Origin of the sequence: Yinghuangia sp. YIM S09857 (genome assembly GCF_051388915.1) — a bacterium.
Classification (GTDB): Bacteria; Actinomycetota; Actinomycetes; order Streptomycetales; family Streptomycetaceae; genus Yinghuangia.
Map to the genome: position 1 here is coordinate 53,457 of NZ_JBPKBH010000008.1, position 55,899 is coordinate 109,355.

The following is a 55,899-nucleotide window of genomic DNA, read 5'->3' on the forward strand; positions in this document are numbered from 1 at the left end:
GCGTCGCGCGGCGGGCCCGCGCGGCGCGACGAATTCCGCGTTCGATGCGGGTGCGGGAGTCGGAACGGAGTCAATGGCGGCGACCTCGGGGGCGGTGTCCGGAACGGACGAGTCGCGCCCGGAATCGAGTTCGGTCCACCTGGCGGTCCACAACTCCTCGTCGCCGCCGCATGCACGGACGTACGCGAGCGTCATCGCCAGCGTGGGAAGGGCGACGCCTTTCGTGGCCATCGACACGGAGCCCTTCGATATGAACCCGCGCCGCGCCACCTCCTGGACGGTCAGGCCTGCCGCCTGCCGCAGCGCGACCAGATCGAACGCAAACGCGGCCAGCGGCCCGTCCCCGGGATCCAGCGGCCGACCGGCTCTCCCACCGGGCTTCGACACCATGGCTTCAGAATGTCGGACGCGGCGCCGCCACACGCCGATGGTGGAGGAATCGAGATACGCGGATCGGCTGATCAGGCCCGGCACTCCCACGAGTTGGCGTAACCATAGTTCTGGAACCGGCTGACCACCGGCCGCACCGGACAAAGGACGGCGCATGCGCCCTGGCTGTCTATGGGCGCGTCTCCGGCGGGACCGGCACACGTCCAGCCGTACGCGCAGTAGCGCGCGTCGAGGCGCGCCCGAAGCCGCGTCCGTCGCGTCGAGCAGCGGCGTCGATGCGACGATCCGCATCGACGGCGCCGCCGAACGTGTCTCGGGGCGGCGGGCCCGGACTCAGATGACCTTGCCGCCGTACACCGGGTTCAGGACCACCACGCCACCCGTCTTGCCGTTCCCGGCGGGGGTCACCGTCGCATAGATCGCGCCCGACTCGACCACCGCTGCCTGCTCGACCCAACCGCCCACCGGCACCGCCCACTTCTGCTGCCCGGTCTCGGCGTCGACGGCGAAGAACATGCCCTTATTGTCGCCCACGTAGACGATGCCGCCGACCGAGGCCGGCGCGGAGGGGCCCCCGCCGGTGGGAAACGACCAGGCAGGGGTGCCGTTTTCGGTGTCCAGGGCGCGCAACTGGCCGTCGCCGGTCGTCACGTAGACGTGGTCGTCGTCGGCCGCGGGAGGCGACAAGGGCTTCCCCGGGTCGACGTCCCAGTCTTCCTGGTCCCCCATGAGCCGGTCTTCCCGCATGACGATCCGTCCGTCGCTCGTGGCGAAGAAGATCCTGTCGTCCCCGACGGCAGGCGGGGGCAGAACGGGTTCGTGTTCGATACGCCACAGCCACTTCGCGTCGAAGGGGCTGAACGCGGACACACCGCCGCCGTCGGGCAGGACGATGAGGGTGCTGTGGACCTGGTTCACCTTCCCGCCGTTGCGCTGCCCCAGATCGACGTCGTCTTCCGTGCCGGTTCGTGCGTCGAGCGCATGCAGGTCGCCCTTCGGATCGGATGCGAAGACTTTGCCGGCGATCGCCGCCACGGTGCTTTCGGGGCGGCCCGCGAAGTCCCACACCTGCTGCCCCGTCTCGGCGTCGATCGCGTACAGGCGGTCGCCGACGACGAAAACCATGCCCTCGTAATGGACGGGGGCGCCGCCGAGCGCGTGTTTTGCGGCGAACCTCCATCGTTCCTTGCCCGTCGCCACGTCGATCGCGAAGACCGTGCCGTCCTGCGCCCCGACGTACACCACACCCTGCTCGACCGTCGGTGCCGTGGTGAACCGGACGCCCTTCACGCTGAAGAACCAGTCGACATGCTCCTCCGCCGCGGCCACCGCTCCCCCTGCCCCACCCGGTCCGTCGGACGGCGAATCGCCGCCGCAACCGGCCGTGACGAGTACCGACAGCACCAATGCCGTCCCCCATATGCACCGACGCCGATCGCGTCCGAACACCGAGCCTCCCTCTATGCACCGACAGATGCGATCAGCGTGAATGCCATGTCGATCTGAACAACAGGGCCGGCTGTTCACAGCTTGTTCACGGCACGTTGGCGGCGCGGGCGTTCGGGTCGGTGGTGAACCGGAAGTAGGACCAGACGGCGACCGACACGACGAACAAGGCACCGAACGCGACAAGGGCGCGGATGTAGAGCCCGGGGGTGACACCGCCGCCGGTGCCGGCCGGGTCCAGCAGGGTCGCGGCGAAGAGGAAGAGCGCGGCCGCGTACAGGACTGCCCAGACCGGTCGGCTCCACTGCCACAGCGCCCGGCCGTCGAGGAACGTCGGGGAAGCAGTCCCACGATCAGGCCGGTCACCCCCGCGGTGAACAGTTGGGCGCAGATGTTCTCGGCGATCAGCACCCCCGTACCAGGAGCCCGGCCCATGGCGTCGCGCAGCAGCGAAGTGCCGATCCAGCCGGCCACCGACAGGGCCAGCAGGAGGCTCGCGCCGAGGGAGACGGCGTGGGCCTCGTCGCGGGGCCGCAGGCCGCGCGGTACGACGGCGGGGAACGCGAGGATGAGGCCGTACACGTAGCCGGGCGCGAGGTCGCAGGCGCGGGAGATCACGCCGAGGCACACGGCCGCGAACAGCGCGCCGGGCATGAGCGTGGGGAACGCCCGGATGCGGGAGACGCGGCGCCGGTACAGCTCGGCACTGAACGAGTAGGCCAGCACCGACAATCCGACGGCGGCCACGACGCCCGGGAGCAGAACGGCGGCGCGGGCGTCGAGGCCGAGTCCAGGTTCGACGGCGAGGGCGAACAGCGTGGAGAGGAGGAGGAATCCGATCACGTGCAGGCTCGGTCGGCGTGGAGCGCCGCGTGAACGCCGGCCCCCGGGGTGGAAGGCCCGCCATATGCGGGTGCGGTTCTCCTCGATCGTGCGGTTCAGCAGATCGGCGGGGAACGCGACGAGGGGCAGCGCGACGAGGGACGCCCCCGCGACGACGGCGACGCGGGCCGAGTCGTCGAAGACGTCGCGGACGGACGGCAACGCGGCGGCCGAGTTGGGGCGTTCGGCGTCCAGGCTCGCGCGCGGCGGTGAGGGTGCGGCCGGGGCCCCGGGTGCCTGCGCGGGGCTCGGGGATGTGGCCGGTGCGGGCAAGGCCGGAGGGGACGGCGACGGCCGCGCGGCAGCCGGATCCTGGACGTCCAGTACGGCTGCCAGTGCCGTGCGGGTGTCGACCACGTCGCCGCCCTGCTCTTCGCACGCGACTTCGACGTCGAGCGGGCCCGGGCGCGAGGTTGTGGGCACAAGGAGTTCGACGTACGTGTGCTCCGGGCGCCTGGCCGTCGAGTCCGGCGCCGCGACCCCCGCGGTGAAGCGGTACCACTCGTGCCCGTCGAGAGTGACGTGCGCGTGGTTGCTGCTGTTGGAGAAGCCGCACGTGATGTCTGCCCAAATGCGCGCCGTGTCACCGGGCTTGGCGGTCTTCGGTGCGACGATGAGGTTGCGCGCGGTGAGTTCGGCAGGACGGTCGGCGCGTGTCGAGACCTCGGCGACGCGGGTCGCGGCAAAGTCGACGTGGAGCGGGCGGCCGGCGAGCGAGGTGCCGGTGGTGGTCGTGTCGTCCGGCCCTTCGCAGCGCACGTCGAGGGTGTTGATCGGTTCCGTGGTCTCGATCGCGTCGTTCAGGTTGTCGGCCCCCGAGTCGTAGCGCACGCGGGGCGCCCGGATGGCGGTGGTGAACGCCCCGGTAGCCGGGTCGACGGGGACGCCGATGGCGACGACCGAGCGGCTGTACGTCCATCCGACCGCGCCCGATCTGGACTCGACGTACAGGGCAAGGGTGTTCGCCGGACAGGACGTGAACCCGGTGCCGGTGACGGTCACCGGATCGCCCTCGCGCACGCGCTCGGGCGAGACGGACACCTCGGGAGCCGCCACCGCGCGGGGTGCCGTCACAAGCTGCACGGTCGTGATGCCGGCTGCCGCCACCACGACCGTGAGCAGGCCGCTCACCCACCTCATGGACCGCCCCCGTTGTCACCTGCCGCGACGGCTCGGTCCGAGCCGGGCCATCGTCACGGTAGGTCGGAGGAAGGGGGCGTGACCAGGGCGGATTGTTCAGGGTGGTGTTCAGGGATGGTCCTGAACGCGGTAATGGCGAAGGTGGGGCACCTGCACGAGTTGGCATACGAGTTCACGGGTGCGTGACCCAGCCGGTGAGGGGGGTGTTCCAGTGGGCGGCTATGGCTGCGGCTCGGGTGCGGTGGGTGGCGGCTTCGGTGGGGTGGCCTAGGAGGGTTGCGAGGTCGGCGAGGGTGGCGGCTACGGGTGGGATGGCGAGGCTGATGCCGGAGGCGGCCGGGGAGGCTTCGGCGTACGGGAGGAGTGCGTCGTAGAGCTCGGCGGCTCCGGTGGGGTCGTCGGTGGCGACCATCGCCATGGTGCGGAACGTCGCGAAGACCATGAAGAGGAAGTCGGCTTGGAGGGGCCCGGCCTTGGTGAGGATGGCGCGGGCCTCGTCGGTTCGGCCCGCGGCGGCGAGGGTGGCTGCGAGCAGGTCTGCGACGAAGGGGCCGTATTTGGCGTGGAGTTGGGTGGCCTGCGGGACGAGTTCGGCGAGGCGGCCTTGGCCGGCGCGGATGGTGGCGACGGCGGCGAGGAGGTAACCGTCCGCGTGCGGTGAGCCCTGGCGGGCCATCTGGGCGGCTGCCTCGGTGTAGAAGCGTTCCGCTTCGTCGGTGCGACCTTCGATGTGTGCCAGGGTGGCGACCGCGCATTCGGTGACGGCGATCGGGCCGGGCATGCGGTACGCGCGGGCGAGGCGCAGGCACTCGTCGACGTGGCGGGCGGTGGCGGCGGGGTCTCCCGCCACGGCTGCCGAAATGGCCAGGGCGAAACCGCCGTTCCAGCGGTGGACGGGCAAGTCGTGCTCGATGCCGAGGCATTCGAGTTCGGCGCCGATACGAGCCGTCTCCTGCCATTCGCCGTCCGGGTCGTACTCGCGCAGGAGCGCGGCGCGTGCCTGGGCGCGGAGGGCAGGGTCGCCGATCTCGTCGGCGAGGGCGGCGGCTTCGGAGGCCGCGGCTCGGACGGATGGGTCTTTCAGGTCCGAGAGCTCTCCCGCGTACGCGATCAACAGGCGGCAGCGGACGGCAGGATCGTGGTCCGGTGCCGCAAGGAGGCGGCGCAGGTGCGCGACGACGGGCTCGTCGATTCCGCCGTACGGGCGGGCCTGCCACGGGGTCGGCTCGGTCCAGGCCGTGAAGGCGCGGATCAGGAGGTCGTCGCGGTCGGCCGCCATGGCGCGCTCGATGGCGAGGCGCCGGGTCTCACGTGCGTCCGTGACCGCCCCGGCGCGCACTTGTGCGCGCAGCAACCGGCCCAGGAGTTCGAGGTGTTCGACGGCACGGTCGCCGTCGTGGGCGGGCGGCATGCGCTCGAAGCACGCCAGCGCGTCCGCGAGCGTGCACGCCGCGGCGTCGTACGCGTAGCGGGTCTCGGCGAGGTCGGCGGCGCGCACGCAGTAGGCAACCGCCTTCGCGGCAGTGGCCGAGGACGCGGCGGCGGCGAAGTGGTGGGCCAGTGCGGAGACATCGCCGGGCGTGTGCGCTTCGAGGCCGGCGGCAATCCGGGCGTGCATGCGGGTCGCGCGCAGCCGGGACAGGTCGGCGAGGAGGGTGTCGCGTACGAGAGCGTGGACGAACCGCACGCGGCCCGGTGCGGGTTCGACGAGCAGCCCGGCGACCAGACCGGTCTCCAGCGCCCCGAGGACGCCGTCTTCGTCGGTGTCGGCCGCGCCGATCAGGACCTCGACATCGGCCTCTCGACCGGCGACTGCGGCAAGTCGCAGGACGGCGACGGCTTGTTCGGGGAGCCTGCCGAGACGGCGGCGCAGCACGTCCCGGACCCCCTCGGGCACGTCGGACAGTGCGACCAACGCCCCCTCACCGGCCATCAGTCGCGCCGATTCGCGGACGTAGAAGGGGTTGCCGCCAGTGCGCTCGGTGAGCGCGGAGAGGGTGTCGGCGTCGACCGGCTTGCCGCCGGCGGCTTCCACCACTTCGGCCACGGCGGTCGAGGACAGCCCGGTCAGCGGCAGGCGGAGGGGCGAACGGCGGGCGAGGGCGGCGAGGCCGTCGACGATGTGGCCGTCGAGTTCGTCGGGGCGGTACGCGGCCACGACCATGACCGGTGTGGCGGACGGCAGATCGGCGAGGCCCGCGAGCAACGCGACGGTCTCGGGGTCCGCCCAGTGCAGGTCGTCCAGGATGACCGCAAGCGGGCGCGTGGAAGCGGCATCCGCAAGCCACTGCCAGACGGCGCGGTGCAGGCGGAAGCGGCCGACGGCGACGTCCTCGTCGGTACGCGGATCGGGCTCGGACGTGGTGGACAGCAGGGGCGCGAGCACGCGCAACGTGCTTTCCGGAGGCGGGTGTTCAGCGGCCACCGTACGCAACGCCTCCACCCACGCCCACGCGGGCGGCGCGCCCTCGGCGTCCGTGTTGCGGCCGAACGCGACGAGCCAGCCGATGCGTTCCAGATGGTCGCCGAAGGCGCGCAGCAGCGCCGACTTGCCAAGCCCCGCCTCACCGGTGACGAGTGCGAGGCCCGGGCCGGAGGCGAGGGCACGATCGGCTGCGGAGACGAGTCGGTCCAGTTCGGCGTCCCGGCCGACGAACAGGTCCGGGTTGCCTGACGATGCGGGCGGTTGAGGTGGAGTCGGAATACCGAGCGCCTCGGGACCCGGGACTTCGCGGGCGGCCGGTGCCGTGGCCTCACGCAGCGGGCCGGTGTCCTGGGCGAGGATCGCCGCTTCGAGGGCCGTCAGCGCGGGACCCGGGTCCAGGCCCACTTCGGCGGCCAGCACGGAGCGGGCGCGGCGGAGGGTACCGAGCGCGTCGGCCTGGCGTCCCGTCGCCCACAGGGCGAGCGCGTGCAGGCGCCAGCCCTCTTCGCGCAGCGGGGCGTCGCGGGTCAGCAGCTCGGCTTCGGGGACCGCGGCGGCGGGATCCGCGCAACGCAGTTCGGCGGCCGTGCGTAGTTCGCGGGCCACGAGCCGGAGTTCGTCGAGGCGGGCGGCCTCGGCGACGGCCCACGACTCGTCGGCGGATTCGGCGTACGCCGGCCCGCGCCACAGTTCGAGCGCCTCGGCGAGCAACCGGCGTGCGGTGTCGGGTTCGTCGGCGGCGAGGCGTGCGCGTGCGTCGTGGAGCAGGCGCTCGAACCGCCACGCGTCGACGGCGTCGTCCGGCAGCCGCAGCGCGTACCCGGGCGCCGCGCTGACCAGCAGTTTTGCGGGGGTACGCGGGGCTCGGCCGGGTTCCAGGAGCCGCCGGAGGTTCGAGACGTACGCCTGGAGGGACGTCACGGCCTGGGCGGGCGGCGCGCCCTGCCACAGGTCGTCGATCATCCGGTCGACGGACACGACCTGGCCGCGAGCGGCGACCAGCAGGGCGAGCACGGAACGCTGGCGAGGTCCGCCGAGCGGCACGGCCCGACCGTCCCGTTCGGCGCCCAGGGAGCCGAGCACGCGTATGCACACCATCGCGCGGCCATCCTAGACGGGCAAGATCAGCCGCCATCGGGGACGATGCCGCACCGGAGCGGCGGGAGGTCGGTGCGCAGGGGCCGGATGGGGCGGAAGCATGCGGGGCTGAAGCACGCGGGCACTGGCGCACACGGCTGCGGGAGGCCCGGGGACGTCCGGGCCGGGCCAATGCAGCCTGCACAGGTGCGACGGCGAATGGGGAGGGTTGGGCGCGCGGGAGTGGGAAGCAGGGTTGAAGGGGCTCGCGAGGCAGGGGCAAGTGCGCGCGCCGCGCAGGCCACTGAGGGGAAGCAGACACGACTTCCGGCCCAAGTCGGACACCAACCCGGACGCCGACCCGGACGCCAAGTCAGGCTCCAAGTCGTCTCCAAGTCCCCTCCATGAGCCCCCGGCCAAGCTTCAGGACATGGAAACCACGAGCACCACCCAGACCCCCGCCGCCGACCGTCCCGACACCCACTCGATGGTCATCGTCCACCGCGGAATGCGCCGCGAGTCGCGGCTGCTGGCCCGGCTCGTCGCGGCAGTCGCGCCCGGCGACACGGCCCGCGCCGCCGTCCTCGCCGGCCACTTCCGCGACTACCGGCTGGGACTGCACAACCACCACCACGGCGAGGACGAGCTGCTGTGGCCCGTGCTGCTCGGCCGCGTCGATCTCGGAGCCGACGTGGTGCTGCGCATGGAGGCCCAGCACGAGCGGGTGGCCGAGACCCTGGCCCGCGCCGAGGCCGCACTGCCGGCCTGGGAGGCGACCGCGGGCGAGGCCGAGCGGGACGCCCTGGCGGCCGCGCTCACCGACCACCACGCCGTCCTCACCGCGCACATGGACGACGAGGAGACCGCGCTGCTGCCGCTCGCCGCGCAGCACCTGACGGCACACGAGTGGAACGCCCTCGGCGAGCACTTCCTCGCCGCGACCCCCAAGCCCAAGCTGCTCTTCTTCCTCGGCATGGTCCTTGAGGACGCCGAGCCCGCCGAGCGCGCCGACATGCTCGCCGGACTGCCCGGCTTCGCCCGGCTGCTGTGGCGCCTCGTCGGCCGTCCGTCGTACGTCCGCCGTATGCGTGCGATACGCGGCTCCAACTGAGCGGCGTACAAAGCGCGTTCCTCCCCCTTCCATCCCGTCCCACACCCCACAAGACCCTCAGGAGCCTCGCCATGACCATGAAGCGCCTCGCCACCGTCCTCGCCGCAATCGGTGGCGTCTTCATCTTCTATGTCGGAGTCAGCTACCTGGTCGCGCCAGTGGCGACCGCCGAAGGCTTCGGACTGCCGACTTGGCCGGAAGGCCGGGGAGAGGGGTTCCTTGCCGTCAAGGGCGTCCGGGACATCGGCTTCGGGCTGGTGATGCTCACGCTGCTGTTCGCGGGGCAGCGCAAAGCATTGGGGCTGACGATGGCGGCGATCGCCTTCGTCCCGGCCGGCGACATGGCGGTCGTGCTGAGCAAGGACGGCTCGACGCCGACCGCGTTCGGCGTGCACGGGCTGACCGCCCTCGCGGTCGCGTTCACCGCGGGCCTGCTGCTGCGCGAGCGGCCGGAGGCGGCCGGAGCCACGCAGGCCGCCTCCTCGCCCGCCTAAATGGCGACGGCGATCAGGGTGTTGTCGTCCACCCCCACATAGACCCGGTCGGCCGCAACCGCCGGAGACTGCACCGCACCCGGCGCGGCGTACTTCCACTTCGGCTGCATCGTGGCCGCGTCAACAGCATGCAGGTTCTGGTCCTTGCTGCCGACATACAGGACGCCCGCCGCGACGGCCGGGCGGCCCACGTCGCCCGCGGCGGCGTACCGGCCGGTCTCCTTGCCCGAACCGGTGTTGACCGCATAGACGTTGGAGCCGCCGCCTATGTATGCGGTGCCGCCGGTGACGACAGGGCCCGCCTGCGGGCCCACTCCGGCGAACGTCCAACGCTGGCGGCCGTCGGCCTCGTTCGCGGCGTACAGCATGCCGTCGGTGCTGCCGAAGTAGACGACGCCGCTGTCGACGACCGGAAAGCCGGAGACGGCTCCGCGCGTCGGGGCGGTCCACTTCTTGGTTGGCGAAAACGCCTCAATTGCATAGAGGTTGGTGTCGCTGCACCCGACGTAGACGACGTCGCCGGATATGACCGCGGAGTGCGTGTCGTTGCCGGTCGGGAAGCGCCAGCGCTCCTTGCCGTCGGAGTTGACGGCGTAGAGGTTGCCGTCCGCGCTGCCGACGTAGACGATGCCGCCGCTGAAGACCGGCGAGTGGACGATGCCCCCGGTCGGGAACGACCAGCGCTCCAGCCCCGATACGGCGTCGACGGCGTACAGCTTGCCGTCGTCGCTGCCGAGGTAGACCACGCCGCCGACGACGAACGGGGCGGAGCCGATCGCCGCCGAGGTGCGGAACTTCCAACGCTCGGTGCCGTCCGCGGTGTTCACGGCGTACAAAGTCCCGTCGTTGCTCGCGGCGTAGACGACGTCACCGGCAACTCGCGGATAGGACAGGACGGTTCCCGCGGTCGGGAACCGCCATGCGAGCAGGCCGGCTTGCGGGGCGGGTGAGGTCGGCGGCTTCGCGGGCTTGTCGTCGTCACCACCAAGGGCCGCCCAGGCCGCGACACCGGCTACCGCGGCGGTGGCCAACCCGGCCGCGCCGATGATCATGCGGCGGCGGGACGGGTTGGCGGGCCCGTCGGAATCGCGAGTGCTCACCTGCTCCCGCGTGCCCGGGTGTTCGAGCATGGCCTCGCCGCCTGCGGGAGCGGTGAGCGTACGGTCTCCCCGCGGCACCGCCACGGTCACCTCGGTCGGCGGCGCGGTCGGGACCGACCCCGGCGTCGGCGGCGGCGGAACGGCCCGCGTCGGATCGGACGGCGGTACGACGACCGTCGCCGCGCGCACCGCGTCCGACGCCAGATACGGCACCGTCGCCGGCAGCCAGCCCGGGGTGAACATGTCGGTGGCCTCGCGCCCGTGCGTCAGCGCGTCCGTCACCTCGTCCAGGCTCGGGCGCCCGGACGGCTCCTGGACCAGGCAGGCGGTGACGACCTCGCGCAGTTCGTCCGGGAGGCGTGTGAGGTCCGGCTGCCCCGACACGATGCGGTAGACGATCCCGGCGATCGAGCCGCCGCCGAACGGCCCTTCGCCGGTGGCCGCGAAGGCCAGCACCGAGCCGAGCGAGAAGACGTCGCTCGCGGTGCTGATGTCGGTCTCCCCCATCGCCTGCTCCGGCGACATGAAGCCGGGGGTGCCCACCATCGTTCCGGTGACCGTGAGTTCGGACCCGCCGAGCGCCCGCGCGATGCCGAAGTCGATGACGCGCGGCCCGTCGTCGGCGAGGATCACGTTGGCCGGTTTGAGATCACGATGGACGAGGCCACAGGCGTGGATCGCGGCCAGCCCCTCCGCGAGCCCCGCACCGAGGCTGCGCACGGTGCCCGGCGGCAGCGGCCCCGACGACCCCACCGCGTCGTGCAGCGACGGCCCCGGAACGTACGCCGTCACCAGCCACGGCGGATCACCGTCCGGGTCCGCGTCCACCACCGGCGCGGTGTAGAAGCCCCCCACCGAACGGGCCGCCTCGACCTCCTGGGCGAACCGGCGCCGGAAGTCACCATCGGCCGCGAGCGCGGTGTGCACGAGCTTCACCGCGACAGGCCGCCCACCCGGCGAACGCCCCAGGTACACCTGTCCCATCCCGCCACCGCCGAGGCGCCCCAACAGAACATAGGACCCGACACGTTCGGGGTCGGTGGGAGCCAACGGATCCATCGGCTGAAGCCTCGTCTGTGAACGGTCGGCCTCAGGCCGCACCGTGGTTTGGGACGGCGGGATTCTCTCAGGAAACCGGTGGGTTTGGACGAGGCGCACGAGATGCAAGACGATCGAAGGCCCGCCGGACGGCGGGCCTTCGACCTTTGCGCACCGGAGCCGCCCCGGCACACGGGGGCGGTCTCATCTCACAGCGTCGCCGCGAGGGCTTCCTCGTTCTCCTCGGCCGAACCGAACTGCGTCGCGTGGACCCAGGCCCGCTTCAGGTACAGGTGGACGTCGACCTCCCAGGTGAAGCCCATGCCGCCGTGCACCTGCGTCGCGTCCTTGCCGTTCCGCGTGGCCGCGTCGTCCGCCATCAGCTTGGCGGTCGGCACCGCCACCGCCGCGTCGCCCACGACCGGGTCGTCGAGCGTCACAGCGGCCGCGTAGACAGCCGCACGGGCGATCTCGGTGCGCACCAGCATGTCGGCGCAGAGGTGCTTGACCGCCTGGAAGCTGCCGATGATGCGGCCGAACTGCTCGCGCTCCTTGGCGTACTGCGTGGTCAGCTCCGTCAGCTTGCCGGAGATGCCGAGCTGCACCGCCGCGGTGAGCACCGCGCCCTCGCGGCGGAGCCGGGCGGCCGTCTCGGCGTCCGCGACCAACTCGCCCTCGGGCAGCGCCTCCACGTGGTGCAGCGGCGTGAACGGGTCCAGCGGCGAACGCACCGCGGTCCCGGTCACCGCCGAGGGCGAAACGCGGCGGACGCCGTCTGCGTCCAGCACCAGCAGCACGTCCAGCACGTCGAGGTGCTCGACGAGGATCGGGGACGCGTCCCCGTCCACGAGGCCCACGACCAGCGCGCCGGACGCGGCGCCCGCGCCCAGTTCGCCGCCCAGCGACGCGGCCAGGTGGGTCGCGACCAGGGGACCGGGCAGCAGCGCGCGGCCCGCCTCCTCGTAGACCAGCGCGGCTTCCGCGGTGCCGAGGCCGACGCCGCCCTCGTCCTCCGCGACGCGCAGCGAGAAGAAGCCGGTCTCGGCGAGCTCCGCCCACAGCTTCTTGTCGACCATGCCGGGGACGCGGTTCTTGTCCACCAGGTCCCGCATGCGGTCGCGGTCGAACCGGCCCTCGCAGAACTCGCGCACGCCGGTGGCCAGGTCGCGCTGGTCCTCGCTCAGCTGAAAGTCCATCAGCGCTCCTTCGGCAGGCCGAGGATGCGCTCCCCGACGATGTTGCGCTGGATCTGCGAGGTGCCGGCCGCGATCGTGTACGACAGCGACGACAACCGCTCGTCCATGAGGTCGCCGCTCGGCAGCCCCGCGACGTCCTCGACGACCAGCGCGGCGCGGTCGAGCAGGCGGTGGGCCAGCTCGTACACCTTCTGCTTGGTCTCGGAGAAGCGCAGCTTGAACACCGAGCCGCCGATGCCGGGGACGCCGGAGCGCGCGGCCTCGGAGACGTTCCACTTGGTGAGCGCCCACAGCGCCTCGAACTCGGCGGTGAGGTGCCCCAGCTCGCGGCGCAGCGCCACGTCGTCCCACGCGGTGGCGTCGCGGCGGGTGACCTTCTTGGCCAGCTCGGCCAGTTCGCGCAGCAGGCGCTGGCAGGCGACGACCTCGCTCACGAACGCGGTGCCGCGCTCGAACGAGAGCGTCACCATCGTGACGCGCCAGCCGTCGTTCTCCTCGCCGACGCGGTTCGCGACCGGCACGCGCACGTCGTCGAAGAACACCTCGGCGAACTCCGAGGTCCCCATCACCGTCTCCAGCGGGCGGATGGTGATGCCGGGGGTGTCCATCGGGACGATCAGCCAGGTGATGCCCTTGTGCTTGGGCGCCTCCGGGTCGGTGCGGACGAGCATTTCGCAGTAGTCCGCGACCTCTGCGTGCGAGGTCCAGATCTTCGACCCGTTGATGACGTAGTCGTCGCCGTCGCGCACCGCGCGGGTGCGCAGCGACGCGAGGTCGGAACCCGCGCCGGGCTCGGAGAAGCCCTGGCACCACACGTCCTCGCCGGACAGGATGCCCGGCAGGTACTTGCGGCGCTGCTCCTCGTTGCCGGCCGCGTTGACCGTCGGGCCGGCGTGCAGCAGGCCGACGAAGTTGGCGCCGACGTACGGCGCGCCCGCGCGCTCGGTCTCCTCCAGGAAGATCAGGTGCTCGGTCGGGGTCGCGCCCTTGCCGCCGGCCTCGACGGGCCAGTGGATGCCGGCGTACCCGGCGTCGAAGAGCATGCGCTGCCACGTCGTGTCGTACGCGCGGCGACCGGGCCAGTCGTTGCGGTCCGGCTTGGGCGGCAGCTTGGGCAGCGCCTCGTCGAGCCACGCGCGCAGCTCGGCGCGGAAGCCCTCCTCCGCCTCGGTGTACCTCAGGTCCATGGTCGTCTCCCGGCCTTTCTCGGCTAAGGCGGCGCTCAGGCGCCGTAGACCGGCGTGGGGGTCGGCGCCTCGTCGATCAGCTTGGCGACGACGGGGCCCAGTTCGGCCGGGTTCCAGCGGCGGCCGGCCTGGGCCTCGGGGCCGTGCTGCCAGCCGACCGCGACGGAGACCTTGTCGCCCTCGACCTCGAAGCATCGGCCGGTGACGTCCTTGGACTCGGCGGAGCCGAGCCAGACCACCAGCGGCGAGACGTTCGCGGGGTCGTAGAAGTCGAACGAGCCGTCGGTCGGCGCGGCGACCATGTCGGGCATGGCCTCCTCCGTCATGCGGGTGCGCGCCGCCGGGGCGATCGCGTTGACGGTGACGCCGTACCGGCCGAATTCGACGGCGGCGATCTGGGTCAGGGTGAGGATGCCGCCCTTGGCCGAGGCGTAGTTGCCCTGGCCGACCGAGCCCATCAGGCCCGCGCCGGAGCTGGTGTTGATGATGCGGCCGTCGACCGGGTTGCCCGCCTTGGCCTGCTCGCGCCAGTACGCGGCGGCGTGCCGCATGGTGGCGAAGTGGCCCTTCAGGTGCACGCGCACGACCTGGTCCCACTCGTCCTCGCTCAGCGAGACGAGCATGCGGTCGCGCAGGAAGCCGGCGTTGTTGACCAGGACGTCGAGGCGTCCGAAGGTGTCGATCGCGGTCTTGACCAGGCGGGCCGCGCCCTCCCAGTCGGCGACGTCGTCGGCGTTGATGACGGCCTTGCCGCCCATCGCCTCGATCTCGTCGACGACCTGCTGGGCCGGGCCGGGCGAACGGCCGTCGCCCTGCCGCGAGGCGCCGATGTCGTTGACGACGACGTGCGCGCCCTCGCGGGCGAACGCCAGTGCGTGCTCGCGTCCGATGCCGCCCCCCGCACCGGTGACGATGACAACGCGTCCCTCGCAGATACCCACGCCTCTACCCCTTTGGAAGTACCCCTGGTCTTGTCGCCTGGAGTCTAGATCTGACGGCCAATCAAATGACGACTGGTCAAATACCCGGAGACGGCCCACCGGACGCTTCACGTGCGCGTCGTGGTGGGCCGCCCGAGTGCGCCGGGACCTACTTGTCGTAGTCCAGGCTGAGCATGCGGATCGCGTTGCCGCGGATGATCTTGTAGACCGTCTCCGCGTCGAGCCCCGCGAGGTGCTCCTCGGCGACCTTCCTGGTGTGCGGCCAGGTCGAGTCGACGTGCGGGTAGTCGGTCTCGAAGGTCACGTTGTCCACGCCGATGACGTCGATCGAGTTGACGCCGTGCTGGTCGCGGAAGAAGCACGCGTACATGTTCTGGTGGAAGTAGAACGACGGGCGCTCGGGCAGGCCGTCGCCGACGCCGGCCCAGGCGCGGTGCTCCTCCCACACGTCGTCCATGCGCTCCAGCGCGTAGGGGATCCAGCCCATCTGGCCCTCGGAGTACGCCAGCTTCAGGCGCGGGTAGCGGGCCGGGATGCCGGCGAAGATGAAGTCCGCCATCGACGCCATCGCGTTGTTGAAGCTGAGGCTCGCCTGCACCGCGGCGGGCGCGTCGGGGGACGCGGCCGGCATCGTCGAGGACGACCCGATGTGCATGTTGATGGTGACCTCGCGCTCCTCGCAGACGCGGAAGAACGGGTCCCAGTAACCGGTGTGGATGCTCGGCAGGCCGAGGAACGCGGGGATCTCCGAGAAGCACACCGCGTGCACGCCGCGGTCGGCGTTGCGGACGACCTCGGCGACGGCGAGGTCGACGTCCCACAGCGGGATGATGATCAGCGGGATCAGGCGGCCGCCCGAGTCACCGCACCACTCCTCGACCATCCAGTCGTTGTACGCCCGGACGCACGCGAGCGCGACCTCCTTGTCCTTCGCCTCGGAGAAGGTCTGGCCGCAGAAGCGCGGGAAGGTCGGGAAGCACAGGGAGGCCTCGACATGGTTGATGTCCATGTCCTTGAGGCGTTCCTTGGGGTCGTACAGCCCCGGGCGCATCTCCTCGCGGGTGATGCCCTCAAGCGTCATCTGGTCGCGGCTGAAGCCGACGGCGGCGATGTTGCGCTTGTACGGGAAGCGCAGGTCCTCGTAGAACCACCAGTCCGCGAGCGGGCCGTCGGGGTCGGTCGTGATCTTGTAGCTGGCGCCGGTGTACTCGAGCTGCCCGATACCCGTCTGGACGTGCTTGGGACCCCGGTCGTGGTACTTGGCCGGCAGCCAACGCTCGAACAGGTGCGCCGGTTCGATGACGTGGTCATCGACACTGATGATCTTCGGGAGTTCCCCGAAGCTGTTGCCGGCCTCGGTGACGTCCTGCTCGGGCAGGTTGGCGCTCATCGGCCCCTCCTACGGACTGAATCTGATGGACCGCTACGGACTGAATCTGATGGACCGTCAGATTTAGCGTAATCTCTCCCCGCAGGCAACAGCAAGCCGATGGTCAGTCAGGAGACTCACATGGCAATCGATCCGGGTACGTTGCTCGCCCCCGGGACGACCGCGCTGGTCACCCAGGAATGCCAGAACGGGGTGATCGGAAAGGACGCCGTCCTCCCCGCCCTGGCCGAGCACACGCAGGGTCTGATTCCGGCCATCGACCAACTGTGCCGTGCGGCACGGGCGGCGGGGGTCCCGGTGCTGCACTGCCTCGCGCTGCGCCGCGAGGACGGCCGGGGCGCGAACCGGAACGCCCGCATGTTCGGGGCCGCGGCGAAGGCATCCGTGCAGCTCACGCCCGGATCGGCGGCCGCGGAGGTCGCGGACGGCATCGAAGTGGCGCCTTCCGACCTGGTGCTGACGAGGTATCACGGACTGGGGCCAATGGCCGATACCGGCCTTGCGTCGGTGCTCCGGAACCTGGGCGTCACCACGGTCGTCGGCGTCGGCGTCTCGCTCAACGTCGGCATGCTCAACTTCGCGATGGACGCCGTGAACGCCGGATTCCAGTTCGTGGTTCCGCGCGACGCGGTGGCGGGATTCCCACCCGAATACGCCGAAGCGGTGCTCGCCAACACGCTGAGCGCTGTGGCGACCATCACGACGGCGGAGGCGGTCGTGGAGGCGTGGCGTTCCTGATCATCGGGACGACAAGAGGGACATTTGCCGCAAAATCCTTTGTGGCGCGGGGACATGGCACGGGGACATGGCACGGCGAAGGGGCACCGCGGTCGTCACCGCGGCGCCCCTTCAGCTTGTGCGCGCTCCCGCACGCCGGCACGTACACCTGCGCGCCCGTGGCCGCCGTGCGCGGGCTTCGGTACGCAGGCTCCCGTACGCGAATCCCCGCTACCGCTGCGGCGTCCAGGGCCTCGCGTTGTACTCGTCGCGGATCTTGAACTTCAGCACCTTGCGCAGCGTCTCGTTGCGCGGCAGCGCGTCCACGATCTCCAACTGCTCGGGGATCTTCTGCACCATCAGGCTCGCGTCCTTCAGGTACTGCACCATCTCCGCGAACTCCAGGTCCGGTTCGCCCGGCTGACGCTCGACCACCGCGCACACGCGCTCGCCGCGCTCGCGGTCGTTGAGGCCGACGACGGCGACGTCCGCGACCTTCGGGTGCGCGAACAGCAGGTCCTCGATCTCGCGCGCCGAGATGTTCTCGCCCTTGCGGATGATGACGTCCTTGAGCCGCCCGGTGAGCGACAGGTGGCCGTCCGCGCGCAGCTTGCCGAGGTCGCCCGTGTGGTAGAAGCCGTCCGCGTCGAACGCGTCCTTCGTCAGCTCCGGGTCGGTGTAGCCCTTGAACACCATCGGACCGCGCAGCCGGACCTCGCCCTCCTCGTCCGGACCGGCGAGCGAGCCGTCGGCGCGGACGATGCGCACCTCGATGCCGAAGACCGGCCTGCCCTCGCTGTAGGTGAGCTGGTCCTCGGTGTCGTTCGGGCCGCCCTGCGCGATCATCGGGCACTCGGTCATGCCGTACCCGTGGCACAGCACGGCCTGCATCTCGTCGACGACCTCGCGGAACAGCTCCGGCGGCTTGGGCGCGCCGCCGCCCGAGACGATGCGCAGCGTCGGGATGATCTTGACGCCCGGCTGCTTGCGCTGCTCGTTGAGGAACGCGACGTAGAACGCGGTGGAGCCGCCGACCATGGTGACGCCGAGGCGCGCGTACACCGGGATGACGCCCGCCGGGTCGAAGGTCTCGATGATGACCGCCGGGAAGCCGGTGATCAGCAGCGTGTTGACGTAGTCCGGACCGGCGATGTGGGCGTACGGGAAGGCGATCGAGCCGACGTCGGTCTCCGACATGTCGAGCGCCTTCGCCAGCCCGATGCCGCCCGCGATCAGCGTGCCGTCGGTGTGCTGCACGCCCTTCGGGTCGGACGTGGTGCCGGACGTGTAGTACAGCCAGCGCACCCCGTCGCCGTCGGTCGGCGCGGGCGGGAGCGTGGCCGGGTCGCCCTCGGGAAGGTCGTCGTACGCGGTCAGCACGGTCAGGCCGCCCGGCACGTCCTTGGCCAGCGCCTCGCCCATCGCGACGAAGTCGAAGCCCTTCCAGGTGCCCGGGGTCAGGTAGTACTCGGCCTCGGTCTGGCGGAGGCAGAAACCGACCTCCTTCTCCCGGTAGAAGGGGATGATCGGGTTCTGCACGGCGCCGAGCCGCGCGAGCGCCGTGGCCGCCACGATCGACTCGATGCGGGTCGGCAACTGCCAGGTCACGCGTGTGCCGGCGGTGATCCCGAGCGCGTGGTAGCCGGCCGCGACCCGCTCCGCCCACGCCTTGAACTCACCGAAGGTGACCTTGCGGTCCTCCGGGTCGAGCAGCATCGGGGTGTCCGGCGACGCCGCGGCGCGGCGCTCGACCAGCTCCCAGAGCGTCTTGGCGTCGTAGATCGGATCAGACACGTGCCCTCCACGTGAGATGGTTCGCCAACCCGGCCGCTGTCATCCGCGCCTGCACGACGGGCACAACATGCCGAGCTGACGGTACGTCAGAAGAGGTCCGCGCCGGAAGGGTGGGGCAGGTCACGCGGGTGAATTCGATCACCGATCGCCTGTCTTTCGCGATGAGGTATGCCTACCCTGCCCGATATGAAGGTGCCGTTCCGCCGGGACCGCTCCGGCGCCGCCCGGGCCGCGGCCGCGCCCGCCGCGGTCCCCGAGGGCGCCGTACGCCTGGGCTCGCTCGCCGACGTGCCCGAGGGCGCGGTCCGCCGGGTGCACGACCGTCCGCCCATCGCCGTGCTCCGGCACGGGGGCACGGTGCACGCGTTCGAGGACCGCTGTCCGCACGCGGGAGCGCTGCTGTCGCGCGGCACGGTGAACGGCGACGCCGTGACATGCCCCTCGCACCGCACGGTCTTCCGGGTCGACACCGGCAAGTCGTCGGGCGAGTTCGCATGCCGCACGCTGCGGACCTACCCGGTGGTGACCGTCGACGGGACGGTGTACGTCGACCCCGTCCCCCGCTCGCCGCGGGCGGCCCGGCAGGGCAAGTGCGGAGACGGCGCCTGAGCAGGCCGCCAGCGCGGGCTGTCCGGACACCGCGTCGACCGGTGTCAAAGCCGCGGGGCTTGAGGCAGCTGTGGGTCCTGTGGCGCCTGCGTTGCCTGGGTCGACTGCTGTCCCTGCGGTGCCTGCGGGGCTTGCTGTGGCATCGGAGCCTGCGGTGCCTGTTGGGGTAGTGGCGCCTGGGGAGGCAGCGGGACCGGGAAGCCGCCCGGGGACCATGCGACGGGTGGCGTGCCCCACGTCGCCGGGGGGCCGCTCATGGCCCACAGTTGCGCGGTGCGCTCGTTCTGCAAGGCGGTGATTCGGCGGACCAGCATGATCGCGAACACCCCGGAAAGCGCCATGAGCAGTTCGGCGGTGCCGCTGAGGCGGTCCGCGAACACGAAGTCGTCCATGTCGTCCGCGCTGTCCCGTTCCCCGTCACTCCCGGCCATCAAGTCGCTGAACTCTGTCAGCGCCCACATCCCCATGAACAGGACCCACCAGCACGTGATCAGGACGCTCCGCCCGAACAGCTTGCCGCTGTCCCGCGAGCCCCGCCAGGCGTCGCTGCCCTTCCAAATGTCGTGCGCGATCCGCGCCGGGAACCACAGGTTGACCGCCGGGCACACCCAGCCGCCGATCGCCCAACCCCGGCCCAACGACGGCTGGTGCAAACCGAACAACTCGACGTTCTTGCGCGCCCGGAAGAACCAGATGACGAAAACGACCCCGGTGGCGGTCAACAGGACGACGTGGAAGAGCGCGGCGGCGATGACAAAGTCGTCGGCCGATTCGAGTTCGGCGAGCGTGACCGAGCCGAACGGGTCGTCCGCGAAGTCCTCCACCAGCCCGGCCCGCCGAAAGGCCGCCACCGCGAGCACCACCGTGGCGGCCGTCGTCACGCCCAGCAGCGCGTAGAGCGCGGTGGCCAAGCCCCCCACGGACTTGATCTGCCACAGCTGCCAGTGCCGCGCGGGCTGCGGGACGTACGGGTCCCAGAGCCCGGAAGCCCTCTTCGCGGACTCCAGCGCGCCGACCGTGTCGGCGGCGGGACGCCACGCGACGTCGTCGCGGTCCTCCTCCCAGCGCCACGCGGCCTCGTCGTCCGCGATGTCGTCCGCGGCGTCCGGCCGGTTCGGCGTGGCGTCCGCCGAACCGGCCGGGGTTCCACCGCAGTTCGTGCACCCCGTGGACAACGTCGAGGTCGCACCGCAATCCGGACACAGCAAAGGAACCCCCCGGGGACAAGACGCGGGGACCGGCCGGCGATCGGGCACGGTCCTGAAGACGGCGTGGGCATCATGCCGTGTCCGCCCATCAAGGTCACGCGGTATTTCCCGGTCCGGCGGGTCGCGGTCCCGGCTGCCCCGTTATGCGCCCGTACTCCCGTGGTGATGGTCGGTCGTACCTGGTGTGTGACGGACAATGGACGGATGCCCACCGCTCTCCTGGACGAGATCCTGCACCACCTCATCGGCGCACCCGATGAGGACGCCGTGCAGTTCGCGGTCGACTCCGGAGCGTCGCGGCTGGCCGAATCGGCCGCGCGGTGGCCGGACATGAGCCGGGCCTACCTCGCCCTCGCCGAACGCGTCGCGGACGGCTGCTGGGCGCGCGGCTGGCAGCCCGCCGACGCCGTGCGGATGGTGGACCGGGCCTTCGCGGCCGAGCGTCCCGCCGACCGGCACACCCGAATCGCGGTCGACATCGTCGCCGCGGCGCAGCGCCGGGAATCCGCGGCCGCACGCGGCGCGCGATGGCAGCGGCAGGTGCGCGAACTGGGCGCGGACGTATGGTGGGACGGCGACGACACCTACCTCCCCGGGTTGGCCGCGCGGATGAACGTGACCCGTTTCGAGTGTGCGGGCTATGTGCTGGAGGTTCTGCGGGTACTGGCCCGGCTTCCGGGCATCGTGCCGCTGCACGCCGAGGCGGCGGCCGCCGCCCCCGAACCGGGCGCCACCGTCGGCGGCGAGGCCCCGCGCATGCTCGGGCGCATCCGCGCGCTGCTCGCGAAGGCCGAGTCGACCGAGTTCCCGGAGGAGGCCGAGGCGCTGTCCGCGAAGGCCCAGGAGCTGATGGCCCGGCACAGCATCGACGCGGCGCTGCTCGCGGCGGGCCCCGGTGGGGGATCCGCAGCCGGGTCCGGGGGCGGACCCACCGCGATCCGGGTCGGCGTCGACGCACCCTACGACGAGGCAAAGGCCATGCTGCTGGACGCGGTTGCCGAGGCGAACCGCTGCCGCACGGTCTGGTCGCCCGACTTCGGCTTCTCCACGGTCATCGGCTTCGCGGCGGACCTCGACGCGGTCGAACTCCTGTACACCTCACTGCTCGTCCAGGCCACCGCGGCCATGACGCGGGCGGGCGGCCGGGCCCGAGGCGGGCGCAACCGGTCCGGATCACGCGACTTCCGGCAGTCGTTCCTGATCGCGTACGCGGGGCGCATCGGCGAACGCCTGGCGGCGGCCGCGCTGCGCGCCGAGCGCGAGGCCGCACGCGACGCGGCGAATGCGGCTGCGAGTTCGGGTTCGGGTTCGGGTTCGGGCGGCGCGAACTCCCTTGCGGAGCCCTCGAACGACGCGCTCCTCCCCGTCCTCGCGGCCCGCGAAGTCGCGGTCAAGGAGGCCGCGGAGGAGATGTTCCCCAACCTGACGACACACCGCGTCCGCATCCGCGACGAGGAGGGCTGGACGCACGGCAAGGCCGCCGCAGACCGCGCGAGCCTGGGACCGCGTCCGATCTCCGGCTCCTGACGGCGACTCCGGGCCCGTCGCTCAGCGCCTGCGGTCCGCGGTGCGGCGACCGTCGGCGGCGGTCGACACCGGCTTCATCGTGCGGGGGGGGTGGTGTCGTCGTCGGCCGGTGACGAGGCAAGGCATCGAACGTGTGGCGAGACTTCGCCATCGCATGTGCCTTGGGGCCGAGGCGGCTTCCACCTACTGGCGGAGTCCGTCACCCGCGCGCGGCATCACGCACGGAACTTCGGCGACGGAGCGTCAGTGCGGTGCCCACAACACAGGGACGATCAGGGGCGCTGCCTGCCCGCTGTCTGCCGCAGGCGCCGCTCGGGTGTGGCCGAAATCGGGGGCAACGTGCGGGCGATGGTTTCGAGGACGCATCTGATGTCCGAGTTCACCGGGACAGTGGCGGCTTGTCCCACGACGGGGTCGGCGGTTGCGAGCGGCCGGACCGGGGCACGCTCGGAGGCCGGAGCGGCGGGAGGCGGCGACGGGTCCGCACGAAGCGGAGGCGGGCCAGGCACGGTGGCGACCGGCGGGGCCGCGACGGGTTTCGGGGGCGTCGGGCCGGTGGCGACGGGGGCCACCAGGCGCCTGGCGGCGGGCGACGGAGCGGCGGACAGGCCTACCGGCACTGCGGGTTCGACCCACACGGCGCGGGCGGCCGGCTCGGCGGGCACACGGCGGGCGCCGGGCTCGGACGCGTGCGGTGTGAGGAGTGCGAGCGTGCGCGCGACCGCCTCCCAGTAGATCGCCACCATGGCCGGCGCGACGCCGGACGCCACATGCGTGTGCAGGCGCAGGCACAACCGCCTCGTCCAGTCCCACAGGAACTCGACGGCCCTGGCGACCGCGCGCGGCGGCAGCGCGGTGACGGCGGATGTGCCGAGCCCCAGCCACGGATTGGCCGGCATGCCATCGGACCCGCCCGCGGCAAGCTGCGCCAGGCGCGGCGATTCCCCCGCCGTCTCCCTCGGCAACTGCCGTGACACACAAGGCTCTTTGAACTCCCAAGCGATGTCACCCTCGATGATTCGGGTGCGCAGGCCCGTGAGCCACAAGGCGGGCGGGTCCAGGGGGATGGGCTTGCCCGATGCGGAGGGCAGCACCGCGTCCAGGCACGCGAGCAGATCCGCGGCGGCCGGGTCGCGGTGTAGGACGGCACGCATCGCAGAAAGCCACAACTCGTCCAGCCGCGCCAGCGGTTCGGCAACGTGCTTGCGCCAGACCGCATCCGTCCCCAGAAGCTGCACCTCGGCGACAATACGGTCGAGGTCGTCGGCCAGTTCGTCCGCGAAGGACTCGTCGCTGCCGACGAGCGCGCGCAGTTCCTCGTCCGATGCGAGATCCCGCACCAGATGGTGCAGGGTCGTGCGTGTGGCCCACACCTGCCCGAATGCCGACGACGACGCCAACTCGTCCGGAATGTCGAGGAGTCCGTCACGCAAACCGATCACGATGCCGTAGCCGGCGAGTTGGCCGAGGAAGCGGCTGTACGCCGTACCCGAGCGCCACTGCGAAGGCGTGTCGCGCAGAGCCCGCCGCACCGCGCCGACGGCGGTGTGCAGGGCATCTCTCAGGGCCTGGGTCTCAAGTCTGGTGTATTGCGGGCTGCTTCGGGGATTCCTCCTGTCGTGGAACCATGACCTGTGGATCCCGTCCGTCATACGGTGGCCCGATCGTCGTCGTCCGGCAGAAGCGTTCCGCATGATAGGAAAGCGACTGCACAGTGAGACAGACGTCAGTGCAGTTTGCGGGCCACCTCGGTCGCCCAGTACGTCAGGATCACGGACGCGCCCGCGCGACGGACGCCGGTGAGGGTCTCCAGGATCACCCGGTCGCGGTCGATCCAGCCGTTCGCGGCGGCCGCCTCGACCATCGCGTACTCGCCGCTCACCTGGTAGGCGGCGACCGGCACGTGCACGGCGTCGGCGATGCGGCGCACGATGTCGAGGTAGGACATCGCGGGCTTCACCATCACCATGTCGGCGCCCTCGGCCACGTCGAGGAGCGCCTCGCGCAGCGACTCGTCCGCGTTGGCCGGGTCCTGCTGGTACGTCATGCGGTCGCCCTGCAAGGTCGACTCGACGGCCTCGCGGAACGGCCCGTAGAAGCCGCTCGCGTACTTGGCGCTGTACGCGAGAATCGACACGTCGGTGTGGCCCGCCGCGTCCAACGCCCGCCGCACGTAACCGACCTGACCGTCCATCATGCCGCTCGGGCCGAGCATGTGGGCGCCCGCCTCGGCCTGTACGACGGCCATCTCGGCGTAGCGTTCCAGAGTGGCGTCGTTGTCCACCGTGCCGTCCTCGCGCAGCACGCCGCAGTGGCCGTGGTCGGTGAACTCGTCCAGGCACAGGTCCGACATGATCACCGTGTCGTCGCCCACCTCCGCGGCGACGTCGCGCAGCGCGACCTGGAGGATTCCCTCCGGGTCGGTGCCCGCGGTGCCGCAGGCGTCCTTGTGCGACGGGATGCCGAACAGCATCAGGCCGCCCACACCGGCCGAGACGGCCTCGTGGGCGGCTTTGCGCAACGTGTCGCGGGTGTGCTGGACCACGCCCGGCATCGAGGAGATCGGCACCGGCTCGGTGGCGCCCTCGCGCACGAACAGCGGCAGGATCAGGTCGGCCGGATGCAGTCGGGTCTCCGCCGCGAGGCGGCGCACCGCCGGGGTCCGGCGCAGCCTCCTCGGTCGAACCAGAGGGAACCCGCCGGACCCTGACAGCGCGTCAGACATGGACTACTTCGCCTTCCTCCGCGACCCGGGACGGCGCTCGCTGGGCTTGGTCACCGGTTCGCCTGCTTCGATGAGTGAGGCGCGGCGGGCCGCGCCGAATTCCGCGAGGGCCTCGGCGAGCGCGGCGACCGACGGCTCCGGGGCCATCACGTCGACCCGCAGGCCGTGCTCCTCCGCGGTCTTGGCGGTCGCCGAGCCGATGCACGCGATGACCGTCACCGCGTGCGGCTTCCCGGCGATGCCGACCAGGTTGCGGACCGTCGAGGACGACGTGAAGAGCACCGCGTCGAAGCCGCCGCCCTTGATCGCCTCGCGCGTGTCCGCGGGCGGGGGCGCCGCCCGGACGGTGCGGTACGCCGTGACGTCGTCGACCTCCCAGCCGAGCTCCACCAGACCCGCGACCAGTGTCTCGGTGGCGATGTCGGCGCGCGGCAGGAACACCCGGTCGATCGGGTCGAAGACCGGGTCGTACGGCGGCCAGTCCTCCAGCAGCCCGGCCGCGGACTGCTCGCCCGACGGCACCAGGTCCGGCTTCACGCCGAACTCGATGAGCGCCTGCGCGGTCTGCTCGCCGACCGCCGCGACCTTGATGCCCGCGAATGCGCGTGCGTCGAGCCCGTACTCCTCGAAGCGCTCGCGCACCGCCTTGACCGCGTTGGTCGACGTGAACGCCACCCACTCGTAGCGTCCGGTGACCAGGCCCTTGATGGCCCGTTCCATCTGCTGCGGGGTGCGCGGCGGCTCTACCGCGATGGTCGGCACCTCGTGCGGCACGGCGCCGTACGAGCGCAACTGCTCGGACAGCGAGGCCGACTGCTCCTTGGTGCGCGGCACCAGGACCCGCCAGCCGAAGAGCGGCTTGGTCTCGAACCACGACAGGGTGTCCCGCTGGCCCACGACGTCGCCGACGACTATGACGGCCGGGAGCGTGACGCGCGCGGCCTTGAGGTCGGCGGCGACCGAGGCCAGCGTCGAGCAGATGGTGCGCTGCTCGGTCGTGGTGCCCTGGGTCGTCACCGCCACCGGGGTGGCCGGCTTGCGTCCGCCCGCGACCAGCTCCTGCGCGATCTCGGCGATCTGGTCCACCGCGCCGCGCAGCACGAGCGTGCCGTCGGTCGCGCCGACGGTCGCCCAGTCGACGGACGGCTCCGCGGTGTCGAGCACGCGTACGCCGCCGCCCGCGCGCGGGCCGGTCAGCGGCACACCGGCGTACGCCGGGACCGCGGTCGAGACCGGGACGCCCGGCACGACCTCGAACGGCACCTTCGCCTTGGCGACGGCGGTGATCTCGTCCACGACGCCCTGGTCCACGACCGGGTCGCCGTCCACCGTGCGCACCACGATGCGTCCGGCCCGGGCCGCCGTGACGATCAGCTTCGCCCGTCCGGCGGCCGCCAGCGGCTCGCCGTCCTCGGCGCCCGCGGGGTCGACGACCTCGACGTCGGCACGGCAGTGGAACAGCACCTGGGCCCGCGTGGCCGCGTCGGCGACGACGACGTCGGCCTCGGCCAGCACCTCCACGGCGCGCAGGGTCAGGAGTCGGGGATCGCCGGGGCCCGCACCGACGAAGGTGACGGTTCCGCTGGGCTTCTTCTTCGCTCTGGGGCTCAAGGGACGCGCTCCCCCATAAGACCGGCGGCACCCCGGGCAAGCATCTCCTTGGCCAGCTCTCGGCCTAGGGACGCCGCCTCGTCCAGGGGTCCGGTGGCGGACAACCGCACGCTGTGGGATCCGTCGCCGTTGGCGACGACCGCCCGCAGGTACAGCTCGGTGACCTCCTCGCCGTCGGACTCTCCCACGGACACGTCCGCGAGAGCGCCCACCGGGGCCGAGCAACCGGCCTCCAGTTCGGCGAGCAGCATGCGCTCGGCGAGCGCGGCGGCCCGGGTGTCCGGGTCGTCGAGCACGGCGAGCAGTTCGGCGAGTGCGGGGTCCGAGGACGTGCACTCGACGGCCAGCGCCCCCTGGCCGGGGGCGGGCAGCATTTGGAGCGGGTCGAGGACCTCGGTGGCCTCGTCCGCGCGGCCCAGGCGGGCCAGGCCCGCCCTGGCGAGGACGACCGCGTCGAGCTCGCCGGAGGTGACGTACCCGATGCGGGTGTCGACGTTGCCGCGGATCGGCACGATCTCGTGGCCGAGGCCGAGCGCCCGCAACTGCGCGGCCCGGCGCGGCGATCCGGTGCCGATGCGCGAGCCGGCGGGCAGCTCGCCCAGCGTCAGGCCGTCGCGCGCCACCAGGGCGTCGCGCGGATCCTGCCGCGGCGGCACCGCGGCCAGCACGAACTCGTCGGGCGTCGCGGTCGGCAGGTCCTTGAGCGAGTGCACCGCGAAGTCGATGCTCCCGTCCAGCAGCGCGTCGCGCAGCGCGGAGACGAAGACGCCCGTGCCGCCGATCTGCGCCAGGTGCTCGCGCGAGGTGTCGCCGTACGTGGTGATCTCCACCAGCTCGACCTGACGCCCGGTCAGCTTGGTGAGCTGCTCGGCCACGTGACCGGACTGGGCCATGGCGAGCGCGCTGCGGCGTGTGCCCAGACGCAGCGCCGGCCGGGTCCCCGCGCCGCCGTCGGTTCGCTCGTCGGTCATGCGGCACCCGCCTCTCCCGCGGAGGCGCCGGACGAGAGGTCCGCGTCGAGCACCTGGGCGACGTCCATCTCGGTGTCCGTGCCGACGTCGGCACGGCTGACCGCGGCCATCGGGCCGGGGCCGAGGTCGAACAGCGTGCGCAGCGCCTCGGCGTACGACGCGCCGCCGGGCTCGCCCGCGAGCTGCTTCACCCGCACCGTCGGCGCGTGCAGCAGCTTGTCCACGATGCGGCGGATGGTCTGCTCGACCTCGCCGCGCTCCTTCGGGTCCAGCTCGGGGGTGCGCCCGGCCAGGCGCTCCAGCTCGGCCCGCACCACGTCGGCCGCCATCGCGCGTAGAGCGACCACGGTCGGGGTCACCGCCTGCGCGCGCTGCGCGGCGGCGAACTCGGCCACCTCGTCGCCGACCAGGCGCCGCACGGCGTCGACGTCGGCGGTGCCGTGCGCGCCGGAGCCGACGTCCGCGAGCAGTTCGAGGTCGATCAGGTGCACGCCGTCCATGTCGCGCACGCGCGCGTCGACGTCGCGCGGCAGCGCCAGGTCGATCAGCACCAGCGGGCGGTCGACGCCGCGCTCGCGGCGTGCGTCGAGGACCGCTTCGATGTCGGCGGCGGAGACCACCAGGCCGGTCGCGCCGGTGCACGAGATCACCAGGTCGGCGGAGGTCAGCGCGTCCTGGAGGGCGGCCATCGGGACGGCGCGGCCGCCGACCTGGTCGGCCAGGTGCTCGGCGCGCTCGTACGTGCGGTTCGTGATGAGGATCGTGCCGGCGCCCTGCCGCTGGAGCGTGGCCGCGGCGAGCGCGCTCATCGACCCGGCGCCCACCACGAGCGCGCGACCACCGGCCACGTGCCCGCCGACCAGCTCGGCCTGTTCGAGGCCGACGGTCACCAGCGACTGGCCCGCGCGGTCGATGTCGGTCTCGCTGTGCGCGCGCTTGCCGACCCGCAGCGCCTGCTGCACGAGGTCGTTGAGGATGCGGCCCGCCGTGTCGTACTCCTGGGCGAGCGCAAGGGAGGTCTTGAGCTGGCCGAGGATCTGGCCTTCACCGACCACCATCGAGTCGAGCCCGCAGGCCACCGAGAAGAGGTGGTGGACCGCACGCTCCTCGTAGTGCACGTACAGGTGCGGGGTCAGCTCTTCGAGGGGTACGCCGGTGTGCCGGGCCAGCAGCCCGGACAGGTCGGAGACGCCGCCGTGGAACCGGTCGACGTCGGCGTACAGCTCGACGCGGTTGCACGTCGACAGCAGGAACGCCTCGGCGACCGGCTCCGCGGCGGCCATGTCCTGGAGCAGCTTGGCCTGCCCGTCGCCGGCCACGGCGACGCGCTCCAACAGGCTGACCGGGGCCGTGCGGTGGCTGAGCCCCACCACGAGGACGCTCATGCCTCCCCCCGGCAACAGACGTACGTGCTCCGCGCGTTCACGCCGGCATCACCTCGGGCAGGTCGCCGCCCACGTCGCCCGCCTCGGAGGCGGCGGCGCCGGGTGCGGCGGGGGGAAGGTTGGGGGCGGCGCCGTCGCTGGTGGACTTGCGCTGCTCGTGGAAGGCCAGGATCTGGAGCTCTATGGAGAGATCGACCTTGCGCACGTCGACGCCCTCGGGAACGGAGAGGACGGTCGGCGCGAAGTTCAGGATGCTCGTGATCCCGGCCGCGACAAGGCGGTCACAGACCCCCTGCGCGGCGGGCGCGGGCGTGGTGATGACCCCGATGGAGACGCGGTCGTCGCGCACGATCTGCTCCAGGTCGTCCATGTGCCGCACGACCATTCCGGCTATGCGCTGGCCGGCCACCGCGCGGTCGGCGTCCAGGAGCGCCGCGACCCGGAAGCCGCGGGACGCGAACCCGCCGTAGTTGGCGAGCGCGTGGCCCAGGTTGCCGATGCCGATGATGGCGACGGGCCAGTCCTGCGTCAGGCCGAGCTCGCGGGAGATCTGGTAGACGAGGTACTCGACGTCGTAGCCGACGCCGCGCGTGCCGTACGAACCCAGGTACGACAGGTCCTTGCGCAGCTTCGCGGAATTGACCCCGGCGGCGGCGGCGAGTTCCTCGGACGACACGGTCGGGACACCGCGCTCCGAGAGCGCGCTCAGCGCCCGGAGGTACAGAGGGAGCCGCGCCACCGTCGCCTCGGGAATACCGCGTCCCCGGTGCGCCGGTCGCTCGGTACGGCCTGTAGCCACGGTGCTCCTGTGGGTGGGACCTGCGGTTTCGGAATGCCAGGTTAGGCTTTTGTGAACGTGTGCACAAAGCTGGTGTCCGTTTTGTGCACCTGCCGTGACATGCATCACGCGACGGTTCCCGCGAAGTCCTGTGAAGTCGATCACAACTGGTTACCCGTTGGTCACGCCAGGGCAGCGCGCAGTCGCCGTTCGTCGACCCGCCAGAAATCGTGCTGGCGTCCGTCGACGAAGGTGACCGGGATCTGCTCGCGGTACTCCTCCTCCAGATTCGCGTCGGTCGTGATGTCCACCTCCTCGAACGACACGCCCAACTCGCCGGTGACCCGCACGATCACCTCGCGCGCGTCGTCGCACAGGTGGCAGCCCGGGCGGCTCAGCAGGGTCACCCGGCGCTCGGACGGGGTCGGCGGTGCGGCGGACGTCCGCCGTCGGAAGAGGCTCACCCTTCGATTGTGCTCCGTCCGGCGACCGGATCCGCCGCGCGTTCGCCTGCCGCTCACGTACCGGTTCCGCGGCGGGCACCTCGCGATCGAAAGCATTACGCGAGCTTGACGACAGACAGCCACGCGGCCGCCACACAGTCGCAACGCAAGGCCGTTACGCTCGCGATATGGCGCTGCTGCGACGGAGTGTCCGAAATGTTTCCCTGACGCGCGCCGTCACGGCCGGCGAGGCCGCGGCGGCGGCCGCGCACGCCTCCGCGCACCCCGACGCCGCCCGCGCCATAACGCCGCAGTCTGCGGACGCCGCCGAAACGGACCAACCGGTCGTCCTCGGCGCGGCGTTCTTCGACCTGGACAACACCGTGATGCGCGGCGCGTCGATCTTCCACCTCGCGCGCGGCCTGTACGCCCGGCGGTTCTTCGACAAGCGCGACATCGCCCGCTTCGGCTGGCAGCAGGCCCGATTCCGGCTGGGCGGCGAGCACATGGGCCACGTGGGCGACGCGCAGGAGACCGCGCTGTCGTTCGTCAAGGGCCACTCGATCGAGGAAGTCACCGCGCTGGGCGAGGAGATCTTCGACGAGTACATGGCCGACAAGATCTGGCCGGGCACGCGGGCGCTCGCGCAGATGCACCTGGACGCCGACCGCCAGGTCTGGCTGGTCACCGCGGCGCCGATCGAGATCGCCACCACCATCGCCGACCGCCTCGGCCTCACCGGCGCGCTGGGCACCGTCTCCGAGACGTGCGACGGCGTCTACACCGGGCGCCTGGTCGGCGAGTTGCTGCACGGCGAGGCCAAAGCCGAGGCGGTACGCGGGCTCGCCGCACACGAGAAGCTCGACCTCGCGGACTGCTCGGCGTACAGCGACTCGTCGAACGACATCCCCATGCTGTCCCTTGTCGGGGACCCCTGCGCGGTCAACCCGGACACCAAACTCCGCCGCCACGCCCGCGAACACGGCTGGCGCGTCAAGGACTACCGCACCGGCCGCAAAGCCGCCAGGATCGGCATCCCCGCCGCCGCCGGCCTGGGCGCCGTAGCCGGAGCCCTCGCAGCCGGCACCGCTGTCCGCCGCCGAACCGCCCTCGGCTGACCGAGACACCCCACCCTCGCCGGCACCCACCGACAACGCGTACCGCGACGCGGCGAGAGCGACGGCACCCAACACCGCGACCGAATTCGGTCCCGCCTCGCCGCGTTCGGCACCGCAACCGCGAGCGAGCGCGCCTCCGCGCAGCCGCACGACACCGAACTCCCGACGCATGTCCTCGACCGCGCCCCGACAGCCCACGCACCTGATGCTCCGGCGCCTCGCAGACCGGCCGCCCATCCTCCGGAAGGCCGGTGGCGAGCGCGGGGTGCGGGGAGCTGCGGCCGCTGCCGTGACCGGCTACGTACGACCCAACTCCGCGACCCCGTCGCCCCGTCCGTGCCTCCTGTCCTCGCTCGCGCGGTCCGCCGGAGGCGGGGGCGCTGTCCTGACACGCCCAACACGCGGAGATGTGCGGCTTATAGCACTCGGCGCTCATGACGTCCCGGGAATGGCCCAAACAGCACACTTCGGCTGGCCATGCGGGTAGCTTCGCATCGCCGATGAGCACACTTGGTATCCCTTCCTTTACTAAGCGTTATTCTCGATCGGCGCACAGCAGTCCCCAATGTCCCTACGATGGGTGACTGTTCCCGCACAGTAAGTCATGACGCCGATGATGATGCCGACGCGACAGGGAGTCCCGTGCACCGAATCGTCCGGGTTGACGTGACCGGGCTGGCGACGCTTCGGGCGGCGGTGGTCGCCGCGCTCGACCCCTGGCCCAACGACCTCGTGCTCGCCGCCGTCGCGGACACCGGCCCGACCCGCGAGCGCACGTTCGTGGCCGGGCGGGCCGCCCGCACCGGCACCACCGAACCGGCCCGCCCGGCCCGTGGCTCGTCCGGCTACGGCACCGCCCGCGAGGGCGAGGCGGGCCGCATCATGGCCCTGGTCGAACTCGCCCAGGACGGCGACGGCGAGGCGTTCGCCCAGTTGTACGACAACTACCTCGACACCGTGTACCGCTACATCTACTACCGGGTCGGCGGCCGGGCCATCGCCGAGGACCTCACCAGCGAGACCTTCCTGCGCGCCCTGCGCCGCATCGGCACGTTCACCTGGCAGGGCCGCGACTTCGGCGCCTGGCTCGTGACCATCGCGCGCAACCTCGTCGCCGACCACTTCAAGTCCAGCCGGTTCCGCCTCGAAGTGACCACCGGCGAGATGCTCGACGCCAACGAGGTCGAGGCCAGCCCCGAGGACTGCGTGCTCGAATCGCTGTCCAACGCCGCCCTGCTCGACGCGGTGCGCCGGCTCAATCCCCAGCAGCAGGAGTGCGTGACCCTGCGCTTCCTGCAAGGCCTGTCCGTCGCGGAGACCGCCCGCATCATGGGCAAGAACGAGGGCGCCATCAAGACGCTCCAATACCGCGCCGTGCGCACACTCGCCAGACTCCTCCCGGAGGACGTGCGGTGAATCACACTTCCGTAACCCCCGGGGGCCCCGGCTCGTTCTCCCAGATAGCGCGCCCCTCGGGGGCGCGGCGTGGCGGGGAGCCGACTCACGGCCCCCGACCCGTAGACGTCCCTGGACGGGCATCCGGGGAGAGGAGGTGCGGCCCGTGAGCATCGCGGTTGTGGACCGGCGACGTGTATTGGCCTTCGCCGAGGCACTGGACCGGCCGGAACAGATGGGATCCGGCCCCGCGCCGAGCCGGGGGGCGACCCACGGGGACGGCCAGGGGGACGAGGTGGTCGCCGCCGCGCTGCGGACCGCGGCCATGCTGTGCGACGAGGGGGCGGCAGGCCCCGTTCCGACCGCCGACTTCCGGGCGGCGCTGCGCGGCAGACTGCTGGAGGAGGCGTCCGCCCTCCCGGCGGCGGCATCCGTCCCCGCGCCGCGCGGCGCGCACCGGCGGCCCGCCCCCGTTCCGAAGCCCCGCGCCGTGCGCTGGCGGCGGCGGTGCGCGGTGGCCGCCACCGCGCTGGTCGTGACGGCAGGCGGCCTGGGCGGTATCGCGGTGGCGAGCTCCGACGCGCTGCCCGGCGACATGACGTACGGCGTCAAGCGCACCGTCGAGGACATCAAGATGTCGATGGCGGGCTCCGACCGGGAGCGCGGCGAGCGCTACCTCGAACAGGCCCGTACCCGGCTGTCCGAGGCGGAGCGCCTGCTCGACCGCGAAGGCGGCGGGGCGATCGACAAGGGCACCATCGGCCACCTGCGCGGCGTGCTCGACGACGCGCGGGAGGAGACGGCGCACGGGCGTGCGCTGCTGACCGAGTCGTACGAGTCGTCCGACCAGACCAAGATCGGCCCGATGAAGGACCTCGCGGACTTCGCGCGGTCCGGCACCGAACGCATGGAGCGCATGGCCGACCGGCTCCCCGGCGAGGTCGCCGCCGAGCGCGACATGGTCTGGCAGTTGCTGTACGACATCCACAAGCAGGTCTCGCCGATCCCGGGCGCGCTCGCCCCCGACGACGCGGACGACATCGAGGCGGCCCTTCCGGCCGGTCCCGGCAAGCGCAACCCGACGGGTCCCGCCGGTCCGGCGGCCCCGGGCGGGCGGCCGCAACCGCCGGTGGCGCTCCCGGACGTCGCCGGGATCATTCCACCCGCGATCGGCCAGGCCCCGGCCAACGCGCCGGGCAGCGGGGCGTCCCCCGCGCCGGCCGCGACGTCGACGGCCGGTCTGCTGCCGCAGGTCAACGTGCCGCTGCTGGCCCCGACGCGGACCGACTCGGGCTCGCCCTCGCAGAGCCCGAGCCCGCTGGGCCTCGACGTCCCGGCTCCGGTGCTGCCGCCGGTCGGACTGAACGTCCCGCCGCTGCTGCCCGGGCTGCCGGGCATCGGCATCACCATCGGCGGCGCGCCGCAGACCCCGGACGAGGAGTAGCCCGCCGAGCGGGCGGCCGCATCCGGCAGTCGTCCCGGGAAGCGCACGGCGCAAACGGCGGTGCCCCGGTCTTCGCGACCGGGGCACCGCCGTTTGCGCATGTCTTGAGCAGCTTCATGAACAGCTTCGTGAACAGCTCATGAACAGCTTCGTGAGCAGTTTCAGAAGAACACCGAGCGCCGCTGCATCAGGATCCGGTAGATCGTGTGCTGGATCGTCTCCCGCACCTCGTCCGTCAGGTTGAACACCACCATCGGGTCGTCGGCCGTCTGCGACGGGTAGGCGTCCGTGCGGATCTGCTCGCCGAACTCGATGTGCCAGCGCGTCGGCAGCGGCAACAGACCGAGCGGCCCGAGCAGCGGGAACGTCGGCGTCACCGGGAAGTACGGCACGCCCAGCAGCCGGGCGAGCGTCCGGACGTTCCCGATCATGGGGTACGTCTCTTCGGCCCCCACGATCGAGCACGGCACGATCGGCACCCCGGTGCGCAGCGCGGACGACACGAACCCGCCGCGTCCGAACCGCTGGAGCTTGTACCGGTCCTTGAACGGCTTGCCGAGCCCCTTGTAGCCCTCCGGCCAGACCCCCACCAACTCGCCCTGCGACAGCAGCCGTTCGGCGTCGGCGGGATGCGCGAGCGTGTGCCCGCTCTTGCGCGCGACCTGCCCCACCAGCGGCAACTGGAACACCAGGTCGGCGGCCAGCAGCCGCAGGTCGCGCGACTCGGGGTGGTGGTCGTGCACCGCGACCTGGGTCATGAGCGCGTCGAGCGGCAGCGTCCCGGAGTGGTTGGCGACGATGAGCGCGCCGCCCTTGTCCGGGATGTTCTCCAGGCCGCGTACCTCGACGCGGAAGTACTTCTCGTAAAGCGGCCGCAGCAGCGACATGACCAGCGCGTCGGTCAGCTCCTCGTCGAAGCCGAACTCGTCCACCTCGTAGTCGCCGGTGATGCGCCTCCGGACGAAGGCCAGCCGGTCGGCGGCCTTGTCCTCCCAGCCCGGCCCCGCGAGCCCGTCCGCCAGTCCGCGCGCGGCACCGCCGACCAGCCCGCCCAGCGCACCCGCCAGTGCGCCGAGGCCGGTGCCGGCGGTGCCGCCGTCGCGGCGGGCGGACGCGTCGCCGCCCGGCTCGGGGACCGCGCCGATCGAGCGGACCCGGGCGCGGTCGCCGGTGGGTCCTGCCTTGCGGCGCTCGCGCACCGGGATGTCGTCCTCGTACGCCTCGCTCGCCGCCACCCCCGGGCGCGGCACGCGGTTCTGCCGACGGGGCCCCCGCCCGGCCGACCCCCGCGAGCCACCGGATCCGTCGAACGGAATGATCCGGGCGTCACCCATCGGGACTCCTTCTGGTGAGCAGTAGCGACGCGATGCGGTCCGGTACGGCGCCGATGCGCTCCGGGTCGAGCAGGCCGCGCAGCCCGCGGCCGCGCGCGAAGTCCTCGAACGTCTCCGCGGTGGTGCGCCGGGGCGCGAACCCCAGGCGCTCGCGCGCCCGGGTCGTGTCCACCACGCGCCCGTGGGTCAGCAACCGGACCTGCTCCGCGGACAGGTTGACCGACGCGATCCCGCGCAGCCCCTGGCTCACCGCCCCGATCGCGGGCGACGGCACCGGCACCACCGGCCGCCCCAGCCGCCGGGCGGCCTGCGACAGCAGAAGGACGCCGTCCGCGGCGATGTTGTACGTGCCGGGCTCCCCCGCCGCCATCGCCACCCGCAGCGCGTCGAGCGCGTCCTCCTCGTGCAGGAACTGGAGCCGCGGGTCGTAGCCGAGCACCGTGGGCAGCAGCGGCAGACCGAAGTAGTCGGCCATCGGCGAGTCCACGACCGGGCCGAGGATCGGCGCGAACCGCAGGACGGTCACCGGCACATCGGGGCGGCGCCGGGCGAATCCGCGTACGTACCCCTCGACTTCGACGGCGTCCTTGGCCCACCCGGAGGTCGGCGGTACGCGCGGCTCCATGTCCTCTTCGAAGATCGCCGGGTCGCGCGGCGAGGCGCCGTACACCGCGGTCGTCGAGCGCACCACGAGGTTGCGCACCGACGGCGCCTTCTGGCACGCGGCGAGGAGCTGCATCGTGCCGATGACGTTGGTCTCCTTGGCCGACGTCGAGGTCCCGGCGTACCCGCTCGGCGGCGTCTCCGCGGGGCTGAGGTGCACGACGGTGTCGACCGAGGCCTGCGCGACCACCTTGGCGATCATCGGATTGCGGATGTCGGCGTGCACGAACTCCACGCCGTCCAGCTCGTGCCGCGGCTCGACCGCGTCGACGCCGATCACCCGCTCGACGCCGGGCGCGCGCAGGATCATGCGCGCGTAGCGGCTGCCGAGGTCCCGGGTCACGCCGGTCACCAGCACGACCCGGCTCACCGCGCCGCTCGTCGGACCGCTCATCGGCCCCTCACCCCCGATCACCCCGCTCTGGTGCGATTCAACCTAGTAGCCGCCGGGGCCCGCGGCGGCCAGGCGCAGCAGGGTTAACCAGTCGTTCACACTGTACGGGCGAGCAAAAACCATCGACTGGCGGAGTGCGCGTGCGCCCGGCGGGCATGCCCGGCGCGTGTACCCGTCGCGTGTAGCCCGGCACGGTTGCCTGCCGTGTGTGCCCGGCGGGCGTGCCTGCCGCATGTACCCGGCGCGTGTGCCCGGCGGGCGTGCCTGCCGCGTGTACCCGGCGCGTGTGCAGCCCGGCGCGGTTGCCTGCCGTGCCCGGTGCGTGTGCCCGGCGCGTGTGCGGTCCGCCGCCGTCTTTCCGCTCCCGCGGAACGCGACAGGCCGCCGCCTCGCGCCGTGACGGCGGGGCGGCGGCCTGTCCCGAAGCCGCGTCCTGAAACCCCGCGTGCACGGGGAGCGCAGTTGCCGGGGTCGCATCCGCGACAGCGGAGGACCTCCGAAGCACGGCAAGACAACGCGCAGGTCGGCGTCGGCTACTTCTTGTTGCGACGCTGAACGCGCGTCCTCTTCAGCAGCTTGCGGTGCTTCTTCTTCGCCATGCGCTTACGACGCTTCTTGATGACAGAGCCCACGGAAACCTCGCTCACATGTACATACGGACGACCCCGCCTGCGCGGAGAGAACGGATCGCCCCTCGCGCGAGCGCGGGGGCGCATTCCACTGCGCGGAGCCGAGTCAGCCCGCACGTCTGGCCCTAGCCTACTCGCCGTTCCCGGGCGCACCGAAATGAGGAGCCCTCGGACGTGTGAGCGCGCTGTTCGGCAGTCGTCCTCGGCAGTGCCCGGGCGCACATCGTGCCAGGCGGGCGCCCGGGGCCGGCGGACTGCCGTACTCCGGTCGTGGGGCGCGCCTGCGCGGCGTTACGCGGTCTCTACGTACGAGTCCCGCAAATAGTCGTGGACAGCCTGCTCCGGAACCCGGAAGGACCGTCCGACCCTGATGGCGGGCATCTCGCCACTGTGCACCAGCCGGTACACGGTCATCTTGGACACCCGCATCACCGCAGCCACCTCGGCCACGGTCAGAAAATTGACCTCGTTCAGAGGCCTATCCGCAGAAGCCATGCCGCACCTGAACCATTCAGCACGCGACGGGCACCGGCTTCCCCTCCGGTGACATCCACACGCACGTGCGTCCTTTCAGGGTAGTGGCGTGTGGTACCAGTGGGGAAGAGGAGGAGTTATCCGGCCCGTTTCGCCCATCCGGCTTGTTTCAGGACAGTCCCGCCCTATCCAGTACGTACGCCAGCAACGGGCGGTACAGGTGGGGCTGGACGTTGTCGTCGAGGGGAACCGCCGCCACCACCCTGCCCTCCTCCGCGCCGACGAAAAGCGCGGGGTCGTTGCAGTCCGCGAAGCCGATCGCGTCGACGCCGGCCTGGCCCGCCCCGCCCGCCCAGCCGTGGTCGCCGACGACGAGGTCCGGGAGGTAGCCGCCCCCGTCCACGATGCTCGCGAGCATGGCCCGTATCGGCCGCGCGGAGTGGGTGTGGCGGGGCTCCCCGACGTCGTCCACGACGACGGCCACCGGGCCGCGGTAGTCGATCGAGCGGGCTTTGGCGCCCTCGGAGGCGGGCGTCTTGTAGGTCCAGTCGCGCGCGGGACGCAGGAGCGTACACCCGGCCTCGCGGAGGGCGCGCGCCAGCGCCCGGTAGTAGTCGAGCAGCCCGTCCGGGTGACCTGTCGCGACGACGACGCGCTCGCGGCGGCGGGCGGCGAGGGCGAGACGGTCGGCGTACTCGTCCAGGGCCGCGATCGTGAGGTCCGGGTCGATGGTGTCCTGGCCGTTGAGGTGGGCCGGGTCGGCCACGACTCCGCAACGGCGGACCATGAGCGCGAGGACGTCGTCCGGCGTCCAGGTGCCGTCCGGTTCGAGGCCGAAGAGGTACGCCGGGTGCCGCTCGCTCATGAGGCGGAAGTGCCGCAGGTTGTTCTCGCGCGGCGTGGCGACGTCCCCGGCGATCCGGGCGCGCACCAGGTGGGCGCGCAGTTGCCCGCGGTCCGGGACTTTGCCGTTGCTCGCTTCCGTCACGTCCACCTGCCGTTTCGTCGTGGTGTGCGCCAGGTCCAGAACTCGGGATCGGTCGTATGTGGTCCCGGGGATCAGATGTCGAACAACGGTTCGATCCCGTGGGCCGGGAAGACCGCGCGGCGGGTCGCCAGCACCGCCTGGTCGAGCCGGTCGGCGGGGTCGTAGCCCTCGGAGAACGGCCGGAAGGCGGGGGTGCCGCCGTCGGTCATGCGGTACGGGCCCTGGTCGCCGGTCATGATGCGCACCTGCTCGCGCCACTCGAACGGCAGTTCCGACTCCGGCGCGATGGGCGCGTGCGCCGCCTCGGCGACGAGATGCGTCCAGGTGCGCGGGACCACGTCGGTGGCCGCGTACCCGCCTCCGCCGGTGGCGATCCAACGTCCCTCGCAGTACCGGTGCGCGAGGTCGTGTAGCGCGACGGCGGCGAGGCGCTGGGCGTCGACGGTCAGCGCGAGGTGCGCGAGCGGGTCCTCGACGTGGGTGTCCGCGCCGTGCTGCGTGACGATCACCTGCGGCCGGAACGCCTCGACCAGCGGCGGCACGACGGCGTCGAACGCACGCAGCCACTTGGCGTCGGCGACGCCGGGCGGGAGGGCGACGTTGACGGCGTACCCATCGGCGTCGGGTCCGCCGGTCTCGTCGGGGAAGCCGGTGCCGGGATAGAGGAAGCGCGGGCTCTCGTGCAGCGAAATGGTCAGCACGCGCGGGTCGTTCCAGAACGCGGTCTGCACGCCGTCGCCGTGGTGGACGTCGATGTCGACGTACGCGACGCGCTCGGCGCCGAGTTCGAGGAGGCGGGCGATCGCGAGGGCGGCGTCGTTGTAGACGCAGAACCCGGCGGCCGCGCCCGGCATCGCGTGGTGCAGGCCGCCCGCGAAGTTGACGGCGTGCGGGGCCTCGCCGCTCCAGACGGCGTCGGCGGCGGCGAGCGAACCGCCCGCGATGAGCGCCGACGCGTCGTGCATGCCGCGGAACGCGGGGGTGTCGTCGGTGCCGAGGCCGCACGAGAGGTCGGCGCAGGACGGGTCCGCGCCTGCCGCGCGTACCGCGGCGATGTAGTCGGCGGAGTGCACGAGCCGCAGTTGCTCGTCGGTGGCGGCGGCGGGCGCGACGACGTCCAGACCGTCTGCGGCGTCGAGGCCGTACGCCCGGATCAGGTCGATGGTGAGCTGCAACCTGATCGGCTTCATGGGGTGCCAGGAGCCGAAGTCGTACCCGGTCATCCGGTCGTCCCAAAGGAGTTGTACGGCGCGGCTCATGGCTGGAGGCTACCGCCCGGACCCCGTCGTGCGTCCGCTGCCGTGACCTGCTTCACCCTGGGGCGCGAACGCGCGCGCCAGCGGGAGGATCGCGAGGACGAGAACCAGCGGCACCGCCATCGCGGCGCGGAAGCCGGCGAGATCGCCGACCACGCCGACGAGCGGGGTGCCGACGAGGAAGCCCGCGTAGTTGAAGAGGTTGAGGCGGGCGATCGCGGTGTCGCGGTCGTCCGGGCTGGTCTCCGCCCCGGCGGCGAAGGTCTGCGGGACGAGGACGCTGATGCCGAGCCCGAGCACGGTGAATCCGGCCAGCGCGACGCCGGGATTCGGAGCCGCCACGACGGCGGCGAACCCGGCGGCGGCGGTGAGCGCCCCGGCGCGGACGACGGGGAGCGGGCCCCAGCGGCGGACGCCGAGGTCGCCGAGGCTGCGGCCGAGGAGGGCGGTGACCATATAGACGAGGTACGGGAGGGCCGTGTTGTCGTCCATGTCCTGGGCCTTCTCGGCGTAGACGGCGCCCCAGGAGGAGACGGCGGAGTCGCCGATGTAGACGAAGGCCATGACGGCGCAGAGGGGGAGGACGGTGCGCCAGGGGAGGGTGGGGGCGGTGTTCGTGGGGTTCTCGGTCGTCGGGTTCTCGGCTGGCGGGTTCTCGGTTGTTGGATTCGCGGCCGGCGGGTTCTCGGCCGGCGGCGTCTCCGATGTCGGCTTCTCGGCCGGCGGGTTCTCGGTCGGCGGCGTCTCGGTTGCCGGCGTTTCGGTTGCGGACGTCTCCGTTCCCGCCGGTGTCCGGGTGGCCGCCGTCGGGAGGTAGTGGCGGCCGATGAGCAGCGCGGCGGGGGCGGTGATCGCGGCGCTCAGGGCGTACATGACGACGAGCGCGACGTCCTTGTGGTCGGCGAACGTGGCGAGGCCCGCCCCGGCGATGCCGCCGAGGCTCCACGCGGCGTGGAAACCGTTCATCACGCTGCGGCCCTGGCGTGCCTGGATGCCGACGGCCTGCATGTTCATGGTCGCGTCGACGGCGCCGAGGGCGAGCGCGAACACGACCAGTACGGCGGCGAGTTGCCACACCTCGTCGCCCGCGCCGACACCGAGGACGGACGCGCAGACGACGGGCTGGGCGGTGCGCAGGACGTGGTGGCTGCCGTACCGCGCGGCGAGCTTCTCGGCGAGCAGGCTGCCGACGCCGGCGACGATCGGGACGAGGGACAGGACGACCGTCAGGCCGCCGTCGCCGAGGCCGTAGCGGTCCTGGATGGCCGGGACCCGGGTGACGAGGACGGCGAAGGACGCGCCTTGGATGAGGAAGCAGGCGAGGAGGGCGATCCGGGCCCGGCGTACGGCCTCGGGGGTGGGGTCGGGGTCGCGTGCCGGTCCGGGGTCGGGCTCGGGCGAGCCCTGGGATTCCGGGTCGCGCGGTTCGGTGGCCTGCATGGGGCGGGACGTTACTGGCGAGTTGGCATGAGGGCGAGACGCACGGACGATCTTTTGCCGGACGTTGATCGCGCGGTGCTCGTGGGGCGCTCGCAGGTGCCTCTCATCCAGCAGATTGACCCACAGAATCTCACTTCAAATGAACCATTCAATGGGTCTTTCACTTCCGTAGATTCTTTCCTGTCAGCACCGGACGGACCGGCCGAAACCCTGGTCCACCTGCACAGGAGCAACGCCATGAACACCTCCGCGAACACCCCCGACGCGTCCCCCGTCCTCGTCCGCGCCGACAACGCCGAGGAGATCCAGGACGGCGCGACCAGCCTCATCACCCTGCTCGCCGACGCGGGCGCGACGGGCGGGGCGCTGACCGCCAACAAGGCGACGTTCCAAAAGGGCTCGCCGGGCGCGCCCGCGCACTTCCACACGAAGGCCACGGAGATGTTCTTCGTCCTGGAGGGGACGATGCGGATCCTGGTGCGGGACGAGGTCATGCTGCTCGGCAAGGGCGACTTCCTGACCGTCCCGCCGACCGCTCCGCACGCGTTCGCCCCGGCGCCGGGCAGCGAGGCCGAGATGCTCGTGGTGTTCACGCCGGGTCTGCACCGCTTCGACTACTACCGCCTGCTGGAGCGCGTGTACCGCGGCGAGGCCACGGTGCAGGACATCCGCGACAGCTCGGAGCTGTACGACAACCACTACTTCGAGAGCCCGGTGTGGCAGAAGGCCCTCACCGAGCGCTGAGCCGGGCGTTGCCTCGCTCTTCCGGGTGCTGCGGCCGCGTGGGACGACCGCGCGGTCCCCCGTACCACTCCCCCGCACTCCCCTCCTCGCGGAAAGCAGGCTTCGCCATGCCCGCAACCCGAACGCTCACCGCCGATGCCGAATTCGAGGCCGATTTCGAGGCCGACGCCCCGCCGCCACGCCGGCGCCTCGGACTGACCCTGGCCTTGCTGGCGTTCGCCCAGCTCATCATCTCGATCGACTACAACATCGTGTACGTCGCGCTGCCGGAGATCGGGTACGGACTCGGCTTCTCGGCGCAGAACCTGCAATGGGTGATCAGCGCGTACGCGGTCGCCTTCGGCGGCTTCCTCCTGCTCGGTGGGCGAGCAAGCGATCTCTTCGGCCCACGCCGGATGTTCGCCCTGGGCCTGGCCCTCTACGCGGCCTCGTCACTGCTGGGCGGGTTGGCCACGTCCCCGGGAACTCTGATCGCGGCCCGCGCAGTTCAGGGCATCGGCGGAGCGTTCCTCTTCCCGGCAACCCTCACGTTGGTCTCCACAAGCTTCGCCGAGGGGCGGGAGCGTAACCGGGCGTTCGCAGTCTGGGGAACAGCGGGCGGCAGCGGAATGATCCTCGGCTCGCTGCTCGGCGGAGTACTGACGGACGCGTTCGGCTGGGAGTCGGTCTTCTACGTCAACGTCCCGCTGGCAGGGGCGGCCGCAGTTCTTGCGTTCTGGCTGATCTCCCCCGACTCGCCCCGCACCAAAGCCCGTTCGTTCGACTTGTTGGGCGCCCTCACGTCGACAGTCGGCGTAACAGCCGTAGTCTTCGCCCTCGTCCAAGGTCCGGAATCAGGCTGGACGTCGCCGCCTGTCGTGGCCGCTGCAATCACCGGTGCCCTCCTGCTCGCCGCCTTCATCATGCTCGAACGACGCAGCCCCGACCCCCTGTTGCCCCTCCGTCTCTTCCGCAACCGCAACCTGGGCGTAGGCGCCACGGTCACGTTCCTGTTCATGGGCAGCTTCGGCACGTTGCTGTACTTCCTGACGGTCTACTTCCAGGGCGTACACGGCTACGACGCACTCACCACCGGACTGGCCTTCCTGGTCCCCATGGTGGCCATCGCCATCGGCTCACAGTCAGCAGGACGTCTTGCCACGCGGTACGGCATCCGCCCAATCCTGGCCCTGTCGCTCGTGATCGGCGGAGCCGGAGCGGCAATCCTCGGCGCCACCATGGCAGTTGACGCCTCGTACGCTGCACTGATTCCAGGTCTGATCATCATGGGGGTCGGCCAAGGAGCCGCCTACACCCTGATGTTCGGCGCGGCGGCGGTAGGGGTCCAGGCGGAGGACCAGGGCATCGCGTCCGGAGTAGCGTCCACCAGCCAACAAATCGGCGGCGCGGTAGGCCTGGCGCTGCTAGTCGCCGTCGCCAACTCAGGTCTCGAAGGCCTGAACGACGAGGCCCTACGCGCAGCAACCACAGACGGCCTGCGCACCGCAGTCTTCATAGCCGCAGCAGGGATAGTCGCAACGGCCATGACAGCCCTAGCCCTCCGCAAACCCTCCGGAGAGACGGTGAAGGACCACCCACCGAACCAAAGCCCCATCCAGTAGCCCCCGTACAGCTACGGCACAAAGCGCTGCGTCGCCCAGAATGTCAAGGCGACGCAGCGCTTTCGCACATGGAACAACCAACGTCCCCACAAGCGTGGGCAGGACGAACACTCCAGCTTGTTCGGGCTCATCAGTCATTTCCGCGGTGGCAATACCGCGCACAACGCGTCGAGGGCGGCCTTGTAACGGTGTTCGGGTGGAGTGGCGTATCCGACGACCAAGCCATCCTCGTGCGGCTGCGGGCTCTCCGGGTGGCGGAACGACGCTAGGCCGTCCAGGGCGATACCCCGCCGAGTGGCCCTCGCAACCGTCTGTGCCTCGGTACCCGGCGGGAGGCGCAGCACGGCATGTAGTCCGGCCGCGATGCCCGTGACCGTGACGTGGGGCGCACGTTCGGCCAGTGCTGCGACCAACTGCGCGCGGCGCGACCGGTAGCGCCTGCGCATGCGCCGCACGTGTGTGTCGTACTGCCCTGACTCGATGAAGTCCGCGAGCGCCAACTGATCCCCCACCCCCGCCCAAGCCTCGCGGAGGCCCTTCGCCGCGAGTACGTCGTCCACCATCCGCGGCGGCAGCACCATCCACCCCAAACGGATCGCCGGCGACAGGCTCTTGCTGACCGACCCCATGTACACGACATGCTCGGGGTCCAACCCCTGTACCGCGCCCACCGGTTCGCGGTCGTAGCGGAATTCGCCGTCGTAGTCGTCCTCCAGCACCACTCCCCCACGCGTACGCGCCCAGTCCACCGCCGTCCCACGCCGGGCCGAGTGCAGCGGTCCGCCGACCGGGAACTGATGGGCGGGCGTGAGCAGTACGGAACGCGCCCCGTGTCGCGAGGTGGTCGCCGGATGCGCCACCAACAAGTCGGTACGTGTGCCGCGTTCGTCGAGGCCGAGTGCGACCGTCCGCACACCCGCCGCCGTCAAGATCTCGCGGTGGAACGCCAGGCCGTACGCCTCGACGGCAAGCGGCCCCGCCAACACTCCGCCCCCGAAGATCAGTCGCAGCCCGTGCGCGAACCCCGAGCAAATGACGATGTGTTCGGGTGCCGTCCGCACACCCCGCACGCGCGCCAAATAGCCCGCGAGCGCCCGCCGCAGCTCCACTCGCCCCTGCGGATCACCCGGTCCGAACGCCTCCGACGGCGCCGCACCAATCCCGTGCCGCATCGCGGCCACCCATGCCGTACGCGGGAACGACGCCCCGTCCGGCTGCCCCTGACGCAGGTTGTGCGCGACGCCGGCCCGCCCACTCGCCGGCTTCGTCGCCGACGGCGGCCGTACGGCGGCCACTCGCTCCGCGACACGCGTCCCGGACCCCTGACGGGCCGTCAGCCACCCCTCGGCGACGAGCTCCGCATATGCATCGGCCGCCGTATTGCGCGCGACTCCGAGGTCGATGGCAAGCGCGCGGTACGGCGGCAAACGAGTCCCGGCGGTCAACCGTCCCGAACGCACGGCCTCCCGCAACGCCGCCGCAAGCGCCGCGCGCCGAGGCCCGGTCGGCGCCAACTCCAGGTAGAGATCGGCCCCGCCATCCTCCCCAGAATTGACCCGCTCTGCTGCCATGGATCTGCGCCCTTCACCCAGTCGATTCGGCCAGGCTAACGCGCAGGGAGATGGGAGCGAGCAGGCCGCAATCGTGCCCAGTCAGACCAGCACAGACAGGGTGCGCCGAGTGCATCCAGGGTCGGTATCGGATCCCAATACACCTTCACGATCGAGGCCGCGCCCTATCGCCCGCTGACGAGCCTGTCGCGGGCCGGGGGTACCTGGTCGGCCGTCTCCTCTGCCGGGCCCATGCGGCGCTCGATCGCGTCCAGCACCTGGGCGACCGGCACCCGTACGGCGTCGTCCGCCGCCGCCGCCTCCGCCCGCCGCAGCCAGTCGGCCAGCACCAGCGCCTCGTCACCGGTCAGCACGATAGTGATCCGTTCCGCACCCATCCCGGCAGGTTAACCCCACAGCCGATCGAGACCGACGAGGCCGGGGCCCGGAAAACCACTCCTGTGAACGTGAAGTCACCATCCGCTCCGATCCTCGCCGGGGTTCGTCAAGGCCGCCGGACCACCTGGTTCGGACGCGGCGACGGCCCCGCCCGGTAGTGGGGCGAGGCCGTTGTCGGAGTCAGGGGGAGGCTGGGTCAGCCGCCTTGGCCGGCGCTGCCGATGGGGCCGACCTTTACCGGCGTGCCACTGCCGTCGGTGACGGGGAGGGACGCGCCGCCCGGCCACTTGAGGGTCACGGTCTTGGTCTCGTCGGGCGGGGTCACCAGGAGGTCGGTGATGCGGACGCCGGAGCCGCCGGTGTCGTTGATCGGGTAGTTGATGCCGAACGACACCGACTCGCCACGCTTCAGGACGATCGACACGGGCTCCTGCCCGGTGCGCTGGGCCGAGAGCGAACCGGCGTTGGTCTTGAGGTCGACGCCCGCGTAGCCGGCTATCGAGCAGTCCTGGCCCTTGTTCTTGAACGTCACCGCCACGGTGCCTTCGGAGTCGCCGGTGATGGTGGAGTCCAGCGCGCTGATGTCCAGGTTGTCGGTAAGGCACTTGTCGGACTTGCCGCCGTCTGAGCCCGATCCCCCGTTGGAACCGGAGCCCGAGCCGGAACCGCTGCCGCTCGAACCGCTGCCTGTCGAGCCGTTGCCGCTCGTCCCCGCGCCGGAGTTGGAGCCTTGGCCGCCTCCGGATGTCTTGCCGGACGTCTCCGCCCCGCCACTGGTGTTGCCGCCCTGGGCCGGTGCCGCGGGCGGGTTGGCGCCCTGGCTCGCCGCCGGCGGAACGGACGAAGAGCCCTTCGCGTCATCCGAGTCCGAGCCCTGGCACGCCGTCATCAGCATGGCGCCGGCGACGAGGACGGCGGAGACGAGGAAGGCCTTGCGAGGGTTGCCGGACATGAATGACCCCTTGGTATCCAGTGATTGAGACCGAAGTGCGTTTCGGCCGCTCAGTGCGTTCTGGCTTGATCACTATGAACCGGTTGTCGGCCGGTCCGATACGGGCGTCGTCGTTCCACGACAGCGCTGTCGCAGAGCGGTGACATGGTCACATGGAGAAACAGGCCTCACGGTGCACGGGTGTGGATCGGCACCGGCAGTCGGTCTATTTTCCCAGGTCAGAGGTATGGGACCGGGTGGAGCAGACGACGTACGTAAGTCTGCCGCCACGGCTTGCGCCCGCCGTTCTCGGCGGTGCTCCGGTAACAGCCGTCTGCGGTACAGGTGAACGCAAACGGCCGCCGTTAGGCTCGGCCCATGACGGATGGGCACTGTTCGCAGGGAACCGCGGTCACGGAAAAGCCCGTTCGTCTCGCCGCAGCCGAGAGTGCGGTACGCAAGGGCCGTTGGTGTCGCTCCTGCACCGTGGATGACGTGTCGCTCGGCGGATATCTGGTCGCGCATGCGTTGGTCGAGATCCGGGCCACGGCTGAGGCAGCCATGCGGAGCTCGACCGTCGATTCGACTGACGGAACCGAAGCGTTCGATCGCATCCGATTCTTGGCCAACCTGTGCGACAACATGCCGTGCTGCGATTTCGACGTACTCCACATACGCGCCCTGGCGGGACTTACGGCTCGGCGCTGCGCGGAGGCGGACGGGATGCCGGTGAAGTCGCAGTTCGCGCGCATCCTTGGGCTCGCGGAGGGATGCCTTGCCACTCCCTGCCGGCCGGCGCATCCGCAACGCTTTCGGCGCCTTCGGTTCGGTGCGACCGGCCGCGAACAGGCCGGAGGTCAACGTGCGTTGGCGTGGGTCTGGGCGACATCCAGCGCTCAGGCACGCGGCTGGATTTTGGATCGGGTTGCCGACGGCGGGTTGCGGTGGGTGCCACCGTTGGCGGTGTGTCAGTAGCAGAGAGCGGACCATACACACGGGGGCGTGCATGGTCCGCTCACATGTGGGTCTGGGACTAGGGCTTCAGGTACGGGCGTTGGGACGCCTTCTCGCTCTCGTACGTCCCGCGAGCCATCTGGGTGGACGCAAGGGTGGACACCTCGGCCACTGGTACGTCCCACCACGCCTCCGACGACGGCGAGGTGGTCCCCGGGTCTGTCTCGACGTGGACGACTGTGGTGCGATCCGCAGCCAGAGCCGCCGCGAAGGCCGTGCGGAACTCCGAGAGACTTGTCGCGCGCAGGACTTCGGCTCCGAGGCTGGCGGCGTTGGCGGCCAGGTCCACCGGGAGGAGTCCGCCGTCCAGGTGGCCGGAATCGCTGTTTCTGTAGCGGTAGTTGGTCCCGAAGCGCGCGGACCCGAGGGATTCCGACAGAGCGCCGATGGAGGCGTAGCCGTGGTTCTGGACGAGGACGATAACGAGCTTGAGGCCCTCGGCCACCGCGGTCGCGATCTCCTGGGCCATCATCAGGTACGAGCCGTCGCCGACCATCACGACGGCTTCCCGGTCCGGGGCCGCCATCTTGACGCCCAATCCGCCGGCGATCTCGTAGCCCATGCAGGAGAAGCCGTATTCCACGTGGTAACCCAACGGGTCCGCGGGGCGCCACAGTTTGTGGAGGTCGCCGGGGATGGAGCCCGCGGCACAGATGAGCACGTCTCGGTCGCCCATGAGTTGGTTGGCCGCGCCGATTATCTCGCTCTGGCTGGGGAGGGGGCTGTGGGGACGGTCGAAGGACGCCTGTACGACAGCATCCCAGTCGCGGGCGAGCGCGACCGCCCGGGCCCGGTACCCGGACTCCACCTCCCAGAAGGAGAGTTCGCGGTCCAGCGCCTCAATGGCTGCGCGGGCGTCCGCTACCACCGACACACCCGCCTGCTTCGCGGCGTCGAAGGCGGCGATGTTGATGTTGACGAACCGCACGTCAGGATCGGCGAACAGGGTCCGCGACGCCGTCGTGAAGTCCTGCCATCTCGTGCCGATGCCGATGACGACGTCGGCCTCGCGCGCGAGGGTGTTGGCGGCGAAGCTGCCGGTGTGCCCGATGGCTCCGACCAGGGACGGGTGCCCGTGCGGCAGGGACGCCTTCCCGGCCTGGGTGACCGCGACCGGGACACCGGTACGGGCGGCGAAGTCGGCAAGCACGTCACTGGCGTCGGAGTGGATGACACCGCCGCCCGCGACGATGAGCGGTCGGTGGGCACCGCGAATCGCCTGGAGTGCGGCGGCAAGCGACGCCGCATCAGGCGCGGGGCGGCGGATGTGCCAGACGCGCTCGGCGAAGAACTCCTCGGGGAAGTCCCATGCTTCGGCCTGCACGTCCTGCGGCAGAGCGAGCGTGACCGCGCCCGTCTCGGCCTGGTCGGTCAGCACCCGCATGGCCTGGACGGCCGACGACAGAAGCTGCTCCGGCCGCCAGATGCGGTCGAAGAAGCGCGACACCGGGCGGAACGCGTCGTTCACCGATATGTCGGCGGCGTACGGGAGTTCAAGCTCCTGGAGCACCGGCGAGGCGACCCGGGTGGCGAAGATGTCGCCGGGCAGCAGGAGCACCGGGAGCCGGTTGATCGTCGCCAGCGCCGCCCCGGTGACCATGTTGGTGGCGCCGGGTCCGACCGATGCCGTGCAGGCGAGGGTGGACAGGCGGCGCCGAGTGCGGGCGTACGCCACCGCCGCGTGCACCATGGCCTGCTCGTTCCGGGCCTGGTAATACGTCAGTTCGTCCGGCTGCTGCAACAGTGCCTGTCCGACCCCGGCCACGTTGCCGTGTCCGAAGATGCCGAAGCAGCCCTCGATCAAACGCTGTTGGACTCCGTCCCGCTCCGTGTACTGCCGGGACAGGAACGTCACGAGCGCCTGGGCCGTGGTCAGTCGGCGCGTCCCGCGGCTCACCGCACACCTCCCGCATCACACATCGGCACGCGGGGGTCGGTGTCCTGCGTCTCCCACGACGCGCGCACCCAGTGGTGGGCCGGGTCGTCGCAGCAGGCCATCGTGCGCTCCGGGTGCGGCCCTGCCAGCACGTTCAGGTAGTACATCGGGTATCCGGGCGCGGCCATCGACGGGCCGTGGTAGCCACGTGGCACCAACACCGCGTCGCCCTCGCGGACTTCGGCGAGCGCGTCGGCTCCCGAGCCGTACACGCGCTGGTAGCCGAAGCCGTCCTCGCCTCCTATCTCGAAGTAGTAGATCTCTTCGAGGACCGCTTCGCCGTCCCGCGCCTCGTCGTGCTTGTGCGGCGGGTACGACGACCAGTTGCCGTCCGGCGTCAGCACCTCGACCGCTACCAGGCGGTCGCACGGAAAGCCGTCCGGCGACGCGAAGTTGTTCACCTGACGAGTCGCGTTGCCCGCGCCGCGCACCTCGACCGCGACGTCCTCGGCCGGACCGTACGCCGCCGCAAGCCGCCGCTCGCAGCGCGCCGCCGGCAGCGCGAACCGCCCGCCGGCCGCCGACGACACCGTGACCCGGGCGTCGCGCGGGGCGTACGCGAAGTCGGTGACACGCGCGAACACATGGTCACGCCCGTCCAGTTCGAAGACCTCGCCGTCGACGCCGACCACGCAGGAGCCGGACAGCGGCAGCACGATCGTCTCGCTGTCCCCGGTCTCGAACACAACCCGTCCACCGGGCGACAGTTCGAGGACGCGCAGCGAGCTGTACGCCCACCCGGCCGACTCGGGCGTGACCGTCAACCGGAACTCGCCCTCCGCCGCACTGCCCGCACGAAGGTGGAGCCCGTCGCGCTCGCCCGTCATGCCGCGTCGCCCCGTCCCAGCAGCGAGACCGCGGTGTCCACGGCCTCGGCCACGTCGCCGTTCTCCGGGAAGAGCATGGTCCGGCCGATGATCAGGCCGCGCACGTGCTCGATCTCCAGCGCCTTCTGCCAGGACGCGTACATCGCGTCGACGTCGCCGCCGCCCTCGCCGCCCAGCAGCAGCGTCGGCATGGTGGTCGACGCCATCATGCGCTCCATCTCGTCGACGACCGGCACCTTGAGCCACGTGTAGGCGGAGGTGCGTCCCAGCCCGGACGCGATGTTGTTGACCCAGATCTGCGCGTCCGCCGTGAGGATGTTCCGGACCTTGCCGCCGTCCCGCACCGACTTGAACGGCTCGACCAGCGCCAGCAGTTCGCGCTCGGCCAGCTCGTTCACGGCGTTGGCGGTGCCCATGAGCGTCTCGGCCACCCCGGCGTCGGCGGGGTCGACGCGCAGCAGCACCTTGCCGCCGTCGAGACCGCCTTCGGCGATGCCGCGGGCGTCGTACGCGGTGAACCGGTCGTCCAGTTCGAAGCTCGCGCCCGGGATCCCGCCGCGGTTCATCGAGCCGAGGACGAGCTTGCCGTCCAGTGCGCCGAGCAGCATCAGATCCTCGACGATGTCCGGCGTGCCGAGGAAGCCGTCGACGCCGGGACGTGCCAACGCCTCGACGCAGCGCGCCAGAAGCTCGTGCCGGTCGCCCATCGCCGTCGGGTTGCCGCCCGCCGCGACGGCGCCGCGCGCCGGATGGTCGGCGGCGAGGATGAACAGCGGCCGGGCCAACCCCTCGCGCGCGAAACGCGGACGGGCTTGCGCGGTACGGCGGATCGCCCCGGGGTCGGTCAGACGGGTGGAGACCACCGCGGCGATGTCGGGGGCGGGGGTGGTGCTCAACGGGATCCTCCGTTGTCGTGGTGGGTGGCCGGTGCGGCGGTGGCCGCAGTGGCCGGTGCGGTGGGGACGGCGATTGCCGCTGTGTCGGCGGCCGCAGTCGTCGACGCGGCGGGGACGGCTGTTGCCGCTGTGTCGGTGCGCGCAGTGGTCGACGCGGCGGTGACCGCGGTTGCCGACGCAGCGGTCGCCGCTGCGGTCGCCGCACCGGCCGCGCCACCGATCAGCGCGTCCAATTCGCCCGGTGTCGGCATGGCGTCCGCGCAGGAGTGCCGGGATGCGACCAACGCCCCCGCTGCATTGGCCAGTTCGATGGTTCGGGCGAGCGGCAGCCCGGCCACGAGACCGGCGACCAGCGCGCCGCCGAAGGCGTCGCCCGCGCCCAGCCCGTTCACGACCTCGACCGGGATCGGCGGTACGCGTACCTCCTCGCTCGCGGTACGCGCCAGCACGCCGTTCGGCCCCTGCTTCACGACGGCGAGCCGCAGTCCGCGCGCCAGCAGCCGGTCGGCGGCCTCGTCCGGGTCGCGCGTGCCGACCGCGACCTCCACCTCGTCGCGGTTGCCCACGGCGATGGTGGCGTGTTCGAGGGCGCGCGCGTACCAGCCGGGCGCCTCCTCGGGAGCGGACCAGAACATCGGACGCCAGTCCAAGTCGAAGACCGTGTCGCCGTCTTCGACCCGGTCGGCGATCGCCGCGAGCGTGGTGGACCGCGACGGCTCGGCGGACAGTCCGCTCCCGGTGATCCACACGACCCGGGCGGCGTGCAACGCCTCGGCGTCCAGGTCGGGGACGCGCAGCCGCATGTCCGGCGCATCCGGCCGGTAGAAGTACAGCGGGAAGTCGTCCGGCGGGAAGATCTCGCACAGCACGACCGGCGTCTGCCCGCCCGGAACGGTGACCACGAACCGGTCGTCGACCCCGAACCCGCGCAGTTCGCTGCGCACGAACCCGCCGAGCGGATCGTCCCCGACGCCCGTCACCACGGCGGAGCGCAGCCCCTGCCGGGCCGCCGCGACGGCCACGTTGGTCGCGCTGCCGCCGAGGTACTTGGCGAACGACCGGACCTCGGCGAGGCCCACCCCGATCTGCTCGGGGTAGAGGTCGACGCCGACGCGGCCCAGCGTGACCAGGTCGTACGGCCACCCCGATGCGGAAGCCGAGGCAGAAGCCGACGCAGGAGCGGAGACAGAAGCCGAGACGGCAGCCGGGGCAGAAGCAGCAGCCACGGAACCGTCGGCAGAAGGCAGTTCGGCGGCGGAGGCGGAGACGGAAGCGGACATGGAAGTGGAGCCAGAGGCGGAAGCGGAGACAGAACCAGTAGCGCTCACGTCGCTCACGCGAACTCCTCCCCCGCAGCCGCCCGGTCGACGTACAGCCCCGGCTCGCGGCACAGCGCCACGAGCGTGGCCGGCCAGTCCGCCGCATAGGCCGTCGCCGCCGCGAGCCGCCGGACCGCCTCGCGCTTGTGCTCCCCGTGCACGACCATCACCGCGCGCCGCGACTGCCGCACGATCGTCGCGACGCCGACCGTCACGCCGTGGCGCGGCACTTCGTCCAGGGACGCGAAGCCCGGGAACGTGCCCATGTTGTCCTGCCGTGTGCTGTCCGCGAGTTCGACGATCCGGCTGGTGCTGTCCTCGGGCGCACCCGGCGGGTTGAACGCGATGTGGCCGTCGGACGCCCCGGAGGCCAGGATGAACAGGTCGACGCCGCCCGCCTCGGCGAGGCGCACGTCGTACGCCGCCGGATCGGCCGGATGCGGGAACCACACCGACGCGTCCGGGATTCCGCGCCCCGCACCCGCCGCCGCGTTCAGCGGGGCGACGATCTCCTCGGCGGCGAAGCGGTGGCAGCTGTTGTGCGCGGCGTGGTCGACGTCCACGAACTCCGATGAAGCGTCCGAGAGTTCCCCGAGCGCCACGGACGAAGCCGAGCCTCCCCCAACCGGCACCACATACTCGTCCATCATCGCGATCACCACATGCCCGAGATGCAGGCCGCGTTCGCCGACCAGTTCCGCGAGCGCGTCGTACACCGGCTTCGGGCTCCGGCCGCCCGGGCATCCGAGCACGTAGCGCAGTCCGGCGGCGGACGCCTTGGCGATCCCGTCCGCGATCTCCTCCGCGAGGGCCCGGCCGAGTTCGGCGGGTCCGGCGAAGACGCGCGGGCGAAGAGGGGCTTGCATGGTCTTACTCCTTCACGGCGCCCGCGAGCATGCCGCTGATCATGCGGCGCTGGAGGGCGATGTAGCTGACGAGGATCGGCAGGGCGACCAGGACCGCCGCGGCGGCGGTGACTCCGGGGTCGCTGTTGCGCCGGTTGCCCGCGAAGAACGACAGCGCGAGCGGTGCGGTCTGCACATCCGGGTTGTCCGGCACCAGCACGAGCGCCAGCAGGAACTCGTTCCAGGCGAACAGGAACAGCAGGGTGGCGAGCGTGCCGATGGCCGGCAGCGCCATGGGCAGCATGATCGAGCGCAGCACGCGCAGCTTGGACGCGCCGTCCACGGCCGCGGCCTCGCGCAGCGCGGGCGGCGTGGAGACGAAGAACTGCCGCATCCAGAACACCGCGAACGGCAGCGACAGCCCGATCTGCGGCAGGATCAGCGCCCAGTACGTGTTCGTCAGGTGCCAGTCCTTGAGCTGGTAGTACAGCGGGATGACGGTCGCCTCGTACGGCATGACCAGCCCGACCAGGAGCAGCAGCAGGAACAGGCCCTTCAGCGGGAACGGGAAGAACGCGAAGGCGTATCCGGCCAGCACCGCGAGCACGATGGTGCCGACGACGACCGCGACGGCCACCAGCAGGCTGGACGTCAGCGCGTTGGAGAACAGCCCGCGGTCCCACGCCTCGGTGAAGTTGTCGAAGCTGAGCGACTTGGGGATCGTGAATCCGGAGCGCTTGGTGCCGGGTTCGCTGAACGCGAGCATCAGGACGGACAGGAACGGGTACAGCGCGACGATCGCGCAGATCACCAGGATCGCGTGGCCGATGACGGTCTGGCGGCGGGTGGCGTTCACGGGTCAGTCCTCCTTGCCGCGCACGACGCGCATCACGACGGCGGTGACCGCGAGGACCACGAGGGTCAGGCACACGCTGATCGCCGCGGCACCGCCCACATCGCGGGTGATGAACGCGCCCTGGTAGATGAACACGCTGGGGACCGTGGTGGACGTGCCGGGGCCGCCGGCCGTGGTGTTCCACACGAGGTCGAAGTTGCGCAGCGCGTACGTGATGGTGAGGACCAGAGCGATGGCGATCTCGCCGCGCAGCGCGGGCAGGGTCACCGCGAAGAACTCCCTTACGGGGCCGCATCCGTCGATGCGCGCGGCCTCGTACCGCTCGGTCGGGATCTTCTGCACGCCGGCCAGGAACAGGACCATGCACAGGCCGTACATGACCCACGTGCCGATCACCGCGACCGACGGCAGGGCGGTGTCGTAGTCGCCGAGCCAGGCCCGGGTGAGGCCGTCGAGGCCGACCGCGCGCAGAGCCGCGTTGAGCGGTCCGTCGATGTCGTAGATCCAGCGCCACGAGACGGCGACGACGACCGTGGCGAGGATCTGCGGCAGGAAGAGCACGGCACGGAAGAACGTCAGCCCGCGCACCCGGATGCGGGACATCAGGCCCGCGAGGAACAGGCCGAGCGCGACCGGGAGGAAGGCGTACGCGACCACGAAGACCAGCGAGTGGGCCAGCGCCGACGGGATGCGCCCGTCGTGCAGCAGCTCGCGGTAGTTCGCCGCGCCCGCCCAGCGGCCCTCGGTGAGGCCGTCCCAGTGGAACAGCGAGATCCAGGCGGTCTGCCCCAGCGGGCGCAGCACGAACAGGATGTAGAAGGCGGCGGCCGGGAGGAGGTAGAGGAACGCGGGCCAGTACTGCCGCGAGGCCCACGACCGGACCGTGCCGGTACGCGCCGCTCCGCCGCCGTGTCCCGCGTCGCCGCGCGTTCCGAAGGCACGGCGGGTGCCGCGCGCGTCCGGAACAACCGCGGCGGGAGCGGGAGACGAGGACGCCGACGCGGTCGGGGCGGTCACGACGCGTCCTTCGCCGCGGCGGCCTCTTCCCGCTGCTGCTTCTGGAAGGCGGTCCAGTCGTCCTGGAGGCCGCCGACGAAGCCCTCGGGCGAGGTACGCCGGTCGAGGAGGTCCTGCGTCTTGGCGCCGACCGTGTCGTACATCGTGGTCGAGGCCCAGTCGAGGTAGAAGTTCTGGCCGTCGTCGGCGAGGAGTTCGGTGCCGATGCGGTTGACCTGCTCGACGACGGGGCTGGCGGCCTTGACGTCGTCGCCGCCGGTGACCGGGGTGCGGCCGACGTCCGCGATGCTCTGCGCGAACTCGTCGCTCATCAGCAGGTCGAGGAACGCGACGGCGGCCGGGAGCTTGTCGGTCCTGGCGCCGATGTGCCAGCCGAGGCCCATCGAGCCGACCGTGGCCCGGGTGCCGTCCTCGCGGGTGGGGAGCGTGAAGCCGACGCGGCCGTTCATGCTCTCCTGGAGGCTCGGGGCGTTCCACGACCCGGCCACGTAGAAGACGCCCTGGCCTTGGCTGAACTTCGCGGCCGCGTCGTCGGCGCTGATGCCGTTGTAGCCGGGGCCGAAGTAGCCGTCGTGCGCCCAGTCCTGCACGGTACGGGCGGCCTCGGTGCTCCCGGGGTCGGCGACGGTGGTGTCCGGGACGCCCGCGATCCACGAACGCACGTCACGGCTCTCGGTCTTCTGCCCCTGCACGAGGCCGATGACCTGGCTGGCCGGGTACTTCTCGGCGTTGCCGAGCATCAGCGGCTGCTCGCCCGCGGCCTTGGCCTTGTCGAGGGCGGCGGTGAACTCGGCGTACGTCTGCGGCGGCGCGATGCCGAGCCTGGCGAGCTTCTCGGTGTTGTAGAAGACGCCGACGTACTCGGTGACCGGTGATATGCCGTAGAGGCTGCCCGCGCCGAAGATGCTGCCGCCCGCCGACCAGCGCCACTGCTTGAGCGTCCCGTCGGTGATCAGGTTCTCCCAGCCGTACGTCCGCGCGATGTCGTCCATCGGCCGGATCAGGCCGGACTTCACCAGCGGGCCGTCGGTGCCGTAGCCCTGGTTGCCCTGTGCGAGGTCGGGCGCGTTGTCGCCGGACATGGAGTTGACGACGGTCTTCATCAGGTCGTCGAAGCCCTTGGTGGTGACCTCGACCTTGATGTTGGGGTACTTCTTCTCGTACAGCGGCACCGCCGCCTTGAGGGTGTCCTCCTCGCCCGCGTCGGCGAGGACGCGCAGCGTGGTGGGGCCGAGCTCGGCGAC

Annotated in this window: 46 protein-coding genes; 11 read left to right on the forward strand and 35 right to left on the reverse strand. The window is 71.5% G+C overall.

The window, feature by feature from the left end; genetic code table 11:
• The 3 genes from ACRX5S_RS18755 to ACRX5S_RS18765 all read right to left on the reverse strand — a co-directional run.
• On the reverse strand, positions 1-390 hold a 390-nt coding region (locus tag ACRX5S_RS18755), incomplete at its 3' end, for a helix-turn-helix domain-containing protein (RefSeq protein ID WP_436774125.1).
• A gap of 333 nt (positions 391-723) precedes the next feature.
• Complete coding sequence (locus ACRX5S_RS18760; RefSeq protein WP_436774126.1) at positions 724-3,858, reverse strand: FGLLP motif-containing membrane protein; 3,135 nt, start codon at positions 3,856-3,858, stop codon at positions 724-726.
• A 172-nt stretch (positions 3,859-4,030) separates the two neighbouring features.
• Entirely contained in the window at positions 4,031-7,381 is a 3,351-nt protein-coding gene (locus ACRX5S_RS18765; protein WP_436774127.1) for a BTAD domain-containing putative transcriptional regulator, read from the reverse strand.
• Between the two features lie 409 nt (positions 7,382-7,790).
• On the opposite strand from ACRX5S_RS18765, the gene ACRX5S_RS18770 reads away from it, so the two are divergent.
• Positions 7,791-8,471: a hemerythrin domain-containing protein gene (locus ACRX5S_RS18770; protein ID WP_436774128.1), complete on the forward strand. Its 681-nt coding sequence runs from the start codon at positions 7,791-7,793 to the stop codon at positions 8,469-8,471.
• A 71-nt stretch (positions 8,472-8,542) separates the two neighbouring features.
• Entirely contained in the window at positions 8,543-8,965 is a 423-nt protein-coding gene (locus tag ACRX5S_RS18775) for a DUF4267 domain-containing protein (protein WP_436774129.1), read from the forward strand.
• On the opposite strand, the gene ACRX5S_RS18780 is transcribed toward ACRX5S_RS18775, so the two are convergent.
• The 5 genes from ACRX5S_RS18780 to ACRX5S_RS18800 form a co-directional block, all read right to left on the reverse strand.
• The gene (locus tag ACRX5S_RS18780; RefSeq protein WP_436774130.1) at positions 8,962-11,124 is read right to left on the reverse strand and encodes an outer membrane protein assembly factor BamB family protein; all 2,163 of its coding nucleotides are present in this window, start codon (positions 11,122-11,124) and stop codon (positions 8,962-8,964) included. The two genes, ACRX5S_RS18775 and ACRX5S_RS18780, sit on opposite strands and share 4 nt — an antisense overlap.
• Before the next feature lie 188 nt (positions 11,125-11,312).
• On the reverse strand, positions 11,313-12,299 hold the full coding sequence (locus tag ACRX5S_RS18785; RefSeq protein WP_436774131.1) for an acyl-CoA dehydrogenase family protein: 987 nt from the start codon (positions 12,297-12,299) through the stop codon (positions 11,313-11,315).
• Positions 12,299-13,486 carry an acyl-CoA dehydrogenase gene (locus ACRX5S_RS18790; protein WP_436774132.1) on the reverse strand — a complete coding sequence of 396 codons (1,188 nt, stop codon included), beginning with the start codon at positions 13,484-13,486 and terminating at the stop codon, positions 12,299-12,301. Before ACRX5S_RS18790 ends, ACRX5S_RS18785 begins: the two co-directional genes overlap by 1 nt.
• A gap of 35 nt (positions 13,487-13,521) precedes the next feature.
• Positions 13,522-14,427, reverse strand: coding sequence for an SDR family oxidoreductase (locus tag ACRX5S_RS18795; protein WP_436774133.1), 906 nt, complete (start codon positions 14,425-14,427; stop codon positions 13,522-13,524).
• Positions 14,428-14,575: 148 nt separating this feature from the next.
• Entirely contained in the window at positions 14,576-15,817 is a 1,242-nt protein-coding gene (locus ACRX5S_RS18800; RefSeq protein WP_436774134.1) for an amidohydrolase family protein, read from the reverse strand.
• 120 nt (positions 15,818-15,937) lie between these two features.
• Here ACRX5S_RS18800 and ACRX5S_RS18805 point away from each other — a divergent pair, with 120 nt between their 5' ends.
• A complete protein-coding gene (locus ACRX5S_RS18805) occupies positions 15,938-16,555 on the forward strand; it encodes an isochorismatase family protein (RefSeq protein WP_436774135.1) in 618 nt (205 codons plus the stop codon).
• 210 nt (positions 16,556-16,765) lie between these two features.
• Here ACRX5S_RS18805 and ACRX5S_RS18810 read toward each other — a convergent pair whose 3' ends face one another.
• Complete coding sequence (locus ACRX5S_RS18810; protein WP_436774136.1) at positions 16,766-18,328, reverse strand: class I adenylate-forming enzyme family protein; 1,563 nt, start codon at positions 18,326-18,328, stop codon at positions 16,766-16,768.
• A gap of 186 nt (positions 18,329-18,514) precedes the next feature.
• On the opposite strand from ACRX5S_RS18810, the gene ACRX5S_RS18815 reads away from it, so the two are divergent.
• Positions 18,515-18,937: a Rieske (2Fe-2S) protein gene (locus tag ACRX5S_RS18815; protein ID WP_436774137.1), complete on the forward strand. Its 423-nt coding sequence runs from the start codon at positions 18,515-18,517 to the stop codon at positions 18,935-18,937.
• A 44-nt stretch (positions 18,938-18,981) separates the two neighbouring features.
• Here the strand turns inward: ACRX5S_RS18815 and ACRX5S_RS18820 are convergent, their stop codons facing one another.
• A complete protein-coding gene (locus tag ACRX5S_RS18820) occupies positions 18,982-20,112 on the reverse strand; it encodes a DUF4328 domain-containing protein (RefSeq protein WP_436774138.1) in 1,131 nt (376 codons plus the stop codon).
• A 237-nt stretch (positions 20,113-20,349) separates the two neighbouring features.
• Between ACRX5S_RS18820 and ACRX5S_RS18825 the strand changes: the two genes are divergently transcribed.
• A complete protein-coding gene (locus tag ACRX5S_RS18825; protein WP_436774139.1) occupies positions 20,350-21,672 on the forward strand; it encodes a DUF2786 domain-containing protein in 1,323 nt (440 codons plus the stop codon).
• Between the two features lie 272 nt (positions 21,673-21,944).
• Here the strand turns inward: ACRX5S_RS18825 and ACRX5S_RS18830 are convergent, their stop codons facing one another.
• The 7 genes from ACRX5S_RS18830 to ACRX5S_RS18860 all read right to left on the reverse strand — a co-directional run bounded on the left by ACRX5S_RS18830 (position 21,945) and on the right by ACRX5S_RS18860 (position 29,606).
• The gene (locus ACRX5S_RS18830; protein ID WP_436774140.1) at positions 21,945-23,324 is read right to left on the reverse strand and encodes a hypothetical protein; all 1,380 of its coding nucleotides are present in this window, start codon (positions 23,322-23,324) and stop codon (positions 21,945-21,947) included.
• A 74-nt stretch (positions 23,325-23,398) separates the two neighbouring features.
• Positions 23,399-24,397, reverse strand: coding sequence for a porphobilinogen synthase (gene hemB / locus ACRX5S_RS18835; protein WP_436774141.1), 999 nt, complete (start codon positions 24,395-24,397; stop codon positions 23,399-23,401).
• 3 nt (positions 24,398-24,400) lie between these two features.
• Complete coding sequence (locus ACRX5S_RS18840; protein ID WP_436774142.1) at positions 24,401-26,008, reverse strand: uroporphyrinogen-III synthase; 1,608 nt, start codon at positions 26,006-26,008, stop codon at positions 24,401-24,403.
• Positions 26,005-26,979, reverse strand: coding sequence for a hydroxymethylbilane synthase (gene hemC / locus ACRX5S_RS18845; RefSeq protein ID WP_436774143.1), 975 nt, complete (start codon positions 26,977-26,979; stop codon positions 26,005-26,007). Before hemC ends, ACRX5S_RS18840 begins: the two co-directional genes overlap by 4 nt.
• Positions 26,976-28,364, reverse strand: a complete 1,389-nt coding sequence (locus ACRX5S_RS18850) for a glutamyl-tRNA reductase (RefSeq protein ID WP_436774144.1) — start codon at positions 28,362-28,364, stop codon at positions 26,976-26,978. Before ACRX5S_RS18850 ends, hemC begins: the two co-directional genes overlap by 4 nt.
• Positions 28,365-28,401: 37 nt before the next feature.
• On the reverse strand, positions 28,402-29,163 hold the full coding sequence (locus ACRX5S_RS18855) for a redox-sensing transcriptional repressor Rex (protein WP_436774145.1): 762 nt from the start codon (positions 29,161-29,163) through the stop codon (positions 28,402-28,404).
• Between the two features lie 161 nt (positions 29,164-29,324).
• A complete protein-coding gene (locus tag ACRX5S_RS18860) occupies positions 29,325-29,606 on the reverse strand; it encodes a glutaredoxin family protein (protein ID WP_436774146.1) in 282 nt (93 codons plus the stop codon).
• Positions 29,607-29,773: 167 nt separating this feature from the next.
• Between ACRX5S_RS18860 and ACRX5S_RS18865 the strand changes: the two genes are divergently transcribed.
• From ACRX5S_RS18865 to ACRX5S_RS18875, 3 genes are all read left to right on the forward strand, one after another.
• The gene (locus tag ACRX5S_RS18865; protein ID WP_436774147.1) at positions 29,774-30,703 is read left to right on the forward strand and encodes an HAD family hydrolase; all 930 of its coding nucleotides are present in this window, start codon (positions 29,774-29,776) and stop codon (positions 30,701-30,703) included.
• 642 nt (positions 30,704-31,345) lie between these two features.
• Entirely contained in the window at positions 31,346-32,119 is a 774-nt protein-coding gene (locus ACRX5S_RS18870) for an ECF subfamily RNA polymerase sigma factor, BldN family (RefSeq protein WP_436774148.1), read from the forward strand.
• 145 nt (positions 32,120-32,264) lie between these two features.
• Positions 32,265-33,542 carry a DUF5667 domain-containing protein gene (locus tag ACRX5S_RS18875; protein ID WP_436774149.1) on the forward strand — a complete coding sequence of 426 codons (1,278 nt, stop codon included), beginning with the start codon at positions 32,265-32,267 and terminating at the stop codon, positions 33,540-33,542.
• Positions 33,543-33,703: 161 nt separating this feature from the next.
• Here the strand turns inward: ACRX5S_RS18875 and ACRX5S_RS18880 are convergent, their stop codons facing one another.
• The 7 genes from ACRX5S_RS18880 to ACRX5S_RS18910 form a co-directional block, all read right to left on the reverse strand.
• Positions 33,704-34,876 carry a lysophospholipid acyltransferase family protein gene (locus ACRX5S_RS18880; protein ID WP_436774150.1) on the reverse strand — a complete coding sequence of 391 codons (1,173 nt, stop codon included), beginning with the start codon at positions 34,874-34,876 and terminating at the stop codon, positions 33,704-33,706.
• A complete protein-coding gene (locus tag ACRX5S_RS18885) occupies positions 34,869-35,933 on the reverse strand; it encodes an NAD-dependent epimerase/dehydratase family protein (protein ID WP_436774151.1) in 1,065 nt (354 codons plus the stop codon). The genes ACRX5S_RS18880 and ACRX5S_RS18885 overlap by 8 nt, the downstream gene beginning before the upstream one ends.
• 533 nt (positions 35,934-36,466) lie before the next feature.
• Entirely contained in the window at positions 36,467-36,649 is a 183-nt protein-coding gene (locus tag ACRX5S_RS18890) for a 30S ribosomal protein bS22 (protein WP_436774394.1), read from the reverse strand.
• Between the two features lie 204 nt (positions 36,650-36,853).
• Positions 36,854-37,057: a helix-turn-helix domain-containing protein gene (locus tag ACRX5S_RS18895; protein ID WP_358350004.1), complete on the reverse strand. Its 204-nt coding sequence runs from the start codon at positions 37,055-37,057 to the stop codon at positions 36,854-36,856.
• Between the two features lie 148 nt (positions 37,058-37,205).
• Positions 37,206-38,024: a phosphatase gene (locus ACRX5S_RS18900; protein WP_436774152.1), complete on the reverse strand. Its 819-nt coding sequence runs from the start codon at positions 38,022-38,024 to the stop codon at positions 37,206-37,208.
• Between the two features lie 71 nt (positions 38,025-38,095).
• Positions 38,096-39,283 (reverse strand): acetoin utilization protein AcuC, encoded by a 1,188-nt coding sequence (locus ACRX5S_RS18905; protein WP_436774153.1) that lies wholly within the window; start codon positions 39,281-39,283, stop codon positions 38,096-38,098.
• A gap of 9 nt (positions 39,284-39,292) precedes the next feature.
• A complete protein-coding gene (locus ACRX5S_RS18910) occupies positions 39,293-40,720 on the reverse strand; it encodes an MFS transporter (RefSeq protein ID WP_436774154.1) in 1,428 nt (475 codons plus the stop codon).
• A gap of 237 nt (positions 40,721-40,957) precedes the next feature.
• Between ACRX5S_RS18910 and ACRX5S_RS18915 the strand changes: the two genes are divergently transcribed.
• On the forward strand, positions 40,958-41,464 hold the full coding sequence (locus ACRX5S_RS18915) for a cupin domain-containing protein (RefSeq protein WP_436774155.1): 507 nt from the start codon (positions 40,958-40,960) through the stop codon (positions 41,462-41,464).
• Positions 41,465-41,571: 107 nt separating this feature from the next.
• Positions 41,572-43,065, forward strand: a complete 1,494-nt coding sequence (locus ACRX5S_RS18920; protein ID WP_436774156.1) for an MFS transporter — start codon at positions 41,572-41,574, stop codon at positions 43,063-43,065.
• A 134-nt stretch (positions 43,066-43,199) separates the two neighbouring features.
• Here ACRX5S_RS18920 and ACRX5S_RS18925 read toward each other — a convergent pair whose 3' ends face one another.
• The 3 genes from ACRX5S_RS18925 to ACRX5S_RS18935 form a co-directional block, all read right to left on the reverse strand.
• Entirely contained in the window at positions 43,200-44,636 is a 1,437-nt protein-coding gene (locus tag ACRX5S_RS18925; RefSeq protein ID WP_436774157.1) for a PLP-dependent aminotransferase family protein, read from the reverse strand.
• Positions 44,637-44,800: 164 nt separating this feature from the next.
• The gene (locus ACRX5S_RS18930; RefSeq protein ID WP_436774158.1) at positions 44,801-45,013 is read right to left on the reverse strand and encodes a hypothetical protein; all 213 of its coding nucleotides are present in this window, start codon (positions 45,011-45,013) and stop codon (positions 44,801-44,803) included.
• 197 nt (positions 45,014-45,210) lie between these two features.
• Positions 45,211-45,966: a DUF4232 domain-containing protein gene (locus ACRX5S_RS18935; RefSeq protein ID WP_436774159.1), complete on the reverse strand. Its 756-nt coding sequence runs from the start codon at positions 45,964-45,966 to the stop codon at positions 45,211-45,213.
• Positions 45,967-46,323: 357 nt separating this feature from the next.
• On the opposite strand from ACRX5S_RS18935, the gene ACRX5S_RS18940 reads away from it, so the two are divergent.
• Positions 46,324-46,920, forward strand: coding sequence for a hypothetical protein (locus ACRX5S_RS18940; RefSeq protein ID WP_436774160.1), 597 nt, complete (start codon positions 46,324-46,326; stop codon positions 46,918-46,920).
• A 58-nt stretch (positions 46,921-46,978) separates the two neighbouring features.
• On the opposite strand, the gene iolD is transcribed toward ACRX5S_RS18940, so the two are convergent.
• The 8 genes from iolD to ACRX5S_RS18980 form a co-directional block, all read right to left on the reverse strand.
• Positions 46,979-48,856: a 3D-(3,5/4)-trihydroxycyclohexane-1,2-dione acylhydrolase (decyclizing) gene (gene iolD / locus ACRX5S_RS18945; RefSeq protein WP_436774161.1), complete on the reverse strand. Its 1,878-nt coding sequence runs from the start codon at positions 48,854-48,856 to the stop codon at positions 46,979-46,981.
• Positions 48,853-49,722, reverse strand: a complete 870-nt coding sequence (gene iolB / locus ACRX5S_RS18950) for a 5-deoxy-glucuronate isomerase (RefSeq protein WP_436774162.1) — start codon at positions 49,720-49,722, stop codon at positions 48,853-48,855. The genes iolD and iolB overlap by 4 nt, the downstream gene beginning before the upstream one ends.
• The gene (locus ACRX5S_RS18955; protein WP_436774163.1) at positions 49,719-50,618 is read right to left on the reverse strand and encodes a Cgl0159 family (beta/alpha)8-fold protein; all 900 of its coding nucleotides are present in this window, start codon (positions 50,616-50,618) and stop codon (positions 49,719-49,721) included. The genes iolB and ACRX5S_RS18955 overlap by 4 nt, the downstream gene beginning before the upstream one ends.
• Complete coding sequence (iolC, locus tag ACRX5S_RS18960) at positions 50,615-51,898, reverse strand: 5-dehydro-2-deoxygluconokinase (RefSeq protein ID WP_436774164.1); 1,284 nt, start codon at positions 51,896-51,898, stop codon at positions 50,615-50,617. Before iolC ends, ACRX5S_RS18955 begins: the two co-directional genes overlap by 4 nt.
• 53 nt (positions 51,899-51,951) lie before the next feature.
• A complete protein-coding gene (locus tag ACRX5S_RS18965; RefSeq protein ID WP_436774165.1) occupies positions 51,952-52,803 on the reverse strand; it encodes a 6-phosphogluconolactonase in 852 nt (283 codons plus the stop codon).
• A gap of 4 nt (positions 52,804-52,807) precedes the next feature.
• Positions 52,808-53,638 (reverse strand): carbohydrate ABC transporter permease, encoded by an 831-nt coding sequence (locus ACRX5S_RS18970; RefSeq protein WP_436774166.1) that lies wholly within the window; start codon positions 53,636-53,638, stop codon positions 52,808-52,810.
• A gap of 3 nt (positions 53,639-53,641) precedes the next feature.
• Positions 53,642-54,655: a carbohydrate ABC transporter permease gene (locus tag ACRX5S_RS18975; RefSeq protein WP_436774167.1), complete on the reverse strand. Its 1,014-nt coding sequence runs from the start codon at positions 54,653-54,655 to the stop codon at positions 53,642-53,644.
• Positions 54,652-55,899, reverse strand: a 1,248-nt coding sequence (locus tag ACRX5S_RS18980; protein WP_436774168.1) for an ABC transporter substrate-binding protein, incomplete at its 5' end; no start/stop codon positions are given. The genes ACRX5S_RS18975 and ACRX5S_RS18980, both read right to left, overlap by 4 nt.

Excerpts from the sequence above, each read along its gene's own strand:
- ACRX5S_RS18785 (WP_436774131.1), bottom strand. The coding sequence starts at position 12,299 with ATGGACTTTCAGCTGAGCGAGGACCAGCGCGACCTGGCCACCGGCGTG.
- ACRX5S_RS18880 (WP_436774150.1), bottom strand. The coding sequence starts at position 34,876 with ATGGGTGACGCCCGGATCATTCCGTTCGACGGATCCGGTGGCTCGCGG.
- ACRX5S_RS18915 (WP_436774155.1), top strand. The coding sequence starts at position 40,958 with ATGAACACCTCCGCGAACACCCCCGACGCGTCCCCCGTCCTCGTCCGC.
- ACRX5S_RS18830 (WP_436774140.1), bottom strand. The coding sequence starts at position 23,324 with ATGACGGACGGGATCCACAGGTCATGGTTCCACGACAGGAGGAATCCC.
- ACRX5S_RS18850 (WP_436774144.1), bottom strand. The coding sequence starts at position 28,364 with ATGAGCGTCCTCGTGGTGGGGCTCAGCCACCGCACGGCCCCGGTCAGC.
- ACRX5S_RS18805 (WP_436774135.1), top strand. The coding sequence starts at position 15,938 with ATGGCAATCGATCCGGGTACGTTGCTCGCCCCCGGGACGACCGCGCTG.
- ACRX5S_RS18885 (WP_436774151.1), bottom strand. The coding sequence starts at position 35,933 with ATGAGCGGTCCGACGAGCGGCGCGGTGAGCCGGGTCGTGCTGGTGACC.
- ACRX5S_RS18760 (WP_436774126.1), bottom strand. The coding sequence starts at position 3,858 with ATGAGGTGGGTGAGCGGCCTGCTCACGGTCGTGGTGGCGGCAGCCGGC.
- ACRX5S_RS18825 (WP_436774139.1), top strand. The coding sequence starts at position 20,350 with ATGCCCACCGCTCTCCTGGACGAGATCCTGCACCACCTCATCGGCGCA.
- ACRX5S_RS18800 (WP_436774134.1), bottom strand. The coding sequence starts at position 15,817 with ATGAGCGCCAACCTGCCCGAGCAGGACGTCACCGAGGCCGGCAACAGC.
- ACRX5S_RS18865 (WP_436774147.1), top strand. The coding sequence starts at position 29,774 with ATGGCGCTGCTGCGACGGAGTGTCCGAAATGTTTCCCTGACGCGCGCC.
- iolC (WP_436774164.1), bottom strand. The coding sequence starts at position 51,898 with ATGTCCGCTTCCGTCTCCGCCTCCGCCGCCGAACTGCCTTCTGCCGAC.
- ACRX5S_RS18895 (WP_358350004.1), bottom strand. The coding sequence starts at position 37,057 with ATGGCTTCTGCGGATAGGCCTCTGAACGAGGTCAATTTTCTGACCGTG.
- ACRX5S_RS18925 (WP_436774157.1), bottom strand. The coding sequence starts at position 44,636 with ATGGCAGCAGAGCGGGTCAATTCTGGGGAGGATGGCGGGGCCGATCTC.
- ACRX5S_RS18765 (WP_436774127.1), bottom strand. The coding sequence starts at position 7,381 with ATGGTGTGCATACGCGTGCTCGGCTCCCTGGGCGCCGAACGGGACGGT.
- ACRX5S_RS18815 (WP_436774137.1), top strand. The coding sequence starts at position 18,515 with ATGAAGGTGCCGTTCCGCCGGGACCGCTCCGGCGCCGCCCGGGCCGCG.
- hemC (WP_436774143.1), bottom strand. The coding sequence starts at position 26,979 with ATGACCGACGAGCGAACCGACGGCGGCGCGGGGACCCGGCCGGCGCTG.
- ACRX5S_RS18905 (WP_436774153.1), bottom strand. The coding sequence starts at position 39,283 with ATGAGCCGCGCCGTACAACTCCTTTGGGACGACCGGATGACCGGGTAC.
- hemB (WP_436774141.1), bottom strand. The coding sequence starts at position 24,397 with ATGTCTGACGCGCTGTCAGGGTCCGGCGGGTTCCCTCTGGTTCGACCG.
- ACRX5S_RS18935 (WP_436774159.1), bottom strand. The coding sequence starts at position 45,966 with ATGTCCGGCAACCCTCGCAAGGCCTTCCTCGTCTCCGCCGTCCTCGTC.
- ACRX5S_RS18890 (WP_436774394.1), bottom strand. The coding sequence starts at position 36,649 with ATGCGCCCCCGCGCTCGCGCGAGGGGCGATCCGTTCTCTCCGCGCAGG.
- ACRX5S_RS18910 (WP_436774154.1), bottom strand. The coding sequence starts at position 40,720 with ATGCAGGCCACCGAACCGCGCGACCCGGAATCCCAGGGCTCGCCCGAG.
- ACRX5S_RS18930 (WP_436774158.1), bottom strand. The coding sequence starts at position 45,013 with ATGGGTGCGGAACGGATCACTATCGTGCTGACCGGTGACGAGGCGCTG.
- ACRX5S_RS18965 (WP_436774165.1), bottom strand. The coding sequence starts at position 52,803 with ATGCAAGCCCCTCTTCGCCCGCGCGTCTTCGCCGGACCCGCCGAACTC.
- ACRX5S_RS18775 (WP_436774129.1), top strand. The coding sequence starts at position 8,543 with ATGACCATGAAGCGCCTCGCCACCGTCCTCGCCGCAATCGGTGGCGTC.
- ACRX5S_RS18780 (WP_436774130.1), bottom strand. The coding sequence starts at position 11,124 with ATGGATCCGTTGGCTCCCACCGACCCCGAACGTGTCGGGTCCTATGTT.
- ACRX5S_RS18770 (WP_436774128.1), top strand. The coding sequence starts at position 7,791 with ATGGAAACCACGAGCACCACCCAGACCCCCGCCGCCGACCGTCCCGAC.
- ACRX5S_RS18920 (WP_436774156.1), top strand. The coding sequence starts at position 41,572 with ATGCCCGCAACCCGAACGCTCACCGCCGATGCCGAATTCGAGGCCGAT.
- ACRX5S_RS18790 (WP_436774132.1), bottom strand. The coding sequence starts at position 13,486 with ATGGACCTGAGGTACACCGAGGCGGAGGAGGGCTTCCGCGCCGAGCTG.
- ACRX5S_RS18940 (WP_436774160.1), top strand. The coding sequence starts at position 46,324 with ATGACGGATGGGCACTGTTCGCAGGGAACCGCGGTCACGGAAAAGCCC.
- iolB (WP_436774162.1), bottom strand. The coding sequence starts at position 49,722 with ATGACGGGCGAGCGCGACGGGCTCCACCTTCGTGCGGGCAGTGCGGCG.